Here is a 57,671-nt window from a genome sequence, read left to right as displayed (position 1 = left end):
CGACGCTGACATGCTTAAACTCACTATCGACGCTCAACGGTGGCGCAACCATCTGACGACTTTTGCGAAGTCCTGCCCCGGAATCGTGCCAGTTACGAAGGGGAACGGATACGGCTTCGGGCATGAGTTGCTGGTTCAGGAGTCCCAACGACTAGGAATCGACATTCTTGCCGTCGGGGTAGCCCAAGAGGTGGCGTCGGTCCGTCAGTACGGCTGGGACAAAGATGTCATCGTCCTTAATCCGTGGCGCCCTGGCGACGAAGTAGCCACCGGCCTGTTGAATGATCCCAAGGTCATTACGACGATTTCGCGGCGTGAGGACGTCGCTGCGGTGCGTGACCTCGCGCCGAGCGCGTCGATTTTGGTCGAAGTCGAGACGTCGATGCATCGGCATGGTGTTCCGGCCGACGAGGTGGCGGCTTTAGATCTTGACGGTTTTGACCTGAGAGGCTGGACTATCCACTTGCCGTCGGGGGCATCTCTGGACGAGGGCCGTGAGATGGCTCGGATTGTTAAGCAACATCCGTTGGCTTCACGAGGTATCTGGTTTTCTCATCTCAGTTGTGACGATTACATCGCGTTATCGAAAGAACTGGATGTCCCGGTGCGGATGAGGGTCGGTACTCGCCTGTGGTTGGGTGATGCCAATGCTTACCGTGTCACAGGGACTGTCCTTGACGTCCGCTGGCTACCGAAGCGGACTCCAGTGGGTTATCACCGTGTCAAGACTCATACGGACGGATACATCGTTGTGGTGTCTGGAGGAACTGCGCACGGGGTCGCGTTATCTGCACCGATCTCAGCTCGGTCCCTACGCCAGTGGTTGATTCCTGGGGCCGAAGCCCTGCAGCAAATGGTGGGACGGGTTATTAGCCCGTTTACTATCGCGGGGAAGAAGGCAGTATTCGCTGAGCCACCGCATATGCATTCGTCTTTGGTGTTCGTGGGCGGACCTGGGGAACCAACTCACGTTGGCGACGAAGTGCCGGTGAATGTGCGCATGGCAACGGCGACCTTTGACGAGATTTCGCTGGTGTGAAGTCGAAAAATAAGGTGGCTGTCGGGCCTTGTGACGGTTTCGAGGGCCCGATGTGTTTCTTCCCCGTGATTGTGTGTCTTATCCCTGTGTTTGTCTGTCAGTAGGGCTGGGAGCGGGAGTGCAAGCCTGTGACTGTGTGTCTCCTACCCCTATGTTTGCTTGTCCCCTCTCCCGCTGTTGGGTGAGTTGCCTCGAGGATGAGATGTGGTGTTGGGCAAGTGTGGTTTCGGAGCTGTGTCACGGTTGAACAGTAGGATATAGATATTGGAATATATGTCGACAAAACGAGAAATCGATGAAGATGTGTTTCACGTGGAACGTGAAGTTGGGGCTGACCGGGTCATGTGAGAGTTCGGTCTGACCAGGCCTGAAGCATGTGGCTAAATGGTGTCGAAGGGTCGGTAATGAGGCTGTTTCGTAGACCAGGGATGTCCGTCGCTGTGAATTTCTGTGCTGGCGGAGGCGGGTAGGGTTGGCGAAATCCTGTGTGTACGCAAGTACTGTTAACGTTTGAAATTGTTGAGCTCGTACGTTGTATGAGCGCGGCGACGTGATATCGGACGTGATAACGGCGACGTGATAATGATTGCTCGTGGCGCGGGAGCTGTTGTGGACATTCCTGTGGTGTCAAGGGACGTGTGTGATGTCAAGGGACATGACGGTGCCGTTGAGAATCATCAGTAAATCCCATGTGGAGACTGCCCTTAGACCCGTTGATTCGTGTGAGCTAACTCGTTGAACCTCCGCGAGCTTTACCCATCGACCCTACTGAGCCGCCACAGTGAAAGTACTCCAGCGACCGGTGGTGGACAGCTCATGGTTACCAAGAACGCTTCTCATGAGTAGTCATCCTGTGAACTAGTGCGCCGTGGCTGAGGATCGGGTGGAGTATGGGTGCTTTTGTGTGGAACCTGGTCAGCGATCAGTCAATCGGATTAGATCAGTGAAGAGGGATTAGGTCAGTGAAGGTGGTCCCCCGACGCGATGCGAAGAATGTCGTCGTGGTTGAGTTGAGCTAGCGAGGAAGTTGAGTCTCCTTCACTCATATTAGACGGACAGTATTGCTGAGAGCGCGAGAAAGCGAACCCAGTTCTCAGCTGTGTCGCGAGATCAGTGGAGTCTCGCCGCAGAATTACGTTGCTGAAATTCCCGTCTGTACAACTAGTTGAATACCGGTGGTATTTCGATAGTGGACGGTACTCCCTGGATGAGGCGATAGTCCCTAAATCTATGGACTGCGTTTGACCTCTCTTGTTGAAGGTCATGTCTTCTCCCGTGGATCCGCATTCTGTGTCTTGAGTTCGTATGTTCTTGGGGTCCGCATGGTTCAAACTGGAGATGGGCAACAGCCGTGGCAAGTCAAGGCTGGCGGGGCTATCGGGAAATTGCCAACCAGGTGCCGCCGTGGTGCGACTCCTGACCAGACTTCTACGGATCACGCTAACGGTCTTGTGTCGTTCGTCGTCGACGGTGACGTCTTGTTGCACGCTTACGTCAGGATGACGGACATGTTGGACGGGCGCCGATGTTTTGCGCTGGACTCATGCGGTTGATGTTCAGCTGATTTGAACTTCCAGCTGACTTGATACTTCCAGATGGACGTTGTTGTGATCACGGGGACGATGAGGCTCACGAGGCGTGATCATGGTGCTGAGTTCGGAAAAAGTCTCTCGGCGTTCCGGTTGTTGTAAATCGACTGGTGTGTTGGTTAGGCAATGTCTGCATTGGTTGCTCGTGGGAAAGTGAGCATGGTCAGGCTGTGATGGTTGGTGCGTCGAGAAGGCGCGAGCGTGCCGCCCAGGTGCTCTTGGTGAGGGACTGTTGAGATGAATGTCGGGCTGTTTCGAATTGAGCTCAAGCCAGTGGTTCGAGCCTGTCCTCTGTGTAAGTCGGGAGACGCCTCTCAATTTCACGCGCTTACGCCCCGATATGGCCTGTCCGCTGTGTGGTTCGGGAGACCTGTGCGGGGTTGGCTAGCTGTCTGTGGTTCTGGTGAATGCCCGTAGGAAAGGCGGAGTGAGGCGCCAAGCATGGCAGGATGTTCGGTATGACCCTGGTGAGTGACGATGCCATTGCCGTGAGGCTGTATCGGGATAACTATAAAACGATTCGGCAATATGTCGATATATTGGCATCACGCGGGGTTGATTGGGGTCTAATTGGCCCTCGGGAGATTGGCCGACTGTGGGAGCGCCACATCCTGAACAGTATTGCTCTTGAGAGTTTGATACCTGAGGGTTGCCGCGTAGCCGACGTTGGAAGCGGAGCCGGATTGCCGGGTATTCCTTTAGCGATCCTGCGACCTGACCTCGAGATGATCCTTATTGAGCCGATGCTGCGCCGTTCGAATTTTCTGACTGAAGCAATTGACGAGTTGGGCTTGGACGATAGGGTATCCGTCGTCCGTGGCCGAGCCGAGGATGCTGATCTGCACGTTGATGTCGTTGTATCACGTGCCGTGGCAAAGTTAGCTACGTTGATTAACTGGACGGCAGATCTGATCGTGGATTCGGGCAGTCTTCTGGCTCTGAAGGGGCAATCGGCTGATGACGAGGTCGTCAAGGCGAAGAAAGAGCTTTCGAAGCGACGTCTGTCTGCCGAAGTACTGCTGATCCGAGCTGATCCGGCCTCGGACGTGACGCGCGCAGTTCGAGTACGTCGTACGGGTAAGTAAACATGTGAGATGTTGCTGTAGGCGCTAGGTCAAATCGCTTGCATCATGGTCTCGGTGATGGTCCCGGACGGAGCTTGTAGCATGCCGTCGAAGTAAGTGTCCGAGGCGGCATCAACGTATGTTGAACATGAATATCGGCCGGGCGCGGTGTCCAAGGCTAGGTGCATCAACGTCTGTAAGGCCGAAACTTGGTGAACCCGCTGGCGATACCGATCGATAAGCCGGATATTGGCCCCGATGTTTGTGATAGATGATTTTAAGGCTGTAGCCGTCGCTTGCGAGTTGAGGTCCCCCGGCGAGTGGTGAGGCTACCATCAACACGCTGGCAGGGCACCAGCAAGGATGGCGGTAGGTGATCGTAGCGAGACCAGCGGTGTGCGTGGGCTTGGGTGAGCCATGACGGTCGTCCGTACCGATCATATGGCTACGGACGCTCGTCGAAGGCATAGCGCTTGGATGACAGACCGCGCGTAGGAGAATGCGGTGTTTCACGTGAAACAGCGTGGCACGTCTTACCAGCTCGGCACTGTGGGATAAGAGTTTTACGGTGTCCAAGAATTGCGCGGGATGACAGGCAACAGACGCGTCATCAGTGGAAGCTTGAGCGAAAGAACAGCGAGACATCAGTTCCCAGCTTGGGACGACACACCGCCGTATGTACCTTCGAGCAGACATACGGAGTGATCTGGCCATTACATCCAGGCGAAGGTGTGCTGATAGGTTGCCGGTTACGTATACAGCAGCCCGCCGGTTGGCGTGCTCGGGCTAGCGATTGACCTGAACTGGTGGCCCGACTTGGCGGCGTCGCGGTTTTAAGTGAAGCATCCAAGTTCGAACGTCTGTGCTCGTCTGGTCGCAGCACAGGGGGTAACGATCTGCAACCGGGTAAGGACGTGCAATTGGCATGACGCGCGGAGTGAGTTGATCACGGGACGCTTAGCATGTCTGAGCTGAGGAGGAGCCCCGGTCAAGAGTAAGACACCACCCCGCCTCCAAAGGTGTTCAACCCGACCCCGAGGCAATGGGGCTCCACCCGGTCATGCGTTCAGCTATATGGTCGTAGGAAGTCGACGGCTTGGTGAAGCAGCCTTGGTTGAATCAGGGTCCGAATGCCACATCACCATGATTAAATCGGCGGTATGAACCGTCGAGTTGAGGTGAATTCACCGAAATATCGTTCAAGAATTATGTCCAACACGTCCGGTCAACGTGTTAGCAGCTTGGAGACAGAGCTCGCGGAGGAGCTAGGCGCGTAGGTGGCCGGAAGCCGCGACATTCTTCTACGGAACTGGTTGGACAGACCAGGCCAAGAATGTGACCCGTTTCCCCTTTGTGGGTGCGTGCAGTTGACGACGCCGTTAACGTGCTTGGTGACTGACGTGAGCTCCAGACCAAAGAGTCATGTGGGGTCGGTGCGGGACCAGTCGCATGAAGCGGTCACGGGCGCTTGATGCTGCGACCTGACCACGAGCTATTTCAGCGTGCCAGCCCGGCCGGTACGTTGGCTGCAGATTACCGTAGGGCTGGGGTTTAACGGGGCGGCTGTGTTTCGTTTTGACTCAGGCACGTGAGTAATGGCGTGGCGGTTCTATGAACGTGACGTTGATGGCTGCAACGTTGTGTCGATGAACGGAGGATCAGCGTACGGGTATGGAGATCTGGGTTGTCCACCGGTGGGAAGTGGTTATCCACAGGCTACTGCTATCAACATAGGTAGTTATCCACAGCTGCAGGATGACTCTGGCACTGAACGATGTGGCCGGTAAAGTGACCGAGTATCGGTGTTTCACGTGAAACGTCACTCCGCTCGCGACTGAAAGGATGCGCATGACCAACGAGGTCCCCATCTATGACGGAGCGCCCAAGCGCGCGGCATTCGATAGTCCCGATGTACCCGAGGTCGCGGAATCTTCTGCCGATAGTATCGATAGCTCGACGACACCAACCGTGCCCTTGACTCTCCCGCGTCCGACGTCGCCGAGAACTGTTGTGGTGGCCAACCAGAAGGGCGGCGTTGGCAAGACGACTACTGCAATTAACTTCGCGGTTGCGCTGGCTATGAGTGGACTTAAGGTGCTCGTAATTGATACCGATCCACAGGGTAATGCTTCGACGGCGCTTGGAATCGACCACGAAGCGGGAACGCCAGGAACATACGAAGTTCTCATAGATGAGGAGGACATTGGTCTTGTCGCGAAGCCAAGCCCGGAAGCTCCCGGTCTTGAAGTGGTCCCAGCCACGATTGACCTTTCCGGCGCTGAGCTTCAACTTGTAGACGTGAAGGGGCGTGAACGCCGCCTGCGGAAGGCGTTGCGGAAGTATTTGAAGAATCATGACGTGGACTACGTGATTCTCGACTGTCCCCCATCACTTGGGCTTTTGACCCTCAACGCGCTGGTGGCTGCCGACGAAGTGTTGGTGCCAATTCAATGTGAGTACTATGCCCTAGAAGGCGTCACGCAGCTGATGCGAACGATCGAAGCGGTTCGGCATGCGATGAATAAAGAGCTCCGTTTAGGGTCGATCCTCATGACAATGTTCGATGGTCGAACACGCCTCTCTACCCAAGTGGATGAAGAGGTTCGTACCCACTTCGCACGTGAAACGATGTCAACGCGCATACCACGGTCTGTCCGAGTTTCGGAAGCACCGAGCTATAGCCGTAGCGTTTTGACTTACGAGCCGACATCAGCGGGGGCAGTTGCGTATCGGGAAGCTACTGCTGAGTTTGCAAAGCGGCATGCGGGCGATGAGCACAGTACAAATACCAGCGGTGTGAAGCACCCCGATGTTTCTGACACTAAGAAGGGATGACAGTGGCAGCCAAGCACAGCGGTTTAGGGCGGGGTTTCGGAGAATTTTTTCAACGGACGGATCTCGATGATGATGACGAAGAGCGCGTTGATGACGCTAGTACTGACGGCGACGCGATAAACGAACCTGTTGGAGGCTCTCGACTCGAGCTCATCTCCGTGGACGAGGTCTCTCCGAACGCGCGCCAACCGCGTAAAACGTTTAACGAGGAAGAACTGACCGAACTCTCAGAGTCTATCCGGGCGGTCGGAGTTCTGCAGCCTGTAGTTGTGACCCCAGCCGACAACGGCTACGAACTCGTTATGGGTGAGCGTCGGTGGCGCGCTGCTCGCAAGGCCGGCCTCGCAACGGTTCCTGCGATCGTGCGCACCACGGCGAGCGAGGACATGCTGCGGGATGCGTTGCTTGAGAACCTCCATCGCGTACAGTTAAATCCTCTCGAAGAAGCAGCCGCTTATGAGCAGATGCTCAACGATTTTGGATGCACTCAGGATGAGCTCTCGGAGAAGATCCAGCGTTCCCGGTCACAGATTGCGAACACCATTCGGTTGCTCAAACTTAGCGCGGGCGTGCAGAAACGACTTCTTGATGGTGAGATCACCGCTGGTCACGCTAGATGCCTTTTGGCGATTGATAATCCTGAGGTACAAGTCGGCACAGCAAACCGCGTCGTAGACGAAGGTTTATCTGTACGCGCGACTGAAGAGCTGGTTCGTCAGACTTTGGACGACACGACAGAAGTTAAGCCGCATCAGCGAAAAAAACCCGGTCGGGATACTGAGGCCGTGAAGCTGGGAGAACAGCTATCTCAGCGGTTCCGTACCGCAGTCAAAGTGCGGCGCCGTAATGGGAGAGGCACCATAACCTTCCCATTCAATGATAATGAGGAGCTAGAGCGACTTATCAACATATTTTCTGACTGATGAGGTAAGACACTGAATGCGTTTGGCCACGGAAGAGAGCGTGGTCGAAGGCGTCACACTGAACCCTGTTCGCGGTCGGACCGATGTTGCTCGTGATGGTGTACGTGCGTTAAAGACGGGAGTAGCTCACAGCGGCCGCTAATCTGCGAAAAACACTGTGTCGTGTGAGCACACTGCTACACGCCAAAGGTTAGTTGCAATGAGGTGATGCGTGGAGCACAGTACTGGAGTAGGCACCGGGAGAGTACATGCAACTCGTCACTCAGTTGGTGCGCCATGATGAGCCCAGTAGTTTTTCGCGTCATCAATACGACGGTTGACATCCTTATGAGCGAAATACTCCGCGACGAAGGACAGGAACGGAACCGTTCCGGCCAAAGCGATGATGAGCAGGCGGGTTAATGGCCAGCCTGCCTTGCGTCCCAACAAATAGGCGGTGATGAGCAGTATGGGGTAGAGCCATCCGTGGGAGATCCCGACGACGTTGACCATCGTTCGCGTGCCCGCCGCGTACTTGAGTGGCATCGCTACACACACGAGAACAACCAAGAGTGTTCCGACAATGTATGCCATAACGCGGTAGCAGAGCAGGGCTTTGCGAACCCCTGAGATGTCATCAGGCTCGATCCATGGCTCTGTTTCAGCCTCGGCGGCAGTCTCGGAGTGACGGGAGTCCGTCGAGTGGTCGTGGGCCGCATTGCTAGCGCGAGTGTCGTCAGAGATGTTGTCAGGTGTCATGTAAAAGTCGTCACTGGTCACGTCGTCGCTGTGTTTCACGTGAAACAGAGTACCGAAGCACGTCAACTGACGCCGCGTCAAGCAGGCCGTCATTCCTTATGCTTGCCTGCTGCTCGGGCGAACGCGAGAGATATGGCAACAGTAAAGATCGCAAAAACCCACCATTGCAATGCGTAGCCGCGATTACGTTCGCCACCATCACCCTTCGGGAGTACTGGTTGCGCTGGGGCGAGCCCCTGAGCGTGCGCATTTTTCTCATCGAGGGTCAGGGTTGCTGGTACCAAGGGTTGGGGCCATGTTTGGGTCAACACTTCCAGCCGCAAGGAGGGGAGCACGGCAGCCGGCATCTGGGAATTTCGGCGACCGTCATCGGCTTCAGATGCCGCGAGCACACCCGTCACTGTTATAGCCCCCGTGGGCGCAGCAGGGACTCTCTCGCCTTTCGAGAGCTTGCCGCGAACTACGGCCATCGTTTCCCCGGAGGTCAGTTTGATTCCCGTTACGACGCGTACTGGCCACGATGTGCCTATCAAGGTTGTGGTCGACGGTTGGAACGTGCCCGTCACCGTCACCCGGCGTCCGTACTGAGCCATGACACTGGCCTTCTTAGGCGCCTCATTCCAGGTGATCACTGGCTCGTTGATACGCGCCTGCGTCGAGTCGTCACGTTGGGACTCAAAAACGTTCATCTGCCACAGTCCGAGGAAGACCATCACACTGGCAAGGACGACGCCGAGCAAGACGACAGATGCTTGCTTGACGCGCACGGCGTGGCGCGAGCCCCTCGTGTGCACACTGTCAGCCATGGTTGCGAGCGACGTCATCGACTAGTCGAGAGCACACCTCGCCAAGGTCTAGACCGGCAGCTTTCATAGCCACGGGTACGAGCGAAGTAGCTGTCATCCCGGGAGCAGCACCGGCCTCCAAGAAGACTGGGCGACCGGATTCGTCCACGATCGCATCGACACGAGATATCCCGGAGAAATCGAGCTCCTTTTGCACGACTCGGGCCATCGCCGTCGCGGTTTGGGCCGCCGTACCGCTAATGTCTGCAGGAGCTGTTAGTCGTGTCTCACCACCGGTGTACATCGCTGAATAATCATAGACACCACCGACAGGGCGAATCTCGACGGCTGGCAGCACACGCGTGCCTTCAGACGTCGTGATCATGCCTATTGCGAGTTCCGTTGCCCACAATGAATTCCTCGACTACAACCATGTCGTCATAGGCATAGGCGTTCGCGACGGCCTGAGGAAGATCGTCGACGCCATCGACTTTTGTGACACCGAGGCTTGAGCCCCCATGTGCCGGCTTAACGATGACCGGAAGGCCAAACTTTTCGGCGATCGAACGCATGACCATCTGAGCGCCGAGCTCACGGAAGACATTATGGGGCAACGCGACCTGCTGTGGTGTGACGACCCCGGCTGCGGCCACGGCGCGAGATGCGATGGACTTATCGAAAGAGATACGGCAGGTTGCTGGGCTGGAGCCCACATAGGGGATGTCCATGAGCTGAAGCACTTCAAGAAGGGCACCATTTTCGCCAAGACCACCGTGCAACATGGGAAACACGACGGCACCGTCGTTGGCACGCAAGGTTTCAATGAGCGCGGAGTCAATATCGGCTTCCACGACTTCGTGTCCGACCCGCCGCAGCGCTTGTGCAACGGTGCGACCCGACTTCAGAGAAATGTCGCGCTGGTGGCTGAGCCCTCCGGCAAGGACGACGACTGGTTGCAACATGCCCCCATTCAACCAGTGCCGGGACAATGATGGCATAACCGACCCTCCCGGTATCTATAAGACAACGGCAGCAACGTAGGAGCAGCTTGGGTGAGCGTCCGCCTGGGACGTGGTTGAAGCACGCCGGGCCGATGCTCACATAGTTATCAAACTGCGCCCGCCATAGAAGTGAGCAATAAACGATAATTGTTTGAAGCAAACCCGCTACGGGCCGAGCTCATAGTTGCTCCCGGTAGCTCCGTCTTCCATATATAGCTAAGTCGACATAACGTTATATCTATAGAACGCGAGTTGGAGTCGCATCGCTGCAGGGCTTGACCCCTATCAGAATCACGCCAAGTTCGGACCAGGACCCAAATCGCGGGAATGACGCCGCTCGTCAGCCAGTCCAAACGTCTCGACAATTTCCAGCTCTTCACGCATCACACCAGCCAGTCTCTCGACACCGACTTTGATGCGCTCGGGAGTTGGGTAGCAGAACGACAGGCGAATATTGCGCTGACCACGACCATCCGCGTAGAATGCCGTCCCCGGAGTGTAAGCGACAAGCTTCGTCACAGCCCGAGGAAGCATGGCGGCAGAATCGATCGCTCCCGGTATCGTCAACCAGACAAAGAACCCGCCAGATGGGTGAGACCACGTCGTCCCCTCAGGCATAGTCTCAGCCAACGAGGACAGCATAGTGTCACGACGGATGCGGTACATATTGATGAAGCTGTCCACCTGGGCACGCCAATCCCAATGGGCCAGGTAGCTCGAGACAGCAAACTGGGAAAAGACTGGCGGGCACAAGGTCGCCGACTCCTGGGCAAGAACCAGTTTGTCGCGTACGAACGACGGCGACAGAACCCAACCGATGCGGAAGCCTGGCGCGAATGTCTTGGAGAAGGACCCCAAGTACACGACGTTGTCGGGATCCATCGACTTCAACGTCGGCAGCGGATCACCATCGAGATTGAGTAACCCGTACGGGTTGTCCTCAACCACCAACAGATCCAGCTCGTCAGCTACCGCCAGGATCTCCCGGCGACGCTCGGTCGATTGCGAGATTCCCGACGGGTTTGAGTGGTTAGGAACCGTGTAAAGGAACTTCACCGACTTACCGTCTTGACGCGCTGCGGTTGCTTTCTCACGCAGGGATTCCGGAACCAACCCGCTGTCGTCCATGTCGACGTGAATGACCTCAGTTTGATACGAGGCGAAGGTATTGAGCGCCCCGACATACGCTGGTGACTCGGCCATAATGACGTCGCCTGGGTTGCAAAAAATGCGCGTGACGAGATCCAGGCCCTGTTGAGAACCACACGTGACAGTGACGTCGTCAGGATCTGCGACGAGCCCCTCAACGGCCATCACCTCGCAGATGTGCTTGCGCATCTCAGGTTCACCCTGCCCCGACCCGTACTGCATAGCGACAGTGCCGCGAGTGTCAACGAGCTCCTTCAACGACTCACTGACGACGTCAAGAGGAAGGTCGGCAATGTTGGGCATACCACCGGCTAAGGAAACGACCTCGGGGCGATTCACTACCGCGAACAGGGCACGGACGGGAGAGGTTTTCAACCCCAAGGAGCGGGTGGAATACCGATCGTGGAACTTGTCAAAGGTGGTGTCGACTCGGCGGTCGGTAGCGGCGTCAGCAGCCTTGGGAGCAGCAACGGCGGCGTTGACGCGCACACTATCGGTCGGAGGAACAGGTTGCCTGGTGATGTGGTTTGTGCTGCTCACCCTCCCACTGTGCCCCACCGCAGACCTGGAAATCTAGAATGACACTCACCCAGGTGTGGTCTATTTCACCCATCGGACGTCACAGCGGGGCGCGGTGAGGAGCCGTCGTCGACCCGCTGCAGGGCGCGTCGGGAGGAGACATTGTGCGAGTCAGGCATTTGACAACGCTGAAGCAGGAGGACACCCGAATTCTGGGACCCGCCCCCCGGCTGCGGCAATGGAAAATTGACCCTGACAAGGCTTTGCCAGAGTGGGCTGATGAAGCTTGCCAGCGGTGGGGATTCTTTGGGGTCGCAAGTCGTCACAGGGACGAGATCGAGGGCATCCTGCTCGTCGCTGCTGAAACCTGTCTTCCGCCAGACCATCCGATGTCGAAAATTCCCCGCACACCTGGGGCAGCGGTTCTAGTGGGCTTTCTTCCCCATCGGAGTGACGCTTCTTGGGGGAGAGTGCGCACGTCCTTCCTGGCAGCTCGCCTACACGGATCCGTGCCGGTCATTGAGGCTGGTGGCGTTATTGGACCGTGTACCGATCCTCGTATCGCACCCGTCACCTGGTTGGAATCGTGGGGATTCCAGGAGGTTGACCCTATGAGCGCCGGATCGATTCGTCGCATGAGGTTAGACCTGCGGCGGACAGTTAAAACGGAAGAAAGTTGGACGGAGCGCTGGTTTGGGTGGTTGCGCGGCAACGGGTTAGTTCCAGCTGATGTTGGACGATTGCGATGGCCGATGAGTTCGGCCCGCCATGATTACGATGCCCCGGCGACCGTGGTTCAGACCAGCACGCAATCCCCGCAGCAAGCTATACGAGAACCACTGACCTGGTAATAGAGGCAACAACTGCGGCGGTGAAAGCCCGGTCCGGCAGTGATACCGGGGCGTGGGTCGACCATGGCCAATATCTCTGTGGCGACGTCGATGGCTGCCTGGCGTAAATCTGGGCGACAGCGAGTCACCATGATGACCGAAGTGCTCACTGCTGAGGCCAGGTTGTCCCAGGCGACAATTTTGCTCAACCCGGCGGCGATGAAGGCACGAGTGATCTCTTCAACCGCTGAACCGGTGATTTTCGCTGGTCCCGGTTGCCAAGCCACCGACACGGGAACCGGAGCAGGAAGCACATCACGGAACCACAGGTCCGCGAGCCGGGGGAAATCGACATCGTTGCCGAGAGCCCGGGCTGCGACGGCCGGAACTACCAACCTGGCGACAATTCCCAGTTGGGTTGCCGACAGTGCGACACGATGGGCAACCGGGCCATCTGCGGCAGGGACCTCGTGACCATGGCCCGCCTTTCCCTCATGGCGCTGGGCCAGGAGAACCTCGTGGGTGTGGTCGACACGGCGGATGAGGGTTTCGGGAGCGATGAGCTGAATCGCCGGAAGCCAGGAACCAGCGGGGGGATCGCTCGGCCGGTGATTTTCGACACAGACCCACTCGTCGAAACCGGCTGTAGCGAGATCAATGACGTCCACACCCCCCATAGTGCTGCCTCTCATGCTGCTTCGCGAGTCCAATGACAGGGGATGAGGTGCGAAAAATCCCGCCACGGTGAAGGGCAAAGCACTCGAGTGCTGTGACCCTACCCGAGGCGGGATTTTTCGTCACAAGGATCCGGCGCCCAGATTATGTTCAGGGTTTAGAGATTCCGGATACGTCACGAAGGGCCTGGGATACCGGGAACCTAGAGACCTAGGTAACAGACGATCGGCCCCAGGTGATGACACGCGGGGCCGACCAACCTCAGCGGAAGTTGACCTGCCGACCAAGAGTGCCCACCAACTGTTGGCGGTACTCAGCCGTCACGGCGCGATCGTGGAACTTGCGGACTTGATCCAGACGGGCCTGGACGTCAATCTCCTCGCAGGCGGACGCGTTACGCGGATCAGCCATGAACTGCTCAAGGTGGGCGATTCCTCGCTCGGCGCGCCGTACGGCTTCGGCCTGCTTGGCGTCGATACGCTCGGCGTACCAATCGGAGGCAAGTACTGACTCGCGAGTGAACATCTCCCGCAACTCGGGATCGTCGAGAGTCCAACCCTCCGAGCAAACTCCGTTGACCATGATTTCCAGCAGAGCCCGGATGGGCGGTACCGCCAGCGAGACCGTCCCGTCGTCGAAATAGGCCTTGGCCACTCGAGCGTGAGTGGTCGAGATCGTTCGCACCGAGTCAGCGAAGATGTCGGCGTCCTGCAGCTCCGGACGCAGCATCTCAGGGGTGAAGACGGTGTCGGGGTGCAAGAAGATACGCCCGAAGTAGGTGCGCATGAACTTTTCCGTCATGCGGTAGCCCAGACGGGAGGCGAGAATGAGTTCGCCGTCTTTATCGTAATCTTCCAGCTTCTCCAGATAGCCACCCTCGATGAGGGTCTTGGCATCCCTCTCAGCCGGGGACATCCGGCAGAAGATTTCCGGGACGAGCAGGGAAATGTCGTGGGCGACCTCAACCTTCGGGCCGATGAATCCAGCCGAGGATAACCAACCGTCGTACCCCGATAGCACGAAGGACAGGAAGGACGAGTTGAGGTCGAAGACCGCTGGCAAGGCGTTGAACGGTGCCTTCGTCAGGGCTCCCTCCGAACCGGCTCCCGTCGTCGAAGGACTCTTACCAGTCATCGAGGAGATGAACTCCATGAATAATTCCGGCAGCTCCATGTAGTGCAGCGGGTTGTACGCGCACAAGGCCGGGATTTTGCCCTCGGGTGGATTGTTGCGACGCCCAGCGGCGACCACGTCGACCGGCAGAGGCAGCGGTTCGTCGATCGGCAGCCCGTGATACAGGTGGCTGGCAAGATTGGCGATTGCGGTTTCGCGCGGCTTGGCGATGTCTGGACGCACCTGCAAGTAGCGCGGGTTGCGCGAACGCACCCCGTCGATAAGACGAGGATTGGCGCTGGAGACGACGAATTTTGGCTGTTCAGAAGGATCGGAATCGGCGAAGTTCGACAGGAAGGTGCGCATCGGTGGGGTGAACTTCGAGAAGGCCACCACGTCGTCACGCATTGCCCTGACGTCCTCGCGGGTTAGCGGCTGGTAGTTCGAGATGAACAAGTCCCTCCCGCTCATATCACGTTCGGTCTGGGTGTCGTACCCACGGCAAATGGCGTCGTCAGGGCGCTGGAAGAGCAACGCTTCGCAGTTGGCGACGACTTTGCGCGACAGGCCTTCAGGGCCGGTGACTACGCCCGGAGATGTGACGATTGACGCCGTCATGTCGTCCTCGGTTTGCACCTTGACGGCCGGAGCGTAGTCGTGGCGCAGGGTGAACAGCCGCCACGAACCGTCGGGCTGGAATCCCACGCGCGCCATACTCACCAGCACCTTCTGGCCGTCGAGACGGACCATGTTGCCGTGGCGACCATTCGTGGGGGCGACGCTGAAGTGGGAGCGCCAGTCATCACCCCATTCCGGCTTGTAGTAGCGCTTGATGGTGAAGACCAGCTCCTTGCGGAAGGCCGGAATCGAGTTGATCCAATCGTTGTACCAGTCGGTGAAGTCCGAGGATGGGGTGAGGAGCTTGATGACCGAACCCACCGAACGCTCCGTCGAGAGGACCGGACGATGGTCGATGCCGTTAAGCTTGGGATCGGCGAACCGCGTCGAGTAGTCCCGATGCAAGATGTCATCGACGGCATCCATGTCGGCTTCGAAATCCGGAGAGTAGGCATTGCCCCACAGGAAGGTGTCCGATATGGCCTTGGAGATCTCCGACTTTCCACCACCGGATACCGTGCAGCACTTATGCAGGGTCGTCGAATCGCCGTAGGTGCCCTCGAGGTACCACTGGTCGTCGGCATCGTTGTGGACCATGTGAATCCGGTAACCGGCGGGGGAGATGTACTCGGTGTCAGCGCGCATTCGGATCGAGTGGTCACCGTTATCCCAGCTGACAGTGCCGTCACGCAGACTGAACTTGGCCCCACCTGGCACCATGACGACGTCGTCGATATCGAGTACCCGGGCCTGGCCGTCGCTAAGCATCTCGAAGTGGTCCGGATTGGCCATGACGACGTCGGAAACCGTCTGGTCGCAGACTGGGGTGGCGTATTCCTGGCCCTCGTTGTGGGAGATGTAGGCGCGGGCGCCGCCGGAATGCTCCTCCTCGGCCAGCCCGAACAAGTTAGCTGAGTAGGAGATCTGGGTCTTAACCTCCTTCTTGCAATAGCCGAAGTAGTTGTCGGCGACGATAGTGAGGATGACCCCGGACTCGTCACGGGCACACAGCTTGAACGGCTTGCCCTCGTTGTAGAGCTCAGACTCGTCAGACCAGCACATCCCGTCGCGACGCTGACGGTCGGTTGCCTGGTCGACATGGGGCAGACCGAGGTCTACCTTGCGGATGAGGTTGAGATGCGGGGCGAGGATGATGCAGCCGCTGTGGCCAGTCCAACCTGACGGGGCGAGGGCCGAGTCGTTCACGGGCAGGAGGGGATCGCCACTGTTGCCAAAGATCCCCTCCACGAAGTCCAGGTTGGAGACCAGCCCGCCGGGGGCGAAGAACCGAATCTCCATGCGGCGCTCGGAGACGAAACCGGGCACTTCGGGCACCACCAGGGGCCTCAGCAACAAGGAAACCCAGGTGTGGGCCTGGCGGTCGACCGGTTGGGTAGAAGTGTAAGGCAGCAGGGTGTGCTCGGGCGGGGCCTGGAAGGCGAGGTCGAGCAGACGAGCGAAGACGTCGATCGGCACGGCCTTCTTGTCGTCGGGGATTGCCAGTCCGCCCTCGGCGACGTGGAATACACCAGCAGTGGTGCGACGGTCATTGCGGGGATTGTGTAGGACGCCGTTGGCCACTCGGTAGCTCGAGACAAGGTCGGAACTGAAATCGTCGCCGTCGACGGGTAGCGAGAGGGCCCGTGCGAGGCCGGGCTCGTCGAGGGTCAAGGTGGTGTCAGGCAGTCGGGGGTGGACGGAAGAGTCCTCGCCCAGGTAGCGGTCGATGAATGCCTGAATACGGCGGTCGGCCGGGCAGAGGAGCTCGGGGAGTTCCCTCCTCAGCTCGCGCTGCCGGGCCAAGACTGGGGCGACAACGTCAATGTAGGAAGCGCGCGCAGCCGTCGGCAGTGGCAGACCGTTGAGCGCCAGTCTTAGATTCACGGAATCCATGTGAGCTTGAGTGACCATAGAACCAATTGTGCCTGCCATCGAGTGGTTCCCATGGAGGAGTGGCCAGACGGGCAAGCGGTCCGGGTTGGGGTGGGCGTAAGGGCGCTCGCTCTCATGCCCACCGGGTCTACTTGTGTGGACGTTACTGCGCGACGCCACGCCACCTCTTGCGCAGGTGGAAGGCGGCCGACTTGGGCTGGCGATCCCGGGTGAAGATGCCCTTTCGGTTGCCTCCGACGCGCATCGTGCCACTGGTGGTCGCGAAGTCCGCGAAGTTCCAGATGTGCTCACCGACGACGGCGTCGAAAGAGTCGAAGACCCGCTCGTTCATCTTGAGCACTTCGACCTGGTACTCCTCGCTCCATGGCTGGGCGGGGATTTGGTGCAGACCGGGCATGGTGTCGGCGCCGTATTCGGCGATGATGATCGGCTTGTTCTCGCTGGCCCAACCTGCCATCTCTTCTCGCCAGTGACGCTCAGCGGCAGCCAGGTCGCCAGTGTCGACGTACCAGCCGTAATAGCGGTTGAGCAGCAAAACGTCGGAGTACTGCGATACGCGACACTTTCCGAACGGAGCGAGCATGACGTTGACGAAACTCACCGGACGGGTGGGGTCGGCTGCGCGTGCCACATCGAAGAGGGGGAGGAAGTAGTTTTCGGCGGCTTCAGTCTCAGACTCTGGCTCATTGGCGATGGACCAGATGATGACGCTGGGGTGGTTTTTATCTCGAGCGATAAGGTCTCGGATGACCTGGGCATGAACCTTTTGGGTCTTGTCATTGATGGTCTCCGCGGAGAAAGTCGGGTAGCCCTGGGCGCCAAAAATGCCGCCACCCAGACCCATGTTTATGCCGACAGCAGGGGTTTCGTCGATAACGAGCAGACCATGACGGTCGGTGTAGTCGAGGATACGCTCGGAGTAGGGGTAATGGGACGTGCGCAGCGAATTCGCCCCGATCCACTCTAGACAGGCGGCGTCGCGCAGCATGAGGGCATCGTTGTGGGCCTTGCCGATGGTCTGGTGATCCTCGTGCATGCCGAATCCGGTCAAGTGCACGGGCTCGCCGTTGACGAGGAGGCGGGCGCCGTCGACACGGATAGTTCGGACGCCGAAGACCTGCTGGTAAGTATCGATTACCTGATCACCGTCGACTAGGGAGATTTCGGCCTCGTAAAGATACCCGTGGCCTGGCTGCCAGAGATGGACCGACGGGATGCGGGCATGGGCGTTCGCACTGGTTCCCTCAGCGACCACGTTGCCCTCGGTGTCGAAAATTGTCACCCGAGTCGTTAAAGGTTCAGCATCGTGCGAAAGAACCGACCAGGTGACGATTCCGTCATTTCCGTCAATGTCAGTGGTGATGGTGACGTCCTCAATGTGGGCCTGGGGGCGGCGACACAGCCACACGTCGCGGTGGATGCCGGCGTAATTGAAGAAGTCGTGCCAGTACTTCTGCTTCGGGCCCTCGGGAGAGTCGACGATAACCCCCGGCGGAATGGTCTGGAAGGACAACCGATTGTCGACACGAACTGTGAGCCGACATTTTTTGCCCGCGCAGACATGATCGGTGATATCGGCTTCGAAAGGGAGGTACCCGCCAACATGTCTGACGACCTCGACGTCGTTGACCCAGACGGTGGCGGCATGAGTCGCAGACTCGAAATGGACGACGACGCGATCATCGGTCCAGCCGCGCGGAATGCGAACCTCACGTTGGTACCAGACTGGGCCAACGTGATCGCGGGCGGCGGGATCAGTGGAGAGATCCTGGTACGACGCCGGAACAGCCATCTCGGTGCGCGTGGGCAACGGTCGAGTGAACCATTTCTCTGTCTGGCCGCGGTCCTCGGCGTCGAAGGCAAAGTCCCACATCCCCGACAGACACTTCGTGTCCCGGGTGGCGGTATCCTGTGGTCGCAGCATCGTGATCTCCTTCCGGTTGTGGCGTTTGGTTTCTAGTCCTGGGCGGCGTCGGCTACGACCTTGATGGCGCGGTCATCTCCTGGGCGAAGAGCGAAGGCCATAGTTCCCCATGACGGTTGGTAGTCACCTTCGACATGAGTGTGGACTATCACCGTGGTGTCGGTGTGATCGGCGGACCAGGTGAGCCAGTACCCATGGCCCTGGCGGTAACCATTGGTATGGCCATCGTCGTCGAAGAAAAATCCCTGCGAATGGCCGTTACCGTCAGGAAGGTAGAGAACGATCCTGTGCGGGGAGTTTTCGACCGTCCGCGTGGTGATGATTTCCCCCGAAGGCGCGGGCAACTCACACTGTGGGATCCCTGCCCCGGCGCGCACCAGCAGTGGCAGGCGGTCTAGTGGGGCCTCGAGGGTGACGGTGCCTGGGTCATGATGGACGCCGGTATCGAACTCAAACCAGCCGTCGGAGACGTGAGGGAGGGTGACGGTTCGAGTGGTTTGGTCCTTTTCGACGACGGATGCCACCAACAGGTCGTGACCGAGTAGGAAATCATCGGACTCCTCATGAAGCGTGTCGTCGAGGCTGAACACCGGGTTGACGATGGGTTCGCGTCGCTCCGCCGCCAGATATGACAGGGTGTACAGGAATGGGATGAGGCGGTAGCGCAGTCGGATCATCTCCCAGACGATGTCGGTGATCTCGGGGTACATCCAGGGTTCATTGACCGAACCATCGTTGTGCCAGGAATGGATCGTGAAGCGCGGATGCATTACGCCGTTGGCCACCCAGCGGGCAAAAAGCTCCGGGCTGGGTCGGGTGGTACCGGCGAATCCGCCGACGTCGTGGCCGAAATTCACTAGCCCAGACATGCTCATCCCTACACCCATCCGGGTGTTGTACTTCAGGGTGCGCCAAGAGGTGGAATTGTCACCACTCCAGGTCTGGACGTAGCGCTGTAGACCTAGCGGCCCAGACCGAGAAATAAGGAAGGGGCGTTCGACAGGGGCAGCCTCGCGTTGGGCTTCAAAGGAGGCACAGCTCATGAGAAGGGCCTGCACTGGGCGAATGCGGTCCAGCTCGACAGGCTGACCAAAACCGTCACAAATGGCGTCCTCTGACCACAATTCGTACTCGTTGTTGTCGTTCCAGGTGGATTCGATGCCCATGTCGATGAGCTGGTGGCGGACGTTGTCTTTCCACCACTGCACTCCGCGCGGGTTGGTGAAGTCGACGTTGCTGCCGTGACCGCCCCAGAACATCGACGTCGCCGGTTCCCCAGTACGGGAGTTGGTGACAAAAATCCCCGCCTCTGCCACATCGCGGTAATAGGGGTGCGTCGTTAGTAGGGCTGGTTTGATATTTGCCGCCAGGTGGAGGCCGGCGTCACGAAAGTGCCTCGTAGTGTCGGTGGGCTGGGGAAATTTGTCACGGTCCCAGGTAAAGACGTAACGGCGCGAGCCGATGGTGGTGTAGCCCGACGAGAGTTGAAAGGAGTCGCACGGGATCGCATGCTCGCGCAGCAGGTCTATGAACTTCAGCAACTGGTGGGAGGCGTCGGGGGCGTCGGTGTAGTGCATTGTCGAGCCCGAGTAGCCCAGCGCCCAGCGCGGTAGAAAGGCCGGGTCGCCGGTGAGACGCAAGATCTGCGGGGTGAGATCGCAGAGGTGGTCGGCTGTCATGACCCAATAGTCGATGTCGCCGTGGTCGGCCTGCCACGAGGTGAAAGGACGGTGGTAGTTGTCGACTTCGGCTCCCAGATTGAATCGCGATGCCGACAGGTTGTCATAGAAGATCCCGAAGGCACCGTTGGCGGTGCGGGTCATGAGAAAAGGCACGTGTTTGTACAGGGGGTCGGTGCTGCCGGCGTCATATCCCAGGGCGTCCAGGCACCTCATGTCGAAGATACGTCCGGTGCGCTCCAGGTCGCCCGATTTCTCACCGAGGCCGTAGTAACGGTCGTCGATGTTGCGGACTCTGTGGTGGGCGACCCGCCCGGTGTGAGTCCCGATTTCATAGGCCCCGGTGGGGCGATCTTCGCTGACGGTGACCCAGTCGTCAGCCCGGCGCTGCCAGGTCATCCGTAATGGGCAGTCGCGGATGATGACCCGCAACGAATCGGTGCCAACGATGAAGGACTTCTCATCTGGGTCAGGGGAATCGACCGGTTCGTCAGCGTAAATCCCGGAAAACTCCGGGTGGCTAGCAGTGTCTTCGGCGCTGGCGGTGACAGTTGTCGTCACCTCCATGTCCTCGACGGGCGCGACATCGCGAGAATTGCCCGCCCATGCCGGGGCAGGGGAATGGTCGAGGAGGTTACGGGGCCCCAGTCCGGTCCGCGGGGTGACGTCGGAACCGAGGCTGATGCTCCAGGTCCGGTCGAGCTGCGGACCGGCGGCGTCGAAAATTCGCACGTGGGCGATGGAACGCGTCACAAATGTGACGGAGGCACACCATCGCTTGTCAATTTTCAACTGGATACCCGGCGAGGTTGTCAAGTGGTTGGTGATCCTCATGAGCGTGTCCATGATGTGCCTCCGTTATGGGTCAGGAGTTCTGCTCGGCCTGTACTGCGTGGCGACGAGCCAACTCGTCGGCGTTGGCGACCACCGTGTCGCGGGTGAGCGGGTAGCCCAGCATGAGCAGGGCAGCGCCGAGACAGCAGATCGTCGGGATGGCGGTGGCGAGCGTATACAAGTGATTGGCGACGGACTCCGACTGAACGGCACCACCTTGGGAGGAGGACTGGTAGCCGATCATCGTCAGCATGGCTCCGCCGATTCCACCGGCAATGGCCTGGGCAAGTTTGCGGGCGAAGGAGTTCACGCCATAGATGACACCGTCTTCACGCTCCCCGGACATGACCTCCTGGGCATCGATGACGTCGGTAATGAAGGCCCACACCATGAGGTTGAACACGCCGGCGCCGAGCGAGCCGAAGAAGAGGCCAACAAGGAAAATCCAGGGGCTGTGGGTGTGGATGATGAGCATCAGACCGTACATGGCGGCGCCGAAGAATAATGCCACTGTTGCCGATTCTTTTCGACCGAAGTTTCGAACCAGGGTCTGCGCGAAAGGAGCCACTAGAATGACAGTTGTGAAATTAAATACCAGGGCAATAGACATCGCAGTCTTGTTCTGGAAGTAGTCATTAAAAAGATAGGTCAGAGTGACGCCAGAAAGGTTCTGATTGATGACAACAACGATGTCGATAATGACCAACATGACGAGGGCTCTATTGTGCGCCATTTCAGAGAACATCTTGCCCAACGGGACGCGCTCTGTCTTATCAATGCGAATACGCTCGACGGCCAGCATCGTCAGACCGATGTAGCAGAACAAGCCGAGGACGGCGAAAATAGCCGCTCCCATAAAGAATCGATGCGGGTTGATCTGATGAGAGTTGCTGCCGTACATAATGAGCGGCACGACATAGCTAACGATGGCGGCGCCTGAAGCCGAGCCAATGCTCCGTGCGGTGGATAGCGAGGTCTTGTCGCGCGGCTTCCCGGAGATGGCTGACGCCATGGATCCATAGGGGATATTGACAAAGGAGTAGAAGATGCCCCAGGCCAGATAGGTGACGAAGGCGTAGACCACACGTGTCGTCATGGGAAGGTGGCCGGCAGTTGGCAGAAAGGGGAGAATGGCGGAGGCAGCAAGCGGAAACTTCATGCGCATGACCCACGGGGTGAAGCGTCCGCGTTTGGTCATCTTCGAGTTGTCGATAAGGCGGCCGACCATGATGTCGACGAAGGCGTCAACGAGACGGGCAGCCATAAACAATGCTCCCACCAGCGCCGCGGCAAGACCGAAAACATTGGTGTAGAAAATCATGAGGAACGAATTCACCAAGTTGAAGGTGAAATTGTTGCCCACATCGCCAAGCGCGTAGCCAATCATGTCGCGAATATCGAAATCGCGAGCATTCACCGCCTTAGCCTTCTGGCCTTTCGTTGTGATGGTCGACATTGACAACCCTCTATGCTATTTAAGGCTGCGACGATTATCGTCACAGCATTGTGGACAGGCAGCATCGCCTTGTCTAGAGATTCGCACCGGAGTGTCAAGAATTGCGATGTTTTGCCATGGTTTGCACCCTGTGTATTACGGGCCTGGACCAGGTAGGTTGGCGATAGAATCAGACCATGGGTGTAGACGAGGAGTCCACCGCACCGGTTACCATTAGCGACGTCGCGCGGGCTGCCGATGTTGCTCCGTCAACTGTCTCTCGAGCCTTTTCTCGTCCGGGGCGGGTGAGTGTCAAGACGTCAGAACGGATCTTTCAGGCCGCTCGGAAGCTTGGCTACCGTCAGGATGAGGTGCCGAGAGTTTCGACGAGTAGGATGTATCACCTCGTCGCAGTGTGTGTTGCCGACGTCATGAATCCGGTGTTCGGGGCTACCGTCAAAGGGATTTTCGCAGGTGCCCGCAAACGCGGTTACATGGTCGTCCTCATTGACTCCAACGAGTCGTCCGAGATTGAGTCTGAAACCACGAAACGGTCCTTGGCTACTGTCGACGGTTTCATTTTTGTTGGTTCGCGCATGTCGGACGCCGGTTTGCGGCACCTTGCCGGGATCAAGCCGGTCATGACGGTCAACCGTAAGGTTCCAGGAGTGTCATCGGTGACACCAGCATCTGATGAAGGACTCGGGGATGCTCTCACCCATTTAGTAAGCGAAGGACGGTCCACAGTGACGTATCTCGCCGGGCCGACAGCGTCTTGGCAATCGGGGGTGAGGTGGCGCAGTTTGCTTGAGCGTGCTCGCCGCTACGGCAAAGTCACAGTGCATCAGCTTGCCTGCCCGACACCCACTATCAGGGGCGGCATAGAAGCGTTCGATATGTGGCGGGCCCATCCGACCTCCGCTGTCATCGCCTACAACGACCTCATCGCGATCGGATTCATGCGTCGAGCAATGGCCTGTGGCCTCAGGATTCCTAACGACGTCGCCGTCATTGGGTTCGACGACATCCCGTTCTCAGCCCTGGTTTCGCCGGCGTTATCAACGGTTCGCGTCAATCAGTTCCAAATGGGGGTTGTGGCCGTCAATCGGCTTCTCGACATGGTTGAGAAGCCGAGTCATCATGAGCGCCAGGCACCCAGCGAGGACGTTGTCCCGGTGTCCTTTATGGTGCGGGAATCTGGATAGCTAAGCGGGGCAAGTGACGGCAACTCGTTCCGGGTAAACCCTGCAAAGGGGCACAGTGAACGTCATGTCAACGCCGACTCTCACCCTCTCCGAGGATCGTCTGCTGCCCCGCGAGTCCTCCGCTTTGGCTGCTGCGCGCGAAATTTACCGATCCACGAAGGGTCTGCCCATTATTTCTCCTCATGGACACGTTCCGGTGTCATGGATCGCCGACGATATGGCTTTCTCTGACCCGACGAGCCTGCTCATTACCCCCGACCACTACGTGAATCGGCTGCTGCATGCTAATGGCGTCGATCTTGAGGACCTGGGTGTTGGGCGCAAGACGATGAGCGAAGAGGACAACCGAAGGGCCTTCCGGATCCTGTGCGAGCACTGGCGTGATTTTGCTGGCACAGCGATGCGTTATTGGCTCGTTGACCAGCTTGTCGGCATTTTTGGCATCACCGAACGACCCAGCCCTGAGAACGCTGACCGCATCTACGACACCATCGCTGAAAGAATCGCCCAGCCGGATTTCCGGCCCCGCGCTCTCATGGACTCCTTCGACATTGCCTTCATCGCAACCACCGATGATCCTTGCGACGATCTCGACGGGCACGCTCGACTGGCTGCCGACGAGACATTCACCCGTCGCGTTGCCCCCACCTTCCGCCCAGATAAGTACCTGGAACCGGCTGCCGGAGGCTGGACGGGCTTGCTTGCGAGGTTGTCTGAGGTAAGTGGTTGCGATGCGACGACGCTGGACGGGTTTACCGAGGCAATGGAGGACCGGCGCGCCTACTTTAGACAGCACGGCGCGGTGTCCAGTGACCACAGCCACCGCGACTTAGGCACCATCATCCTTGACCACGATCGTGCGGCGTCGATTTTTGACGCCTCGGTGGCAGGTCGGGCCACTGTCGAGGAGATGACCCTCCTCCGTCGGCATCTCTTCACCGATCAGGCGAGGATGGCCAGCGAGGACGGCTTGACGATGACCGTCCATCCAGCAGTGCACCGCAATCACGACACCGCCGCGTTCCATCGATTTGGCGCCGATATTGGTTCCGACGTTCCGGTGACGCTGGAAGTTGTCGACTCCCTTCACCCCTTACTCGACAAATTTGGCAACACGGACCTCAAGCTGGTCGTTTTCACGATCGATGAGACCCTTTATTCACGCGAAATCGCTCCCTTGTCCGGGTGGTATCGCGGCCTCTATATCGGTGTGCCCTGGTGGTTCATCGACGCACCCGAGTCGGTGATGAGGTTCAAACACGCCGTTACTGAGATGGCTGGGTTCAGTCGGGTGAGCGGCATGATTGACGACACTCGTGCTTTTTGCTCAATTCCGGCGCGTCACGATATGAGTCGGCGCCTTGATGCCGCTCACCTCGCCGAGCTGGTGGTTTTGGGCAGGCTTGACCTGGATGAGGCGGTTGAGATAGCTCATCGGCTTGTCGTGGAGCAGCCCACTCAGGTGTTTGGCCTGTGATCCGAAGAGGATGTCATGAAGCTTGATCTCGATGCACTTCATGGGCCCGCGTTGGCGGACGCTGGGCTCGCCTTACCCCTCTTTGACGTTGGGGAAATGCGTAGCCAGGCCCATGATCGGCCGCGATGGATGCATATTGGGCCAGGAAATCTGTTCCGTGTCCATATCGCTCGGTTAGCCCAGGACATTATGAACTCCGGGGCTGAGCAGTGCGGCATTGCTGCTATCGCGCCCCGCAATCCACAACGCCTCGATCGCGGCCTCACGGACCACGATTTGCTGACCCTTGGTGTGACCTCCCACGCCGATGGTCACACCGACTTCGGGGTTATAGCGTCGATCAGCGAGGGGCTGGCCTACCGACGAGATGACGATTTTCGTCGCATCACCGAGATTGCCTGCGCCGAGTCCCTGCAGTTAATCACCCTGACGATCACCGAGAAGGGGTATCAGCTCAACGGCTACGACGGTTCCTACCAGGACGCTGTTGTTAAGGATCTGGGGCGCGACCCCGAGTCTGATCGTATGTCGACGGCAATGGGTCTTGTCACCGCTTTGCTGGTGCAACGTTTCCACGCTGGGGCGACGCCGGTGGCCGTGGTGTCCTGTGACAATTTCTCCCACAACGGTGACATGTTGCGCACCTCGGTGCTGACGATCGTTGCGGAGTGGGAGAAACGAGGCGTCATCGACCACAGGGTTGTCGAGTGGATTGCAGAAAAGGTTGAGTTCCCGATCTCCGTGATCGACAAAATCACCCCGGCGCCGTCCCAGAAGGTTGCCGAGCAGTTGGCGTCGATGGGGTTTGAGGACATGGCGATCAACCTCGACGTCGAGGTGGCGGGGTTTGTCAACACCGAGCCGGCTGAGTACCTCGTTATTGAAGATCGTTTCCCGAATGGGCGTCCGGAATTAGAGAAAGCCGGGGTTTACTTCACGGACCGCGATACCTGCCACCGGTTCGAGCGGATGAAGGTGACGACCTGCCTTAACCCGCTCCACACTGCTCTAGCCATTACTGGGGTGCTGCTGCGCAAGCCCACTATTGACGAGGCGATGAAAGACCCGGGTTTAGTAGGGTTAGTACACCGTTTGGGGTGGCAGGAAGGGCTCCTCGTCGTCAGCGATCCGGGGATTATTGATCCCAAGGAATTCTTGCGCGAAGTCGAGGAAGAGCGTTTCCCGAACCCATTCCTTGGTGATACCCCGAGTCGTATTGCCACCGACACCTCGCAGAAGATTCCGATCCGTTTTGGTGAGACCGTAAAGTCGTATCTCGCTGATGACTCCCTTAAAGTTGCGTCATTGCGGGCGATCCCGTTCGTTTTCGCTGCCTGGTGTCGGTACCTTATGGGCATTGCTGACGATGGTGAACCGGTGGAGCTGTCCCCCGATCCGCTGCGTGAGCAGCTGGAGTCTGTTGTGTCAGGCGTTCGTTTTGGCGATGATGATTCCAAGGTCATCTCCCCCATCCTTAGTCGCGCCGATATCTTCGGCGTAGACCTGACGATGACACCTTTATCTGAAGTCGTTGAGCGATTTTTTATCCGTCTCACGGCCGGGCCAGGCGCCGTAAGGTCGGTTCTGGATGAGGAGTTTGCGTAATCATGAAGATGACGTTTCGATGGTATGGTCCAGAAACCGACCCCATCACGTTGGGGAATATCCGTCAGATTCCCGGAGCCAGCGGAATCATGGGCGCGATGGACTGGATCCCAGCCGGTGAGGTGTGGTCCGATGAGGAGATTTCTTCTTACGTCCAGAAAGTCAATGACGCTGGTTTGGAATGTGAAGTCATTGAATCGGTGAACGTCCACGAAGATATCAAGCTTGGTAAGCCGTCTCGTGACATTTACATTGCCAACTATTGCAAGACCCTGGAGAACCTTGCCGCCCATGGTATTAAGGTCGTTGTCTACAATTTCATGCCGGTATTTGACTGGCTGCGCACTGAACTCTTCCAGAGTAACGAGGACGGCTCAACCTGCTTGTACTACGACCACGAGGAGCTTGTGGGTCTAACTCCGCAAGACATCGTCAAGGCCACCCTGGATTCGTCGGCCTTCCCACTGCCCGGATGGGAGCCCGAGCGACTGGCCGATCTCGACGAGGTTATGGCACAGTACACCGACATGACCCGGGATCAGCTGCGCAATAACTACCGCTACTTCCTTGAGGGAATCGTGCCGACCTGTGAGAAGGCCGGTATTCGGATGGCCGTCCACCCTGATGATCCCGCCTGGGATGTTTTCGGAATTCCGCGTATCGTGCACAGTGATGTTGACCTGCAGAAGATCATCGATCTGGTGAATTCCCCGGCCAACTCACTGTGCGTGTGCGCTGGATCGCTGGGTTCGAATCCCGGCAATAACGTGCCGGCGATCTTAGCAAAATACGGAGACATGGGGCGGGTAGCTGCTGCTCATGTCAGAAATGTGAAGTTTCTGGGGTCGAAGAAATTCAAGGAGGCCTCGCATCTTTCCAGCGACGGGTCCCTCGACATGTACGCGATCATGAAGTCTATTCACGATCATTGCTCAAATGCTTATATTCGTCCCGACCACGGTCGGATGATCTGGGGTGAAAAGGGTCGTCCTGGTTACCCGCTATATGATCGTGCTCTGGGAATCACCTACCTCAATGGCCTGTGGGAGGCTATCGAGAAAGCTTCCACGTACTGAACCTGAGCACCACGGGAGATAACCAGATGTCCTCCGCGGCCGTGCCGTACTCGTGGGATGAAGGTCGTTGGCGAGGGCAGATTCGGTCGCCTGCTGGCGGTGAGGCTATGTCGTTGGGTGCTGTGGCGCTGGTCGAGGGTTGAGTCTCAGTCGTCGGTGGTTTTCCTCGTCTGGGCATCTAAAACCCTGCGGCCTACACGTTCGGATCCCTATTACTAGGATCGGTTTCGGGATGGCGGGCTATTACCGGCCGCCGTGACGACGGGAGAAGTGGGTGAGCAAGAAGGAAGGTGCCCTCCGAGGTGGGCCTCGGGCGCGTCAGTTCGCCATCGCGGAAGCTGTCGTCCGGGCCGGATCGGTGAGCGTCGAGGACCTCGTCAAGTCAACCGGCGTCTCCGCCATGACGATCTACCGCGACCTGGCGAGCCTCGAAAGCAGCGGCGTGCTGCAACGTCACCGGGGGCGAGTTGTGGCGGTGGCCAACGGTCTGCATGAGGCCGACGCTGCTTTCCGTCTGGAGCAGAGCTCTTCCGATAAGCAGGCCGTCGCCGAGCTGGCAAGCGGTCTCATCGCCCCGGGCAGCTCGATCATGCTCGATGACTCTACTTCCGGGGTGTGGGTCTTGCGTTCCCTACCCGAGCACACCCCTCTGACGGTGGTGACGAACTCCCTGCTAGTTGCCAAGGAGGTCATCACCACCAGCTCTGACAAACTCGTCGTCACCGGAGGTGAGTACCAGTCCTGGGCGCAGTCCCTCATGGGGCCCGCTGCCGTGCGCATGATCCGCAGTATGCACGCTGACCTGTGCTTCCTGTCGGCGTCGGGGATCTTCGAGGCAGGTTGCTATCACCCATACCAGGAGGTCGTCGAGGTGAAACGGGCCATGCTGGAATCAGCCGAGACGCGCGTCCTGCTGCTCGACCACACCAAGTTTGGACGCCGTGCTTTGTTCAAGTTCGCAGATCTCACTGAGTTCGACCATGTCGTCGTCGACGCACACACTCCGCGCGGAATCCTCGGCCAGCTTAGCGATCTGGGTGTCCACCTCATGGTGGTCGAAACGCCTGCACCGAAATCCTGACCCGAACGGACGCCAGATCGACTTAGGCCCTTGATCTGATGTCTGGATGGTGAGACGATAAATCGTATCGCCGGTTGGCGGGTGGCCCTGTCGCCTTGGGTTGTTGGTTTTGCGAAGGGCACGTAGTGAGGTACGTCTGCATGAGCGCCTCCCGAAAGCAACGGTCATCGATGTGGATGGTTCGCACCTGTCGACCAGTACCGGCGAACGTCATCAGGAAGAAGTGGTCATGGCTGAAATCGTTATAGGAGTTGATGGGGGAACCACTGCAGTTAAGGCGGTCGCGTTTAACCTTTCCGGAGATGTCGTCTCCACGCGGCGTGAATCAGTGTCTGTCACGTACGGGGATCACGGTGAGGCTGAACAAGACATGAATCAGATCTGGGAGGCGGTCGCGACTTGTATTCGCAGTGTTGCTGACGTTCTGGACCCTGCCGACGACGTTGTCGCCATTGGGTTAACTGGGCAGGGGGATGGGGCATGGCTCGTGGACGAGAAGGGAACTCCCGTTCGCCCTGCAGCCATCTGGCTGGATGGCCGTGCCAGTCAGCGTGCCGAGCAGTGGAATGATGACGGCCGGGCAGTTCGGGTATTCGAGGTTACGGGAACCAAAATCTTCGGGGGTTTGTTCCCCCTTCTCATCGAGGAGCTATTGGAAACGGATCCACAGAATACCCGTCGTGCCGCCACCCACCTCAATTGCAAGGACTGGATCCGGTTCAAGCTCACTGGGGAGCGCCTTACCGATTACACGGAGGCGTCTAGGTCATACCTGGACGCGGCCACGGCAGAAGGGTTTTCCTTCCCCCTGGCCAAGGATTTAGGGCAGACGGAACTGCTCGATCTCCTCCCCGAGATACGTCGCTCCGAGGAGATCGGTGGTTATCTCACCGAGGAGGCTTCCCGAAGGGTGGGACTCCCAGTCGGGACTCCTGTCGGTATCGGAATGCTCGACATCGCGGTGACGGGGGTGGGACTGGGGGGCGGCTCATGATGGAGACGGCTGGCTGATCTTGGGCACTACTGGGTTCGTCGGAACGTTGCTGCCTTCTATCCACGACCGCCGTTCTGAGGAGTCCATGCTGGTGGCGACCGGACGCGGCACCCAAGTTTTGGAGTTCATGGCTCCTATGACTGGGACCCCGAACCTTGACTGGATACGGCACACTCTTGGGTTGGCCGACGAGAGTTGGGAGACCATCGAGGCTCGCGCGCGACTTTCCCGTCCGGGGGCGAACGGTGTTGTGTATCTGCCCTACGCGTCACCGGGAGGTGAGCGTGCGCCGTTCGTTGACACCAATGCTAGCGCCTCGTGGATGGGGATGTCTCTCACCACGACTCCCGAGGACGTGTTGCGAAGCGTCTACGAGGGGGTGGCACTGTCGTTGGCCGACTGCGTTGCACACTTGGCGATGACCGGTGATCTCGTCGTATCAGGCGGCGGATTCAGGTCCGATCTCGTCTGTGAGATTCTGGCCGATGTCACCGGGCAGTGTGTAGTGCGTCAGAGTGCTCCGGAGGCTGGGGCCCGCGGCGCGGCGGTTCTCGCGTTGGTTTCGGGCGGTCGTTACGACACGGTTGAGGATGCTTCGACAGCCATGACGTGTTCGTTTGAGTGCTTCGACCCGCATCCGGTACGCGGCGAGATTTATCGGGCCGTTGCAAACGTCTATTCCGACTCTCGCTCTGCGGTTTGCCCGGTGTGGCCGCAGATGCGGGCACTTCGCCAAATGGAGGAGACCGCCAATGTATCAGTCTGACGCCCCCGTCAAGGTTCTCGTGGCAGGAGACCAGTTCGAAACTGTCCAGGTGCTTGAATATGCGTTGCGCGAATCGGTCCCCGATGTGCGAATCACGGAATTGTCGTCCTCATGGCCGATTACTCCGATGGGCGACATTGACGAGGTCCATGAGGCGGTCGGTGACGTCGAGGAACTCATTCGGGCGCTTCAAGGGGTACAGGTGTGTGTAAGTCATACCTACCCGTTCACCAACGAGGTATTTGAGGCCTGCCCAGACTTGGAGCAGGTGACCATCACCCGTGGCGGTCCTGTCAACGTTGATATCGAGTCAGCGACCCGTCATGGCGTACGCGTGACTTATACACCGGGACGCAATGCGACGGCAACGGCAGAGCACACTATCGCCATGATTATGGCGGCAGTGCGACAGATCCCCGCCCACCATGAGTTACTCGCTTCAGGGGTTTGGGAGGGGGACGCATATCGGTACGACCAGGTTGGTATGGAAATCAAAGGGAATGACGTCGGTATCGTCGGATGCGGAGCGGTCGGGTGCCGGGTTGCGGCTGTGATGGCGGCCATGGGTGCGACCGTGCGTGTCTTCGACCCGTGGGCCACTCCTGATTCTTTTCCAGCTGGCGTGATGGCATGTGATGATCTCGATGAGGTTCTGAGGCTCAGCCGCATCCTCACTCTCCACGCTCGTGCCAACGAGGACAACCGTCACATGATTGGCGTTGAACAATTAGCTGAGATGCCTGATGGCTCCGTCCTCGTCAACTGTGCCCGTGGCTCGCTGGTCGACTATGACGCAGTGTGCGACGCCCTCGAGAACGGTCACCTCTACGCTGCTGCGTTCGACTGCCTTCCCCAGGAGCCGTTGCCTGAGGATTCCCGACTGTTGGCGACCTCGCGGGTGGTTCTTACCCCGCATATAGCAGGGGCGTCCAGGCAAGCCGCTGAGCTCGCGGCTCGTATTGCGGCAGATGATGTCGCTGCGTTTATGCAGGGACGCATACCCAAATACCTCGCCAACCCCGACGTTATCGATTGACACAGGAGGAAATCATGCTTTTGGAACAACAGCGGCAGGCCGTTGTCGACACTTGTCGGATGATGCAGGAACAAGGACTTGTCGTGGGGACTGCCGGGAATGTGTCAATCCGGGTTGACGACATGGTGGTGATTTCTCCCTCGGCGGTTCCTTACGAGAATCTCACCGCGGCTGACGTCGGCGTTCACGACATGGACGGTAAGGCGATCGAAGCTCGGTACAAGCCGTCCTCGGAGCTCCCGCTCCACCTGAGCGTGTATCGTGCCAGTGACGCCGATGCTATCACGCACAATCATGCCCCGGCATCAACGGCATTGGGGCTCGTCGTCGATGAAATCCCGTGGTCGCACTACTATTCTGGAATGTTCGGTGGCGCGGTCAGGGTTGCCCCTTACGCCGAGTTCGGAACCGATGAACTCGCCCGCAATGTTACCGAGGCACTTGACGGCCGTTCTGCGGCCTTGATGGCCAACCATGGCGCTATCACTACCGGGCCGACGGTTGACAAGGCACTCTCCCTGCTCCCCTATCTCGAGTACATTTGTGAGGTGCACCTTCGGGCAATGTCTACTGGACACCCGATTAAGGTGCTCGATGACAAGCAAACCGTCGACGCAACCCGAGGCATTGCCGGTTATAAGCCGAAGGTCGTGGACGAGGCCTAAGGGCACCCTGGCCGCCGTCAGGCCGACATTGCTCAATACATGCCCGTGGCAGGAGGGAAACGCTGATGCCAGAAGTCGGGCGCGGTGTGGTCATACCGTCTGCTACGAGTCAGACCCTGGACATAGCTATCGCAGCCCCATCGCCGAGTGTACTGCTAGCCGATGTCACTCTCGACACGCTCCCCGGGCTCGCGAAGCGGGTTTCGCGAGCCGGGAAGAAGGTCATCGTCCACGCCGACATGCTGTCTGGGCTGCATCCCAACTCAGCTGGGCTCGGATTCCTTAAGGGCCATTGTGGAGTAGATACGATCGTCAGCACCAATGCCAGGGTTGTCGAGACAGCCAGACGAAGTCATCTGCGGACGATATTCCGGGTGTTCCTGCTTGACTCGATAGCTCTACGGACCGCGAACCGCACTTTGAGCAATATCCAGGTTGACGCTATCGAGGTCCTTCCGGGGCCGATGGCGAAAGCCGCCATTAGTCAGATTCGTGCATCAGGTCCTAACCGGACGCTGCTGGCGGGAGGTTTCATTCGGACTAGTGGCTTAGTCGACGACTTGTTCGATGCCGGATTCGACGGTGTGACGACCTCATACCTACCGTTGTGGCAGGGGCACGTCGCGAGTTGACCAAACCCTAATTCGTGACGTCCTCGGACGTTACCTACGGCAGTGGAGGAGGACTACACATGCTCGAAGAACTCAAAGCCGAGGTCTGTCAGGGCAATCTTGAACTACCGCGTCACGGACTCGTGACGTGGACCTCGGGCAATCTGTCGGCTCGGGACCCTAGCACTGGCTTGGTCGTGATCAAACCCTCCGGAATGCGTTACGACGGTATGACTCCCGATGACATGGTCGTCGTCAACATTGAGGGCAAGATCATCGAAGGGGTCCGGGGACCGTCCTCGGACACGGCCTCTCACCTTTATGTGTATCGCCGGCATGATGACATTCGCAGCATCGTCCACACTCACTCCACCTTTGCTACCGCGTGGGCCGCCACCGGTCAGGACATCCCGTGTTCCCTGACGGCCGTTGCTGACGAGTTCGGTGGGCCCGTACCTTGTGCTGGTTATGCCCACATTGGCACCGAGCAGATCGGGGAGCAGGTCATGAGGTTCATCGACCAGTGTCCGGCAGTGCTTTTGAGGAAGCACGGTGTCTTTACCGTCGGGGCCTCCATCGAGAAAGCCCTCAAGGCGGCCGTCATGGTGGAGGACGTCGCACGAACTCTGGCCTACGCGACGATGATCGGTGACATTTCGTCGCTGCCGCAGTCTGAGATCGACGCCAACCATGATCGCTACATCAACCGTTACGGCACGGCTGCTGCGTCCACCGGGGTGACCTCCTGACTGCCTCAGTCACGATTCCTTATGGTCGAAGTGTCACAGCGCCAAGGGTTGTGAGGAGGGCCCTTCGCGGGTCACGGATAGGTCCAAGGTGGCACAATTCACATTCAAATCCATCACTTTTCACATAATTGCTGTTAATATGAACGTCATGAGTCGTTGTTGCTCGCGGTTGCGAGTGGGACTCCCCATACACGGCAGCGAGACATGGAGGAACCATGGGACTAAGGATCGTTGTCGCCGCTGATCCGGCGGCAGTCGAGTACAAGGATGTCGTCAAGGCTGACCTGGAAGCGGATTCGCGAGTCGATGACGTTATCGACGTCGGCGTTCAGGCTGGTGACGACACCCTCTACCCGCGCATCGGCATCAAGGGAGCTCACGTCATCAAGGACGGAAAAGCCGATCGAGGAATCTTTTTCTGCGGCACCGGGATGGGCATGGCCATCACGGCCAACAAGGTGCCAGGCATTCGCGCCTGCACCGCCCACGACTCCTTCTCCGTGGAGCGGCTCATCATGTCCAACGACGCCCACGTGCTATGCCTCGGCCAACGCGTCATCGGTCGCGAGCTCGCCCGTCGCTTAGCCCACGAGTTCATCGGGTACACCTTCGACCCGAGTTCCCACTCCAAGGCCAACATCGATCTCATCAACGCATATGAGTCAGGTGCCGGGGAAACCGTCCCTGGCACCTGCTGATACCGGATGGTTCAGACGTGCGCCGGCACACGTCTGAACCACCCCACCCCTGGGTCAACGCCTAGGGATGTCCAGAAAATGCCGCACCCGTCGCTGCGTGCGGATAACAGATCGCGGGACGCCCCGCCCTCACAAAGGAACACCGATGTTCACCACCTCTATCGGAGTCTTCGTCTTCGGACTCCTTGCCGCCATCGCCGGCGGTGCTGTCGGAGCTGCCATCGGCGGCAACTACGCCTTCGTCCTCACCGGCTTCTGCGTGCTGGCCTCTTGGGGAGTGTTTGCTGCAACCGGAAACACCTTCGGCTTGGACTACCTGGCCTTCGGCCCCTTCATGGGTCCGCACGTCGCCTTCGCTGGTGGCGTTGCGGCTGCCATCTATGCCCGGTACCGAGGGCGTCTGGGTGACGGCAAAGACGTCAACACCCCGCTTGCCGGCATCGGCCACCCCGACATCCTCTGCGTCGGTGCTGCCTTCGGCATTGTCGGTTACGTGTGCCAGATCGGCATCTCAAACATCCCGTGGTTCGGCAAGCACACCGACCCAGTCGCCCTGACGGTGCTGCTGTCCGGACTGTTGGCTCGCCTCATCTTTGGTGGAGTACCCGGCAAAGGACTGTTCCACGGTTCCCTGCACAACCCGGAACTCTTCCACGAAAACGCCACCAGTTTCCCGGCTAAAATTAAGCCGGGCCCCAACGGACGGTGGCTGGAGTGGCAGGAGAAACCCAGCCAGCTCCTCACCATTGGCTCACTGTTTGGCATCTTCGCCGGCGGTGCCTCTCTCTTCCTGGCCGCCAATGTCGGCGCCTACCTGACTACACGGGGACTCGCCAACACTCTGGCCGCTGCTAACGCCAACAGCTTTTGCTTCGGCATCTCGGCCGTCATCATCTTGTTCCTCATCACCAATCGGAACATGCCGGTCCAACACCACGTGACGAACATCGCCGGTTTGGCCGCGGTGCAGTTCTTCCCGCTGCTTATGGGTAAGACCTTTACCACTTACCACTGGACGTACACGTCCTCGTGGGATTCCCACACCTGGGGAATGGCCACTGTCGCCCTGGTCATCGCCGCATTCTTCGGTGTCTTCACTGCTGGCCTTGGCGAGTTCTGCGCCCGCCTCTGGTACGACCGCGGCACCAGCCATATCGATCCGCCCGCCGCTGCTATCTGGCTCGGTAACACCGTGGTCGTCTCGCTCGCCACCCTGTTCTCGTGACCTCGCTTCAGGAGTAGCAACCATGCATGATGTCATCGACGTACCTACTGATTTCGCCCGGGCCTACGTGTTCGACATGGACGGCACTATCTACCTCGGTGAGCACCTACTGCCGGGTGCTCGCCGCATGATCGAGGAATTGCGCCGTCGTGAGATCCCAGTGAGGTTTTTGTCGAACAACCCGACTAAGGACCCGGACCAGTACGTCGACAAGCTCACGAGATTGGGTCTGCCCACGGCCATCGAGGACATCTCCAATACGGTCGTGACGACAACGCGCTGGCTGGTCAACAACCACCCTGACGCTAAAGTTTTTGCGATCGCTGAGGAGCCCCTCAAGCGGAGCCTACGTGAGGCCGGGATCGAGTTGTGCGAGGACCCCGAGAAGATAGACATCGTCATCGCTTCGTATGACCGCACCTTCGACTACCGCAAACTCCAGATCGCCTTCGACGCCATCTGGTTCCACAAGCGGGCATTCCTCATCCAGACCAACCCAGATCGGTTCTGCCCCTTCCCGGGCGGTCGGGGCGAGCCCGACTGCGCTGCCATCACCGCAGCTATCGAGGCATGCACGGGACAACGGTGCAAGGTCAGCTTGGGCAAGCCGTCGCCGGTGATGCTTACCGAAGCCCTATCCGGCCTCGACGTTGACCCGACAGACTGCGTCATGGTCGGTGACCGGTTGCAAACCGACATCCAGATGGCCCTCGACACCGGAATGAAATCGGCCTGTGTGTTGACTGGCGAGGCCACTGCTGACGACGTTACAGCTCTCGACGCTGAGCATCGTCCCACCTGGACTCTGGATCGCATCGACCGGCTTATCCCAGCCTCGGCATGGCGCGAACTCGGCTGGACTGAAGATAACGATGACTGACAAGACGACCGAGCTGCGTGCACCGCTGCCGCAGAGACACTTCACAGGAGACAACGATGTTGAACAACGGCCCCTACCTTTTGGGCATCGACTATGGCACCGAGTCGTGCCGAGTTGCGATCTTTGACCTTGCGGGACGTCCGCTTACTTTCGCGGCAACCCCCTATAAGACCACTCACCCTCGTCCCGGCTGGGCCGAGCAGGACCCCGAAGAGTGGTGGAAGGCGCTGCAAGCGTCCTGCCATCGCGCTATTGCGGCTGCTGGAATCTCCCCGGCAGCTATCGCCGGTATCTCGTATGACGCTACGACGCTAACGATGGTTGCCATGGACGAGCGCGGCAACGAGTTACGTCCCGCCATGATGTGGATGGATGTCCGTGCTACCGAGCAGGCTGCACGCGCTGAGAACTCGGATTCGGTCGCCCGCCTCTACAACGGTGCTGGCGTTTCTCCGGCTACCGCCGAGTGGTACCCCTTCAAGGCCGCGTGGTTACGAGAGCACGAGCCGGAAACTTATCGCAGGGCCGCCCACCTCGTCGATGCCCCTGACTGGGTGACGTTCAAGCTCACCGGAGAATGGACGACCAACATCAACTCGGCCGCCATCCGGATGTACTACAACCGAGACAAGGGCGGTTGGCCGGAGGATTTCTATGAGACCATCGGCTGCGACGACGTCTTCGACAAGATCCCGGGAAGAGTCCTCGACCTGGGCACACCGGTCGGTACCCTCGGTACTATCCCGGCCCAGTTATTGGGTCTACGTCCCGGCATCCCGGTTGCCCAAGGACTTGGTGATGCCTGGGCCGGTCAGATCGGTCTCGGCGTGCTTGCGCCCGGTTCGATGGCTCTCATCACCGGCTCCTCGCACGTGCTCACCGGCCAGTCCGACACCGAGATCCACGGTGAGGGATTCTTCGGTGCCTACTCCGACGCCGTGATGCCCGGCCAGTACACCGTCGAAGGCAGCCAGGTCTCGACCGGTTCAGTGCTCAAGTGGTTCAAGGACAATTTTGCAGCCGACTACACCGCTGCTGCCGAGAAAATCGGCCTCAATCCGTACGACGTCCTTAACGAGCAGTCGCGAAACATCAGACCGGGTTCCGACGGTCTTATTATTAATGAGTATTTCCAGGGCAACCGCACTCCGTACACTGACTCGAAAGCTCGCGGCATTATCTGGGGTCTATCCCTTATGCACACTCCGGCGCATTTCTACCACGCTATTCAGGAATCGGTCTGCTATGGCACGGCCCACAACCTGCGCGCCATGAAGGCCGCTGGATTTGAGGTAGACCGCATGGTCGCCTGTGGTGGCGCCACGAAGAGCCGTGATTGGATACAGATGCACGCCGATGTACCTGGTGTGCCGATCGTGCTCACTGAGGTCGGGGACGCTGTGGTGCTCGGTACCTGCATGGTAGCTGCTGTCGGCGCTGGCTTGTTCAAGGATCTCCCCGAGGCGGCCACACAGATGGTCCACGAGATTGACTTCATTGAGCCGGACCAGGAGCGTCACGAGGAATATCAATATTACGTAGACAAGTACTGCGACACCTACCCGCAACTGTGCCCCATGATTCATGACATGGTCGATCACGAGGCCGACAAAACTGACGATCACACTGATCAGAGGAGAAGCAATGTCCGAATTGATTGACAAAGCGTTGGCCGATTGCGGCGACACGGACGTCGTGGTCATGGGCCGCAACGTGCTCGAGGAAACCGGGCGCGTCTTCAAGGAACTCTTCGGTGATGCGAAGGTCATCATTATCGCCGACGAGAACACCTGGGCCGTCGCTGGTGAACAGACCAAGGCATCCCTCGAGGGCGCCGGAGTCGAGACTGTCGAACCGATGATCTTCCCAGGGCGTCCAGCCGTTTACGCCTGCTACGCGAACGTTGAGAAGATCCGTGATCACATGCGCGACCTTGACGGGGTGATCGCTTGCTCAATCGGCTCGGGCACCCTCAACGACATCACCAAACGAGCCAGCGACGAACTGGGTCGGCGCTACATGAACGTATGTACCGCCGCCTCAATGGACGGCTACGCCGCCTTCGGTGCCTCGATTACCGAAAACGGTTTCAAGCACACCATGAGCTGCCGCGCCCCGCAAGCCCTCATCGCCGACCTGCCGACGATGGCCGGGGCTCCGCAACGCTGCACCGCTACCGGCCTGGGCGATCTCATTGAAAAGGTCCCGGCCGGTGCCGATTGGATCGTCGCCGACGAACTGGGCATCGAGCCGATCGACGACGAGGTGTGGGATCTCGTCCAGGGCCCGCTCACCAGTGCCATCAGCGATCCAGAGGGGCTGGCCAACGGTAAACCGGAGGCATTTGATGGCCTCATCGAAGGCCTCGTGATGTCCGGTCTAGCGATGCAGAAGTACCGCATCTCGTCGCGCCCGGCCTCGGGTGCCGGTCACCAATTCTCCCACCTGTGGGAGATGGAGCATCTCGGTATGGACCAAGACCCGCCACTGACCCACGGGTTCAAGGTGGGACTCGGCACGATCTCGGTGCTCGCTCTGTGGGAGAGAACGCTCAACCATGATTTCACCACCCTCGACGTCGACGCGGCTGTCGCCAAGTGGCCGTCGGCCGAGGAAATGGAGGCCAAGGTTCGCGCCAACTTCACGGGCGACATGCTCGAGCCTGCTGTCAGACAGACCATGGACAAATACCTCGACGCCGATGCGCTGCGAGAGCGTCTGGAACTGGTCAAGTCAACGTGGCCGACCATTCGAGAACGCTGCCGCTCCCAGGTCATGCCGGCTGCCAAGGTCGAGGAGATCATCAAGACTGTTGGTGGCATTTACCACCCGGCGCAGATCGGCCTGACTCGAGAGCGCTTCCACGACACCTACTACCGGTGCCAGATGATTCGGTCGCGCTACACCCTTCTCGACCTGCTCGTCGAGACCGGAACCATCGGCGATCTCGTTGAGTCGCTGTTCGAGCCTGACGGATTTTGGGGCCGGCGCCCCTGGCCGCAGGACTGAGTACCAGGACGACGTCGGGTGGGGCTGGCCACTCGCCCCAGCACCACCTGACCTCCTCGCGAGGAGGACACCATGAACAACAACTATGTGGTGGGACTGGATTTCGGCACGCTGTCCGGACGCGCTGTCGTCGTACGGGCCAGTGATGGTGCCGAGATGGGGGCCACCGTCCATGAGTATCCCCATGGGGTCATGGACCGCACCCTGAGCGCTGCCGACGGCCGTAAACTTCCGCCGGACTTCGCCCTCCAGGATCCTGCCGACTATTTGGAGACCCTCGAGACGATCGTCCGCGGGGCCGTGAAGGACGCCGGGGTCGATCCCGACCACATCGTCGGTATCGGGTTAGACGTCACCTCTGCCACCGTCGTCGCTGCGACGAAGGACGGCACTCCACTGTGTCAGCTACCTGAGTTCCGAAACGAGCCTCATGCCTGGGTCAAGCTCTGGAAGCACCACGGTGCTCAGGAACAGGCTGACCGCATCGTCAAGCTAGCCCAGGTGCGCCGGGAACCGTGGCTGGCACGGTACGGAGGAATCCTGTCCTCCGAGATGCTCATGCCCAAGGTATTGGAGACCCTGGAACGGGCCCCGCAGGTGTACCGGGCTGCCGATGTGTTCTGCAACGTATTGGATTGGCTGACGTGGAGGCTGACCGGGGTGTTGACGTTTTCGGCGGGCGATTCGGGGTACAAACGTATGTACCAGGATAGGACGTATCCGTCCCGCGACTACTTGATGAACCTCAACCCAGAGTTCGCCGATGTTTTCGCCGAGAAGATGAACGCCCCGGTGCTTCCCCTGGGAGCCCGGGTCGGTGGCCTGACGCCGGAGTTCTCCGAGCGTCTGGGGTTACCAGCCGGCACCACGGTGGCCAGCGGCAACATTGACGCCCACGTCACCGCGGCCGCCGTGCAAGCAGTGAAGAACGGCCAGATGACTGCGATCATGGGCACTTCGGCGTGCTACGTCGTTCCCGGGCCCCAGCTCAAGGAAGTCCCCGGAATGTTTGGCGTCGTCGATGGTGGGATCGTCGATGGTTCGTGGGGATTCGAGGCCGGGCAGACGGCGGTGGGCGACATCTTCGCCTGGTTCATCGACAACTGCGTTCCGGGCTCGTATGTCGACGAGGCCGACCACAGGGGCATCAGTGTCCACGACCTGCTTACCGAGAAATGTGCGAGGCAGGAGGTTGGGGCCCATGGTCTCATTGCCCTGGACTGGCACAACGGCAACCGGTCGGTGCTCGCGGATGCCAACCTGTCGGGAATGATCTTGGGTCAGACTCTCACCACCACCCCCGAGGACCAGTACCGGGCCCTGCTGGAGTCGACAGCTTTCGGGGCGCGTACCATCATCGAGTCGTTCCGGGACTCCGGGGTTGAGATCAACGAGTTGGTGGTGGCCGGCGGACTGACGAAGAACACATTCCTTATGCAGTTGTTCTGCGATATCTGGCGAGTTCCTCTGAGCGTTGGGACTATCAAACAGCCAGGCGCGCACGGATCTGCGGTGTTCGCGGCTGTCGCTGCCGATCTGTACCCCGACGTTACGGCTGCCTCTGCTGCGATGGGGGCGAAGGAAGCGGGGGTCTACCAGATCGACGAGCAACGCGCTGAGCAGTATGACGCCCTGTATGCCGAGTACGCTCAGCTCCACGATTACTTCGGCCGCGGTGGCAACCAGGTGATGCACCGCCTCAAAGAGATTCGATGCCAGGCCCATCTGCGGGCGCAGGAATCGACGGAAACGTCGAATAGCGGCAACGGTGCACATTTGTGACAGCTATAACGCCACACGTACATGACCTCCGGGGTACGAATAAGGTTGTGATGATGACCTGACCCCCACCTACCGCCCTGACGAGCGAAAACACATCACACACATCAGGCCTATAAGCCGATACGAGAGGAATATCGTGGCAACCGAACTGACGTGGACCGACACCGATAGGCTCGCTGTCGACACCGCTCGAGTGCTGGCGGCCGATGCCGTCGAGAAGACTGGTAACGGCCACCCCGGCACCGCTATTTCCCTAGCGCCGCTGGGCTATCTGCTTTACCACAAGGTCATGTCCATCGATCCGTCCGACCCGAATTGGCTCGGACGCGATCGCTTCATCATGTCGGCAGGACATTCCTCGCTGACCCAGTACACCCAGTTATACCTAGCAGGGCTGGGACTCGAGCTGTCCGACCTGGAGTCCCTGCGTACCTGGGGATCCCTGACTCCCGGCCACCCCGAATATGGCTTGACGAAGTTTGTCGAGACCACGACCGGCCCGCTGGGCGCCGGTGTTGCCAACGCCGTCGGCATGGCCATGGCAGCTCGTCGTGAACGCGGCCTGCTCGACCCGGACGCCGCTCCCGGTACGAGCCCCTTCGACCACTACATTTACGCCATTGCCGGTGACGGCTGTATGCAGGAAGGCATTGCGTCTGAGGCTTCGTCTCTGGCGGGGACCCAGGAACTGGGCAACCTCATCATGTTCTACGACGACAACCGGATCACCATCGAAGGTGATACCGCCATCGCCTTCTCTGAGAACGTCGAGGCCCGCTATGAGGCTTACGGTTGGCATGTCCAGCACGTCGATTTCACCAACGGCGGAACGATCTACGAGGAGAATGTCGAAGCCCTCATGGAGGCCATCGACAACGCCAAGGCTGTTACCGACAAGCCGTCTTTCATCCGTCTCACCACCGTCATCGGTTGGCCGATTCCGAAGCTCGCCGGTCTGGCCCAGGTACACGGTGCGAAGATTGGCACTGAGGGGGTCAGTGCCCTCAAGGAGAAGCTTGGCTTTGAAGACAAGCCGTTTGCCATCGACCTTGAGATGGTGCAACAGGTCCGTGCTGCTTTCGCTGAGCGCGGCAAGGGTCTGCGCGAAGTCTGGGACGAGAAGTTCGCCGCCTGGCATGACGCCAACCCAGACGGCGCTGCCCTGCTCGAGCGGATGCTCGCCCACAAGCTGCCCGACGACCTCGACATTCCCACCTTTGAGCCGGGCAAGATGAGCACCCGTAAGGCTTCGGGAGCTGTCCTGAGCGCTCTGGGTCCGCAGCTTCCCGAGCTGTGGGGCGGATCGGCCGACCTCGCCGGGTCGAACAACACGACCATGAAGGGGGCCGACTCCTTCCTGCCTGAAGATCGCTGCTCCGAGAAAGATCCAGGGAGTCCGTACGGGCGTACCATCCACTTCGGTGTTCGCGAGCACGCCATGGGTGGCATCCTCAATGGCATCACCCTGTCGGGTTTGACCCGCTGCTACGGCGGAACCTTCTTTGTCTTCTCCGATTACATGCGTCCGTCGGCGCGTCTTGCGGCCCTCATGAAGGTCCCGTCGATCTTCGTGTGGACTCACGACTCTATCGGCGTCGGTGAAGATGGACCTACCCACCAGCCGGTCGAGCACCTAGCCTCCTACCGAGCTATCCCAGGACTCGACATTGTCCGTCCCGCTGACGCCAACGAGACCGCCGTGGCATGGCGCACCATCGTGGAGCACACTGACCGTCCCGCCGGCCTGGTGCTGTCGCGTCAGGACCTGCCGACGATCGACCGCAGCGAATACGCCTCTGCCGAAGGTGTCGCCAAGGGTGCCTACGTGGTTTGCGAGGCCAGCGCCGAGCCCAAGGTCATCCTCATCGGTACTGGGTCCGAGCTGTCAGTGGCCCTCGAAGCACGCGAGAAGCTTGAGGCCGACGGGATCCCGACCCGCGTCGTCTCGATGCCGTGCCAAGAGTGGTTCGACGAACAGGACGAGGAGTACCGCGAGTCGGTGCTACCCAGCTCGGTGACCGCCCGAGTGAGCGTCGAGGCCGGCATCGCCATGGGCTGGGCAAAGTATGTCGGCTGCAAGGGCGCCTCGGTGTCCCTTGAGCACTTCGGCGCTTCGGCCTCTGGGGCACTGCTGTTCGAGAAGTTCGGATTTACCGCTGACCACGTTGCGGAGGTCGCTCACACCGTGTTGTGACACGGAGTGAGGCATACCGATGTCGAACCGACGCCGGGCAAATCAAGACGAGGAGATGCTCCACGTCGCGGAGATGTACTACTTCGAGCAGATGACCCATGCCGCCATTGCCCAGCGACTTTCAATAAGCCGTTGGACCGTCGGCAGGATCCTCGAGGAGGCTCGCCGTACGGGGATGGTCAAGATCACCATTGATCATCCCCTCGCCCGGCATCACCGGCTCGAAACCGAGTTAGTTGACACCTTCGGGTTGCAGTCGGCCGTCGTCGTGCCCGTTCAGGCCAATGACGAACTGACGATGGAGTTCGTCACTCGGATGGCAGCGCAGCGGTTATCCGAGTGGCGGCCACGACCGCGGGTAGTCGCGGTGAGTTGGGGTCGAACGACGGCCCATGTGGCCCAACACTTGGGGTCGGGTTGGAATCCTGACGTTGTTATTGCCCAGACCAATGGCGGAGTCGCCGTCACCAGGAATGATTTGGTGGGACGCTCCGTCGTGAGAATGGCCGAGCTAGGCCCGGGCCGATCCCTCACCTTGCAAGCCCCGACCGTCGTGGAATCAGCAGATCTCGGGGAGATGCTGCGTCAGGACGTGTCCGTTTCGCGTCCCCTGGAGGCTGCCCAGAACGCGGATCTCGTGGTGTATTCGCCAGGGGCGGTGAGCGCCGACTCGATTTTGGTGACGGCTGGCCATGTGACAACCAACGGTATTGACCAGCTGCGAAGCAAAGGGGCTAGCGCAGACATCATGAGCCACTATGTCGACGTCCATGGCCGCGTTGTCGATGAAGAATTGGATGCTCGCACGATCTCGGTAGACCTGGACTGTGTGAAGGTCAGGAATGACGGGGGCCACGGTCGTCCCTGGGCTCGGAGCGTACTGGTCGTCGCATCCGGAGCCGAAAAAGCAGAGGCTCTGGGGGTAGCCCTGCGCGGTGGTTTGTGTACTGACCTGGTTGTCGATGCCAGCGTTGCGGAGCTCGCTCTTGGGTGAAGGAGGGAGCCGCGGCCGTCATGCACGCAAGTGCAGGTTCTCGACGGAGGTGGGGATCGCGCGCGGCCCAGGGCTAGCGTGAATTGCGTCGGGCCCACAGCCGGGCCACAACCCACCTTCGGAGGTACGAAGATGCTCAGGATTGCCGTGCTTGGTGCGGGTGTCATGGCCACCGCATTGACCTTCCCTGCTGTCGAAAACGGTAACGAAGTCCGCCTCATTGGCACCCACCTCGATGACGACATCATCAATTCCATTCAGGCCACCCGGCAGCACCCGGTCCTTGAACTCAAGGTTGACGAGCGCGTCAAGGCGTACCATTTCGCTGACGCCGCCGAGGCCGTCAAGGGGGCTGACGTCATCATGAGCGGCGTCAACTCATTCGGAGTCAACTGGGCGGGTAGACAGCTGGCCAAACTAGCCAAGCCCGGGCAGATCATCCTGTGCGTAACTAAGGGTATGCAAGCCGATGAGGACGGCACCCTCCACATCCTGCCCGAGGTATTGAAGAAGCACATGGGGAACCTTGCCGACGAGGTCCACTGGGCGGCCATTGTTGGACCGTCCATTGCCGGTGAGCTGGCGGTGCATCGTGACACCTGCGTCGTATTCTGCGGCGAGGAGCAGGAGGTCCTTGACCGCTTGGCGGCGGCATACCGCACCGACTACTACCACGTCTGGACGTCTACCGACTTCGTCGGTCATGAAGTCGGTGCGTGCATGAAAAACGTCTTTGCCTTTGGTGGAGGTTTCGCCGCCGGCATGCTGGACAAGGCCGGGCAGACCGACGCTAAGTACGTCATGTACGACTACACCGCGGCGCTGTTTGGCGAAGGTGCCCGCGAGCTCAAACAGATGGTTGCCTTCATGGGCGGTGACCCGGAGGTGGCGACCGGCTTGGGCGGTGTCGGCGATATGTTCGTTACCACGATGGGCGGACGCAATGTGCGTGCCGGGACCTATGTCGGTGCCGGAGTGCCGTTCTCGCAAATCCGTAACGTCAAGATGAAAGGCATCACCCTGGAGGGGGTCGCCGCCATCGGCGTGGTTGGTAAGGCGATCGACAAGTTGACTCGGCGCGGAGTGATCGCTGAGACCGATTACCCATTGGTGCGCGCCCTCTACGACATCGTTGCCCACGATGCTCCCCTCGATTTGCCCTGGGAGAAGTTCTTCGGCGGAGAAAAGTGACGTTGGGTGATCGGAGTCGGAACACCGTGTCGAGGTACTCAGATGTCCTCAGTAATGTGCGTGCGAAAAATACCGGCCTAGGTGGGGACCGGGCATTGTGGTGCACGACGCGTCCTTTGACCGGGATTTTTCGCACCCGGTGAAGGCTGCCTCATGCGGCAGTCCGAGAGTCCGCTTGCCTTCCGTGAACGAGAGGTGCCGTTCGAACCGCCACGACTTAAACTCGTCTGGTCGTCTTAGAAAGGCTGTCATGAACAACGTCATCGAGGTCACTGATGCGACCTTCGTTTCCGAGGTTCTCGGTGCCTCCAAGCCGGTCCTCATCGATTACTGGGCCGACTGGTGTGCCCCCTGCAAGCAGCTCTCCCCGATCATCGAGGAGCTAGCTGGAACCTACGGCGACCGGATGGTCTTCGCTAAGGTCGACACTAACGCCAACGCCCGGGTTGCCGCGGAGCAAGGGATCATGTCACTGCCCACCATCCAGGTCTGGCAAGGTGGCCAGCTCGTCAAGTCGCTGCAAGGCGGCAAGTCAAAGAAGGCGCTGGTCAAAATCATCGAAGAATTTGTCGCCTAAGGAGGATCATGCCGTCTGCCACTAAGAAGGTTTCCCTGGTCCGTCGTAGTGAAGGCCACTACACCGCCACCAATGCGCGTGGTGGGCAAATTCGGCTTGGGGCCGGGAAGGACGCCGAGTTCACTCCTGTGGAGCTGCTGCTAGCCGCTATCGGCGGGTGCTCGTCCATTGATGTCGACACCGTGACAAGCCGTCGCGGTGAGCCTACCCAGTTCACCGTTTCCGTCTCGGGCACCAAACACAGCGACGAGGAAGGACGGGCGTCCCTGGGCGACGTCGCCGTCGACTTCCAGTTGAGCTTCCCCGATACTGAGGAAGGACGTGAGGCCGCCGGGCTGGTGAACCGGGTCGTCACGATGTCACGCGACAAAAATTGCACCGTCTCGCGGACCGTCGAGGCCCAGACTCCGGTGGCTTTCAGCATCGCCGGCGAGCCGTTGGACTGAGGTTTCCTGGCGGGTCGCTCTCGCCGCGTTTTACGCGGAGTGTGTTCACGAAGGGTCTTCCACAGGACATGAGGCGGCTGGACCCGGTGACGAAAAATCCCGGGCTCGGCCGCTTTACGGCATCAGGAGATGAGATCTCGCAGCCAGGTGATGATTTTGTCTTCGGCGTCGCGGGCCTGGGGGAAGGCGAGGGTGAAACTTTGGGTGCCATGAGCCATGCCGCGGACTGTTGTCAGTTCTACCGGCACCCCGGCGTCCTGGAGCTTGTGCTGCCACGCGATCGAGTCGTCACGCAGCGGATCCACCTCACAGTTGAGCAAAAATGTCGGCGGAAGGCCGTGCGCGTTCTCCAGGCAGGCAGGGTTAGTCAGCGGGTTGTCGAGACTTGCTCCGTGAGACAGATAACGCACGTGGCTGTGGTGCAGCGCGGCCGCTAGGTCAGGGGCGTCACGACGAGCCTCGGCCATTGCTTCGGAGGTGTCAGAAAGGTCGAGAACCGGCACCTCCAGGATTTGCCCAAGAATTGCGGGGTTGCCCTCGTCGCGGCACATGATCCCCGTCGCAGCGGCGAGGTTTCCACCCGCGGAATCGCCCCCTACGAGAATGCGTGAAGTGTCAAACCCCTTGTCAGGTCCGGTTTTGACTACCCACCGCACGACGTCAACGACATCATGTAGGTTCTCGGGGTAGTTGTGCTCGGGCAGCAATCGGTAATCGACACTGACGACACATACCCCGGCTCGCTTGGCGATGCTGGCTGTGCGGGAGAGCACGGTGCGTGGGGAACCGTGAACAAACGCCCCGCCGTGGGCCCATACCAGTACTGGAGCGGGGTTGGGGAGCCCCTTCGGCCGCTGAATGAGTACCGGGATCGGGTGAGTCCGTCCGGGGACCGTGCGGTCCTCGAGAATCACCGAGTCAGGGACCGCAGGTGTTATTTTTCCCCGCAGGCGGGCGGCCGCGTCATTGTCACGCGCCCGCTGCTCGGCGAGCGTTTGTTCTTCCTTCGGTTGACGATCCAGGATTTCTGCCAGTCGTGGATCCAGTTTCATATCACTTCACCCTCGTCACTCGTGTGATACACAACGACCCCAGGATGGCCAGGATGATCGTTGCAGTGAACAGTCCGGGATAGCCCACCGTCTTTACGAGGGCCGCACCAATGCCCGGTGCGAAGACGATCGGTAGAGAATTGGCGGCGTTGAGGAAGCCCAGGTCACGGGCGGCATCGTCGCGGTCGGGCAGCACCTCGACCATGAGAGCCCCGTCGACAGCCATATAGGTGCCGAACGCGGCCCCGCCCATCGCGGCGAAAATGGTGAGTGTCCACGGCTCGTTGACAAGGAAGAGGGGAATGACTCCAGCCCCGGCCACGAGCGGGGCGATCATTGTGAAGGGCTTGCGGCGCTTGATCTTGTCGGACCACGGTCCCGTGATAACGTCAAGGACGACTGCCGTGACGGCGAGGACTGCGGAGTTCATCGCGATGAGCCTTCCGGCGGTTGCTCGTGTCATGCCCATCTCATCGGTGGCGATGTACAGCTGGAATTGCATCACCATGAACAACGAGATCACGAAGAGAAATCGGCCTACTAGGATCCACCAGAACTGGCCGTCAGAGGGTGGCCTCATCTGAGCACCGAACTGGCGCCAGATGACGGGTGGACGGGGCGACCGGTGACGCAACGGGTGGGGTGGAAGCAGGATTACCACGATGATGCTCGATACCAGCATTATCCATGCCGCCATAAGGAACCCTTGCGATGGGTGGGTTACGAAGGCCCCGGCGATAACTGCCCCGATGATTTGGGCGAGGAGGTAGCCCGCGCCACCGAACGCTGAAACCTTACCGAGAGTGGAGTCGGGGATGTAGTCCGGTGGGATGGCGTTGAAAGCGCCAAGCATGCAGTTAAGCCCGCCCTGGTACACCATGTGCGCGACGACGAGGAGGGCAGGGTTGCGGGTTAAGCCGATGCAGGCGAAAGCCAGAGTGCCGACGATGGCACCCCCGATAATCCAGGGATTGCGCGGGCCGAGCTTGGACTGAGTGCGATCTGACAGCGTCCCGGCCAGGATCATGCAGATAACAGCAGCAATGGCGCCGGTGGTCGTGAGTAGGGCGAGTAAGTCGACTTTGTCTTCGGGCTTGGCCTCAGCGGCAAGTGCTGCCAATAGCGTGCCGCAGGCAGCTCCGACCGTCGCCCACCCAAATTGTCCGATGAACATCACTGCGCTGAGGCGACCGGTACTGGCGCACTGCTTGTGCCGGGGCTGAGCACCCTCTCGTGGGGTTGTCGTCATGGGGTCTGCTCCTTTGCGGTGAGGTGCGGGTCGGACCGCCCTTAACAAAACCCTAGTAACACTAGGTATTGTAGGACGCGACCCTCTGGTGTGGTCGATAGGGCCGATCGGACGCTGCGGGGTCCAAAATCCCGTTCCGGAGAGGGCTAAGCACCCCCTTGACTTGACCCTCCGCGAGGCGGGATTTTTGTTTATGGGGTGAGGAGGCCGGGGAGGGGAAGCGTCGTTGGCCGTAAGCTAATCCGGTGCCCAGGTCTCCGCTACGCCAACGTCATGGTCTGGAGTCAGCGTGGGTTCACACCCCCGATCATGGGGCGTGCCGTCGGTTGGCAACTGAGCGTGGAGTCGATGGCTGGCCCTGGTCTACCATGCGGGAATACCTAGTCGAGAAGCTCCCGAAGGTGGGTGGGCAGCGTGTTGATGAGATGCTCGATGAGGGAAGGTTCGTCGACGAGTCAGGGCGTACTTTCCGGCGGGATTCCCCCTTCACCCCGCAGACCTTCGTTTTCTTCCACCGAGACCTGCCTACAGAGACTCCCGTTCCGGCCGGGATCGGCATTCTCTATTCCGATGAACGCATTCTTGTGGTAGACAAGCCGCATTTCCTGTCCTCGATCCCGCGGGGCCGCCATGTGCTCGAATCGGTTGTTGTTCGACTGCGCACCCAATTGGGGCTGCCAGAACTAACGGTCGCTCACCGCCTCGATCGTGTTACCGCTGGAGTGTTACTGCTGACCCGGGAGCGAAAATGGCGTCGCCCGTACCAAGAGATATTCGAGCGTCGTGAGGTCGTCAAAAAGTATCGGTTGGTGGCACCCGTGGTGCACGATCCAGCTGGGGAGGGGGTTACCGCGACAAAAAGTGGCTGGCAGGTGAGGTCCCGGATTATTAAGGAGCGGGGGATTTTGCAGGCACGTGAAGTTCCCGGCGTACCGAATACTGTCACCGATATTGCGCTGATCGGTGAGCACGGCGGGTGGGGGCTGTACGAGGCGAGCCCTCGGACTGGTCGCACCCACCAAATTCGTCTCCACATGCAACGTTTGGGCGCTCCAATTGTGAATGACCCCTTTTACCCGGTAGTTCTCGACATCCCAGTCGATGATTTCACCCATCCTTTGCAGTTGCAGGCGTGGCGGATGGGATTTACCGACCCCGTCTCCGGCGACCCGAGAGCCTTCACCTCGAGATTAGGGTTAGCCGCTTGGCAGTGAGGGCAAAGTCATGCCCCTGACGTGATGCCAACCGACATGGGGTTTGTCTGTGTTCTGGCCATTTTTCAAGCGCCGCCCCACGTACCGGGCCTGTCACTGCCTATGTGCCTGCCCTGATTTCCCGCCGGCCGTACCCATTCTCCCCGCAGTGGGTCTCGCTCAGCGTGGGTGAACTGCCAACCCGTGGTTATTTTTTCCGATACGTGGGGAGCGGTGCCACTGGGGTGCTTGAGACCTTCGGGGGCTGACAGAAATCGTCACGTGAAGATATGGGGTTGGTTCAGGGATGGCTCAGTATCGAGGGATTCAGTGTCGGAGGTGGGGCCAGTACCGGGGCATGGTGCTCTGCCGCACGACATGCACGTTACGACATCGTCTGGCCGGCAATTGTCCCGGGTCAGGTTGGTCAAGGGCTCAGCGATGCCCCGACCCGTCGTGACCTGACGAAAAACGTCAGGGGGGAAAGAGACAGCGAGAAGAAACCTGCGCCGCATGCCGCTTACCTATGCCACGTCGCGTCCATGGCATCCGGACAGCATGTCACCGCACTACCTTGCGCGCGGGTGGTGCGGCGAAAACTGTCGAGTGCCTCAGCGACCTAGTTCAGTGAGGAACCTTTCGGCGTCTAGGGCAGCGCGGCACCCGGACCCGGCCGCGGTGACGGCTTGTTGGTAGTGGGAGTCGACCAGGTCGCCGCAGGCGAAAACTCCCGGCACATTGGTGCGGGTGGACGGCTCAGCGCACACGACGTAGCCGGCATCGTCCAGATCGACCTGGCCGCGCACCAGTTCGGAGCGCGGGTCATGGCCGATGGCCTCAAAAACGCCGGCAACTTCGAGTTGACGCTCCTCGCCGGTTTTGGTGTCTCGCAGGGTGATCGACTCGAGCTTCGACTCGCCCTGCATGGCGACGATCTCGCTATTCCACGCGAAGGTGATCTTGGGGTCGGCTGCGGCACGGTCGGCCATGATCTGAGAGGCGCGCAATTGGTCGCGGCGATGCACAAGGGTCACCGAGTTGGCGAACCGGGTGAGGAAAGTGGCCTCCTCAACCGCGGAGTCACCGCCACCAACGACGGCGATGTCTTTGCCGGTGAAGAAGAACCCGTCACAAGTGGCGCACCACGACACGCCGCGCCCGGACAACCGAGGCTCATCCTCAAGTCCGAGTTTGCGGTAGGCCGATCCCATGGCGAGGATAACAACGCGCGCCCTGTAGGTGTTTCCGTCAGTGTCGACGAGCTTCTTGATCTCACCGGTGAGGTCGATATCGGTGACGTCGTCGGCGATGAGCTCGGCTCCGAACCGTTCGGCCTGGGCACGCATCTGCGCCATGAGGTCGGGGCCCATGATCCCCTCGGAGAAGCCCGGGTAGTTTTCGACCTCGGTGGTCTGCATGAGGGCGCCGCCGGCATCCATTGACCCTTCAAATACCAGCGGCTTCAGTCCGGCGCGGGCGGTGTAGACAGCGGCGGTGTATCCGGCTGGCCCAGACCCTACGATGATGACGTCGCGCGGCTCGTCATTACCGTGGGTGTCGGCGCCGACGGTCTCAGGGAAGGGCTGGGTGGTGTCGATTTCCGAGGGATCGGACAGCGAAATGTTGCCGAGGATAGTGTTGGGTGCAAGGGCCTGAGTGGTCATGGCGTCTCCTGGTTAGTGACTGGTTCGGGGATCAACCTATTTAGCGCATGAAGCTGTTACGGCATTCCCGGAGGTTTGTACGCCCGGCGTGGGGCTTCCGGTGCTCTCTTTCATGACGAGGTGCCACGGTATGGGGACGTCGATTCCTGGTTGGTCCGCTTCCGATTGCCGCAATTCGATGGCAGCCGATCTTGATGAGGTGCTGTACCCGAGCACGAGTGTCAGGGTGTACGTGGGGACTCTCATGTACAACGTTAGAAACAGTGTTGACGGGCATCCCGGCTGCTTTGGCAACATCCACAAGGCGCGCTGTCATGGCCAGGATCTTATGATCTTCAGCGGGGGTTCAGCAATGTCAGGGGAACGACGTGTGAAGCGGGCTTTGCACCTCTCTTTATATCGTTGTTATAACCTATGGCAACGTTGCACAGAAGCCACGGCTGGGAGGATCCCTGGCGTGTCAGCAATAGGGCCTCGGCAATGAGATGGACGGGCCGTGGCAGATGGGCCACAAGACACCTGAGGAATACGCCCGGACCGTGACCGAGGTGTCCAACGCTTCCCACCGCTTCGACGACAATCCCATTGTGGCTACCTGTGGTTCCTCGGACCGCTCCATGCCCATCTTCGGGCGCCGGGAGCGCATCGTCGCCGATGTCGCATTCGACAGCCTGGACCTGGTGTCGGCCACGCCTACTACGAACCGATCGACGACGGCTTGATCCGTCTCGGCGTGGTTGCTGTCGGCAGGACCCGCATCGTCGTGCACCGGGATTCGGACCCCCGGACTAATCTCTCCTGTTAGTTACCTGACCATGGTCGGATGGGGTTGGCCGGTCGCGTGCCACTACAGCGTCGTTCCCTCTCCGCCGACAGCATGTTTCCCTCGGCGATCGGGTGAACACTTGACGGGATCGTGGACACTGGAAGTCATGAGTGAGTCGACGAATGGTCCCCAAGAGCCTCGTGAACCTAATTCTTTCCCGCGTGCTAGCGCCGAGGGCGGATATTCCTCGCACTCTGAGGATGCCCGTCAGGGCTGGGCACAGGAGTCATATTGGTCGCACAGTGACGATACCCGGTCTAGTTCGGGAGATTCGCCGACTACCCAACGGCAGCCGTGGGAATCATCTGAACAGCCCACTGCTATTGATCCGAACCTTGGTAACAAAAATGCCGGCTCGCCGCAGCCCTCGTCTCGATCGGGCCGCAAGGGTTTCCGAGGCGAGACTATTGTCCTTGCTGCGCTGCTAGCCGCGGCCGTGGGTGGAGTCTCAGGTGGTCTTGTCGATCGTTCCTTGACAAAAAATGACACTCCTGCCGTGGCCACAAAGTCTGCCGCCCCGAATACCGTTACCAAGGTTGTTCAGGGATCGTCATCTGCTCCGGACTGGACGGCCACTGCCTCCGCCATCTCGAACTCGGTGGTCTCTATCACCGTGACGACCGGCAATGGGGGCGGCGAGGGGTCCGGTGTCGTCGTCGATTCCAACGGCGACATCGTCACCAACAATCACGTCGTCTCTGACGCCGCATCCGGCGGTCAACTGACGGTATCTATGGGCAACAAGACGTATGACGCCAAGGTGGTGGGTAGTGATCCATCAACTGACCTGGCTGTCATCCGGGTAACGAATCCGCCCGAATCCATGAAGCCGATGAGGTTCGCCAATTCCAGCAAGCTGACCGTCGGTGCCCCGGTCATGGCTGTTGGTAACCCGCTAGGACTGTCCGGATCGGTGACGACCGGCATCATTAGCGCTCTTAACCGCCCGGTCACGACCATGAGCCGCGATGACTCAGATGACGTGTTGGGGTCATATGATTCCTCGTCGGGGGTCGTCGTCACCAATGCCATCCAGACCAGCGCCGCGATTAACCCAGGCAATTCCGGGGGTGCGCTGGTCAATGCCAATGGTGAACTCGTCGGCATCAACTCCTCAATCGCCAGTTTGCCGTCGGCGGACCGCTCCCAGTCGGGCAATATCGGCATCGGGTTCGCCATCCCATCGAATTTGGCCAAGTCGGTTGCCGACCAGATCATCCGGACCGGCAAGGTCACTCACGCTTTCCTAGGCATCTCGGTTCGTGACGCGGCTGCAGTTAAGGCTGGTGTCAAGGTTCGGGGTGCCGGAATCGCGACGGTCATTCCGAGTTCGGCTGCCGGCAAGGCCGGTTTGCGCCGAGGCGACGTCATCACCAGGATTGACGACACTGATATCGCCTCGGGGGAGTCTCTAGTAGGTCTTATTCGTTCGTTCAAAGCTGGGCAGAAGGCGAAAATCAGTTATATCCGTGGTTCCCAGGAGGGGACGGTTGACGTGACAATGGGCACGGCGAAGGCTTGATTTTGGCAGTAACACAACCAACTCTCCGCAGCCGATGTGCTGCGGAGAGTTTGAATTTCTACCTGCGCTCTCACATGAGGTCGAGGACCGCTCGGGCAGTGGCGTCATCAACGACGAGGTCAGTTGCAACTCTGGCGCGCAGGGCAGCCAGCAGTCCGACGGCCTTGGCGCGCCCAGCGACGACGCAGAGCCGACGCGGTATGCGCTGTAATTGGAAGGGGGCTAATCCGGTTGCTCTCTTGTTGAACTCGACGTCGTAAGCACCGTCAGCCTTGAGGAAGACGGTGTTGACGTCACCGACGACTCCAGCATGTACCAAATTCGCCTTTTCCTCATCGGTCATGTAACCCGCTGAATAGACGTGGGAGGGGACCGGGCTGTCAAGGGCTCCGACGCTAAAAACAGCAAGATCGAGCTCTCGATGTGCTTTAAGGACGGCCTGAACGGAACGTTCTTGCCACATTGCGGCCTTTGTTGACGCACTGTCGAAGAAGGTTGGGACCGGGAAATGGATAACCTCGCCACCAAATGCAGCAGCCATTCTTGACAGGATCGATCCGACGTAGGGGATTCCCGAACTAGCGGGGTTTGCCGACCCATTCATCTGGACGACGCTGACCCCTTTGACGTCTTTAGGCACTACGTAGTGGGTGACGGCATCAAGGGTTGTGCCCCAGGCGATACCGACGGCGGAATTGTCCTCGACCATATCTGTCACCATCTGTCCCGCGATCCTGGCGACTTGATCGAGGCGGTGGATCTCGGTGGTTCCTGATTTCACGGGCACAACCGTGGTATTTACCCCGAACATCCTCGTCAGGGTGGAATCCAGTCCGCTTCGTAGCCCCGTTGGCTCGGACAAAGTGATGCGCACAACTCCGGACAGACGTGCCTGCTTGAGAAGTCGAGATACGGTCGAGCGAGATGTACCGAGATGGCTGGCGATGGCATCCATTGTCTCGCCCTGCATGTAATACATGGACGCAGCTGTCCATACATCATTGGACAATTCGTTCATGCCTCCCCCCTTGCCATGCACATGAGTGCAGAATCGCGAATCCGTGGGGCCCTTGATGTTTGACTGTGAGCTACGTCCGACCCCGATGGGGGGCGGGACGACGGTCCCCGTTCCTAAATTCTACGGGATCGACTGCCACCGGCGAGTAAACCGGTGTCAACGGATGACACCACGACGAAGGAGTCTTCATGCTTCTCGAAACCGCGGTGCCCGGTGCAACGATCTTCGGGTCGGAGTTCTTGGGCACCTTGATCCTCATTCTCCTGGGTTGTGGCGTCGTCGCCAATAACCTCCTTCCCAAGAGCAAGGGCCACGCTAACGCCCCCGGTTCCCTCCAGATTAACTGGGGATGGGGCTTCGGCGTGATGTTCGGTGTTTACGCCGCTTACAAGACCGGTGGGCATCTGAATCCGGCTGTGACCGTCGGTCTGGCCATCGCCGGCAAGGATCTGGCCCCTGGTATCCCTGCTACGGCTGGCAACATCACGATCTACATCCTCGCCCAGTTCGCCGGTGCCTTTGTCGGTGCGGTGCTGTGCTGGCTGGCGTACAAACAGCACTATGACGAGGATTGCGACCCCGCCCTCAAGCTCGGCACTTTCGCTACCGGTCCTGAGATTCGCAATCCGCTGTGGAATACCATTACTGAGGCCATCGGCACCTGGGTCCTTGTGCTGTGGGTCATCCTCTCCGGCTTCACCCAGGGAGTGAAAATTGGCCCCCTGGCTGTCGGTTTGCTCATTGTCTCCATCGGTGCGTCCCTTGGTGGCCCCACCGGATATGCCATCAACCCGGCCCGTGACCTCTCTCCCCGTATCGCCCACGCCGTTTTGCCGATCAAGGGCAAGGGTGACAGCGATTGGGGATATGCCTGGGTCCCGGTCGTTGGCCCGATGATCGGCGCTGTCCTGGCCGCTCTCACCTACTCCATTTTCTGGTGAGTGGGAATACCTCTCGTGACACACTGATTGCGCGTCAGCCGTAATGTGTCAGACACGTCAATGCAGATAAGAAAGGCAACCAACATGAGCGATGAGAAGTTTGTACTCGCCATTGACGAGGGCACTACTTCCGCCCGTGCCATCATCTTTAACCACGCCGGCCAGATCGTGGCCGTTGGCCAGCAGGAGTTCGAGCAGATCTTCCCGCGTGCTGGATGGGTTGAGCATGACCCGATCGAGATCTGGGAGGCCGTTCGCGACGTCGTTGGGCTCGCCCTGACCAAGGCCAACATCAACCGCCACCAGCTGGCTGCTGCTGGTATCACCAACCAGCGCGAGACCGCAGTGGTGTGGGACAAGAACACCGGTGAGCCGGTTTATAACGCCATCGTGTGGCAGGACACGCGCACTCAAAAGATCTGTAACGAACTAGCTGGTGACAAGGGCGCCGACCGCTACAAGGAGATCTGTGGTCTGGGCCTGTCGACCTATTTCTCTGGCCCGAAGGTCAAATGGATTCTCGACAACGTTGAGGGAGCCCGTGCGAGGGCCGAGGCCGGCGATCTGCTCTTCGGTAACATGGACACTTGGGTGCTGTGGAACCTGACTGGCGGTACTAACGGTGGCGTGCACATCACCGATCCGACCAACGCGTCCCGAACCATGCTCATGGACGTCCGAAAGCTGCAGTGGGACGACTCGATGTGCGAGGTCATGGGAATTCCAAAGTCCATGCTTCCTGAGATCAAGTCCTCCTCCGAGATCTACGGCTATGGTCGCAAGAACGGCCTGCTGATCGATACCCCGATCTCCGGCATTCTTGGCGATCAGCAGGCCGCCACCTTTGGCCAGGCTTGCTTCCAAAAGGGCATGGCGAAGAACACGTACGGCACCGGCTGCTTCATGCTCATGAACACAGGTGAGGAGGCCATCTTCTCCGAGAACGGTCTGCTGACCACCGTCTGCTACAAGATTGGTGACCAGCCCACCGTCTATGCCCTGGAAGGTTCGATCGCCGTCGCTGGATCGCTGGTACAGTGGCTGCGCGACAACCTCAAGATGTTCGAGACCGCCCCGCAAATCGAAGCCCTCGCCAACACCGTCGAGGACAATGGTGGCGCCTACTTTGTGCCGGCCTTCTCTGGCCTGTTCGCGCCGTACTGGCGTCCGGATGCCCGTGGCGCCCTCGTGGGCCTGACTCGCTACGTCAACCGTGGCCACATTGCCCGCGCCGTGCTCGAGTCGACCGCCTTCCAGACTCGCGAGGTTCTTGAGGCTATGAACGCCGATTCCGGTGTGCCG

49 protein-coding genes and 5 pseudogenes (2 of these 54 only partly in view) are annotated in these 57,671 nt (G+C 59.4%); 36 read left to right on the top strand and 18 right to left on the bottom strand.

What is annotated here, in order from left to right; genetic code table 11:
* Both LRP59_RS01930 and LRP59_RS01925 read left to right on the top strand, forming a co-directional pair.
* Window positions 1–9 carry the end of a peptidoglycan bridge formation glycyltransferase FemA/FemB family protein gene (locus LRP59_RS01930; RefSeq protein WP_312845839.1) on the top strand. Its footprint begins 1,119 nt before the window's first position, so the window shows 9 of its 1,128 coding nt (coding positions 1,120–1,128); its start codon lies beyond the left edge, outside the window; it ends in the stop codon at window positions 7–9.
* 1 nt (window position 10) lies between these two features.
* A complete protein-coding gene (locus LRP59_RS01925; RefSeq protein ID WP_002512698.1) occupies window positions 11–1,039 on the top strand; it encodes an alanine racemase in 1,029 nt (342 codons plus the stop codon).
* A gap of 237 nt (window positions 1,040–1,276) precedes the next feature.
* On the opposite strand, the pseudogene LRP59_RS01920 reads toward LRP59_RS01925, so the two are convergent.
* Both LRP59_RS01920 and LRP59_RS01915 read right to left on the bottom strand, forming a co-directional pair.
* Window positions 1,277–1,717 (bottom strand): annotated as a pseudogene (locus tag LRP59_RS01920) (hypothetical protein).
* Between the two features lie 281 nt (window positions 1,718–1,998).
* Entirely contained in the window at window positions 1,999–2,370 is a 372-nt protein-coding gene (locus LRP59_RS01915) for a hypothetical protein (RefSeq protein ID WP_074025664.1), read from the bottom strand.
* Between the two features lie 20 nt (window positions 2,371–2,390).
* Between LRP59_RS01915 and LRP59_RS01910 the strand changes: the two are divergent.
* Both LRP59_RS01910 and rsmG read left to right on the top strand, forming a co-directional pair.
* Window positions 2,391–2,592 (top strand): annotated as a pseudogene (locus tag LRP59_RS01910) (hypothetical protein).
* A gap of 485 nt (window positions 2,593–3,077) precedes the next feature.
* Complete coding sequence (gene rsmG, locus LRP59_RS01905; RefSeq protein WP_002520894.1) at window positions 3,078–3,713, top strand: 16S rRNA (guanine(527)-N(7))-methyltransferase RsmG; 636 nt, start codon at window positions 3,078–3,080, stop codon at window positions 3,711–3,713.
* Window positions 3,714–3,742: 29 nt separating this feature from the next.
* Here rsmG and LRP59_RS01900 read toward each other — a convergent pair whose 3' ends face one another.
* Together LRP59_RS01900 and LRP59_RS01895 are read right to left on the bottom strand one after the other, a co-directional pair.
* Window positions 3,743–3,961, bottom strand: coding sequence for a hypothetical protein (locus LRP59_RS01900; RefSeq protein ID WP_032499722.1), 219 nt, complete (start codon window positions 3,959–3,961; stop codon window positions 3,743–3,745).
* Window positions 3,962–3,969: 8 nt separating this feature from the next.
* Window positions 3,970–4,337: pseudogene (locus LRP59_RS01895) on the bottom strand (hypothetical protein).
* Window positions 4,338–5,287: 950 nt separating this feature from the next.
* On the opposite strand from LRP59_RS01895, the gene LRP59_RS01890 reads away from it, so the two are divergent.
* Genes LRP59_RS01890 through LRP59_RS01880 form a run of 3 tightly spaced genes read left to right on the top strand, consistent with a single transcriptional unit; the run spans window position 5,288 to window position 7,450 of the window.
* Window positions 5,288–5,479, top strand: coding sequence for a hypothetical protein (locus LRP59_RS01890; RefSeq protein ID WP_002520892.1), 192 nt, complete (start codon window positions 5,288–5,290; stop codon window positions 5,477–5,479).
* Window positions 5,480–5,534: 55 nt separating this feature from the next.
* A complete protein-coding gene (locus LRP59_RS01885; protein ID WP_002520891.1) occupies window positions 5,535–6,527 on the top strand; it encodes a ParA family protein in 993 nt (330 codons plus the stop codon).
* Window positions 6,524–7,450, top strand: a complete 927-nt coding sequence (locus tag LRP59_RS01880; protein WP_002520890.1) for a ParB/RepB/Spo0J family partition protein — start codon at window positions 6,524–6,526, stop codon at window positions 7,448–7,450. The genes LRP59_RS01885 and LRP59_RS01880 overlap by 4 nt, the downstream gene beginning before the upstream one ends.
* Window positions 7,451–7,708: 258 nt before the next feature.
* Here the strand turns inward: LRP59_RS01880 and LRP59_RS01875 are convergent, their stop codons facing one another.
* The 4 genes and pseudogenes from LRP59_RS01875 to LRP59_RS01860 all read right to left on the bottom strand — a co-directional run bounded on the left by LRP59_RS01875 (window position 7,709) and on the right by LRP59_RS01860 (window position 11,612).
* Entirely contained in the window at window positions 7,709–8,281 is a 573-nt protein-coding gene (locus LRP59_RS01875) for a DUF3817 domain-containing protein (RefSeq protein ID WP_002531551.1), read from the bottom strand.
* A complete protein-coding gene (locus LRP59_RS01870; protein WP_014604275.1) occupies window positions 8,278–8,994 on the bottom strand; it encodes an SURF1 family protein in 717 nt (238 codons plus the stop codon). The genes LRP59_RS01875 and LRP59_RS01870 overlap by 4 nt, the downstream gene beginning before the upstream one ends.
* A pseudogene (locus LRP59_RS01865) lies at window positions 8,987–9,935 on the bottom strand (D-alanine--D-alanine ligase). The gene LRP59_RS01870 and the pseudogene LRP59_RS01865 overlap by 8 nt, the downstream one beginning before the upstream one ends.
* Window positions 9,936–10,265: 330 nt before the next feature.
* Complete coding sequence (locus LRP59_RS01860; RefSeq protein WP_002512689.1) at window positions 10,266–11,612, bottom strand: PLP-dependent aminotransferase family protein; 1,347 nt, start codon at window positions 11,610–11,612, stop codon at window positions 10,266–10,268.
* Window positions 11,613–11,806: 194 nt separating this feature from the next.
* Between LRP59_RS01860 and LRP59_RS01855 the strand changes: the two genes are divergently transcribed.
* Window positions 11,807–12,493, top strand: coding sequence for a hypothetical protein (locus LRP59_RS01855; protein ID WP_002520885.1), 687 nt, complete (start codon window positions 11,807–11,809; stop codon window positions 12,491–12,493).
* Here LRP59_RS01855 and LRP59_RS01850 read toward each other — a convergent pair.
* The 5 genes from LRP59_RS01850 to LRP59_RS01830 all read right to left on the bottom strand — a co-directional run bounded on the left by LRP59_RS01850 (window position 12,439) and on the right by LRP59_RS01830 (window position 22,664).
* Complete coding sequence (locus LRP59_RS01850; protein WP_032499761.1) at window positions 12,439–13,140, bottom strand: (2Fe-2S)-binding protein; 702 nt, start codon at window positions 13,138–13,140, stop codon at window positions 12,439–12,441. The two genes, LRP59_RS01855 and LRP59_RS01850, sit on opposite strands and share 55 nt — an antisense overlap.
* A gap of 268 nt (window positions 13,141–13,408) precedes the next feature.
* A complete protein-coding gene (locus LRP59_RS01845; protein ID WP_032504767.1) occupies window positions 13,409–16,789 on the bottom strand; it encodes a hypothetical protein in 3,381 nt (1,126 codons plus the stop codon).
* 124 nt (window positions 16,790–16,913) lie between these two features.
* Window positions 16,914–18,695, bottom strand: a complete 1,782-nt coding sequence (gene uidA, locus LRP59_RS01840; RefSeq protein ID WP_002533188.1) for a beta-glucuronidase — start codon at window positions 18,693–18,695, stop codon at window positions 16,914–16,916.
* Between the two features lie 32 nt (window positions 18,696–18,727).
* On the bottom strand, window positions 18,728–21,220 hold the full coding sequence (locus tag LRP59_RS01835; protein ID WP_002512685.1) for a TIM-barrel domain-containing protein: 2,493 nt from the start codon (window positions 21,218–21,220) through the stop codon (window positions 18,728–18,730).
* A gap of 19 nt (window positions 21,221–21,239) precedes the next feature.
* Complete coding sequence (locus LRP59_RS01830) at window positions 21,240–22,664, bottom strand: MFS transporter (RefSeq protein WP_002512684.1); 1,425 nt, start codon at window positions 22,662–22,664, stop codon at window positions 21,240–21,242.
* A 176-nt stretch (window positions 22,665–22,840) separates the two neighbouring features.
* Between LRP59_RS01830 and LRP59_RS01825 the strand changes: the two genes are divergently transcribed.
* The 22 genes from LRP59_RS01825 (at window position 22,841) to LRP59_RS01720 (ending at window position 46,904) form a co-directional block, all read left to right on the top strand.
* Window positions 22,841–23,848 (top strand): LacI family DNA-binding transcriptional regulator, encoded by a 1,008-nt coding sequence (locus LRP59_RS01825; protein ID WP_002512683.1) that lies wholly within the window; start codon window positions 22,841–22,843, stop codon window positions 23,846–23,848.
* Between the two features lie 64 nt (window positions 23,849–23,912).
* Window positions 23,913–25,325: a glucuronate isomerase gene (uxaC, locus tag LRP59_RS01820; protein ID WP_002531543.1), complete on the top strand. Its 1,413-nt coding sequence runs from the start codon at window positions 23,913–23,915 to the stop codon at window positions 25,323–25,325.
* 15 nt (window positions 25,326–25,340) lie between these two features.
* Window positions 25,341–26,930: a mannitol dehydrogenase family protein gene (locus LRP59_RS01815; RefSeq protein WP_002512681.1), complete on the top strand. Its 1,590-nt coding sequence runs from the start codon at window positions 25,341–25,343 to the stop codon at window positions 26,928–26,930.
* A gap of 2 nt (window positions 26,931–26,932) precedes the next feature.
* The gene (locus LRP59_RS01810; RefSeq protein WP_002512680.1) at window positions 26,933–28,006 is read left to right on the top strand and encodes a mannonate dehydratase; all 1,074 of its coding nucleotides are present in this window, start codon (window positions 26,933–26,935) and stop codon (window positions 28,004–28,006) included.
* A gap of 274 nt (window positions 28,007–28,280) precedes the next feature.
* A complete protein-coding gene (locus LRP59_RS01805) occupies window positions 28,281–29,087 on the top strand; it encodes a DeoR/GlpR family DNA-binding transcription regulator (protein WP_002512678.1) in 807 nt (268 codons plus the stop codon).
* A gap of 229 nt (window positions 29,088–29,316) precedes the next feature.
* A complete protein-coding gene (locus LRP59_RS01800; protein WP_002531541.1) occupies window positions 29,317–30,081 on the top strand; it encodes an FGGY family carbohydrate kinase in 765 nt (254 codons plus the stop codon).
* A gap of 19 nt (window positions 30,082–30,100) precedes the next feature.
* Window positions 30,101–30,847, top strand: a complete 747-nt coding sequence (locus tag LRP59_RS01795; RefSeq protein WP_002512676.1) for an FGGY-family carbohydrate kinase — start codon at window positions 30,101–30,103, stop codon at window positions 30,845–30,847.
* Window positions 30,834–31,883, top strand: a complete 1,050-nt coding sequence (locus LRP59_RS01790; protein WP_002512675.1) for a 2-hydroxyacid dehydrogenase — start codon at window positions 30,834–30,836, stop codon at window positions 31,881–31,883. Before LRP59_RS01795 ends, LRP59_RS01790 begins: the two co-directional genes overlap by 14 nt.
* 14 nt (window positions 31,884–31,897) lie before the next feature.
* Complete coding sequence (locus LRP59_RS01785; protein ID WP_002512674.1) at window positions 31,898–32,548, top strand: class II aldolase/adducin family protein; 651 nt, start codon at window positions 31,898–31,900, stop codon at window positions 32,546–32,548.
* A gap of 65 nt (window positions 32,549–32,613) precedes the next feature.
* Complete coding sequence (locus tag LRP59_RS01780) at window positions 32,614–33,180, top strand: glycerol-3-phosphate responsive antiterminator (protein ID WP_002512673.1); 567 nt, start codon at window positions 32,614–32,616, stop codon at window positions 33,178–33,180.
* 59 nt (window positions 33,181–33,239) lie between these two features.
* Window positions 33,240–33,908, top strand: coding sequence for an L-ribulose-5-phosphate 4-epimerase (locus LRP59_RS01775; RefSeq protein ID WP_002512672.1), 669 nt, complete (start codon window positions 33,240–33,242; stop codon window positions 33,906–33,908).
* 215 nt (window positions 33,909–34,123) lie between these two features.
* Window positions 34,124–34,606 carry an RpiB/LacA/LacB family sugar-phosphate isomerase gene (locus LRP59_RS01770; RefSeq protein WP_002512671.1) on the top strand — a complete coding sequence of 161 codons (483 nt, stop codon included), beginning with the start codon at window positions 34,124–34,126 and terminating at the stop codon, window positions 34,604–34,606.
* A 145-nt stretch (window positions 34,607–34,751) separates the two neighbouring features.
* A complete protein-coding gene (locus tag LRP59_RS01765) occupies window positions 34,752–35,831 on the top strand; it encodes a hypothetical protein (protein ID WP_002512670.1) in 1,080 nt (359 codons plus the stop codon).
* A 22-nt stretch (window positions 35,832–35,853) separates the two neighbouring features.
* Complete coding sequence (locus tag LRP59_RS01760) at window positions 35,854–36,711, top strand: HAD-IIA family hydrolase (protein WP_002512669.1); 858 nt, start codon at window positions 35,854–35,856, stop codon at window positions 36,709–36,711.
* Window positions 36,712–36,767: 56 nt separating this feature from the next.
* The gene (locus LRP59_RS01755; RefSeq protein WP_002512668.1) at window positions 36,768–38,372 is read left to right on the top strand and encodes a ribulokinase; all 1,605 of its coding nucleotides are present in this window, start codon (window positions 36,768–36,770) and stop codon (window positions 38,370–38,372) included.
* Entirely contained in the window at window positions 38,356–39,720 is a 1,365-nt protein-coding gene (locus LRP59_RS01750) for a sn-glycerol-1-phosphate dehydrogenase (protein WP_002512667.1), read from the top strand. The genes LRP59_RS01755 and LRP59_RS01750 overlap by 17 nt, the downstream gene beginning before the upstream one ends.
* 72 nt (window positions 39,721–39,792) lie before the next feature.
* Window positions 39,793–41,502 (top strand): ribulokinase, encoded by a 1,710-nt coding sequence (locus LRP59_RS01745; RefSeq protein ID WP_002512666.1) that lies wholly within the window; start codon window positions 39,793–39,795, stop codon window positions 41,500–41,502.
* Between the two features lie 136 nt (window positions 41,503–41,638).
* Entirely contained in the window at window positions 41,639–43,696 is a 2,058-nt protein-coding gene (gene tkt / locus LRP59_RS01740) for a transketolase (RefSeq protein WP_002512665.1), read from the top strand.
* 19 nt (window positions 43,697–43,715) lie between these two features.
* Complete coding sequence (locus LRP59_RS01735; RefSeq protein ID WP_002512664.1) at window positions 43,716–44,690, top strand: sugar-binding transcriptional regulator; 975 nt, start codon at window positions 43,716–43,718, stop codon at window positions 44,688–44,690.
* 132 nt (window positions 44,691–44,822) lie between these two features.
* On the top strand, window positions 44,823–45,881 hold the full coding sequence (locus LRP59_RS01730; RefSeq protein WP_002512663.1) for a glycerol-3-phosphate dehydrogenase: 1,059 nt from the start codon (window positions 44,823–44,825) through the stop codon (window positions 45,879–45,881).
* A gap of 250 nt (window positions 45,882–46,131) precedes the next feature.
* The gene (gene trxA, locus LRP59_RS01725; protein ID WP_002512662.1) at window positions 46,132–46,458 is read left to right on the top strand and encodes a thioredoxin; all 327 of its coding nucleotides are present in this window, start codon (window positions 46,132–46,134) and stop codon (window positions 46,456–46,458) included.
* A gap of 8 nt (window positions 46,459–46,466) precedes the next feature.
* Window positions 46,467–46,904, top strand: a complete 438-nt coding sequence (locus tag LRP59_RS01720; protein ID WP_002512661.1) for an OsmC family protein — start codon at window positions 46,467–46,469, stop codon at window positions 46,902–46,904.
* 122 nt (window positions 46,905–47,026) lie between these two features.
* Here LRP59_RS01720 and LRP59_RS01715 read toward each other — a convergent pair whose 3' ends face one another.
* Window positions 47,027–47,956: an alpha/beta hydrolase gene (locus LRP59_RS01715; protein WP_002512660.1), complete on the bottom strand. Its 930-nt coding sequence runs from the start codon at window positions 47,954–47,956 to the stop codon at window positions 47,027–47,029.
* A 1-nt stretch (window position 47,957) separates the two neighbouring features.
* Entirely contained in the window at window positions 47,958–49,130 is a 1,173-nt protein-coding gene (locus LRP59_RS01710) for an MFS transporter (protein WP_002520869.1), read from the bottom strand.
* 443 nt (window positions 49,131–49,573) lie between these two features.
* Here LRP59_RS01710 and LRP59_RS01705 point away from each other — a divergent pair, with 443 nt between their 5' ends.
* Window positions 49,574–50,419: an RluA family pseudouridine synthase gene (locus LRP59_RS01705; protein WP_002512658.1), complete on the top strand. Its 846-nt coding sequence runs from the start codon at window positions 49,574–49,576 to the stop codon at window positions 50,417–50,419.
* Between the two features lie 47 nt (window positions 50,420–50,466).
* Window positions 50,467–50,667, top strand: a complete 201-nt coding sequence (locus LRP59_RS01700) for a hypothetical protein (RefSeq protein WP_074025663.1) — start codon at window positions 50,467–50,469, stop codon at window positions 50,665–50,667.
* Between the two features lie 342 nt (window positions 50,668–51,009).
* Here the strand turns inward: LRP59_RS01700 and trxB are convergent, their stop codons facing one another.
* Window positions 51,010–52,062: a thioredoxin-disulfide reductase gene (gene trxB / locus LRP59_RS01695; protein WP_002512657.1), complete on the bottom strand. Its 1,053-nt coding sequence runs from the start codon at window positions 52,060–52,062 to the stop codon at window positions 51,010–51,012.
* Window positions 52,063–52,102: 40 nt separating this feature from the next.
* Window positions 52,103–52,339 carry a LacI family DNA-binding transcriptional regulator gene (locus tag LRP59_RS01690; protein WP_230613965.1) on the bottom strand — a complete coding sequence of 79 codons (237 nt, stop codon included), beginning with the start codon at window positions 52,337–52,339 and terminating at the stop codon, window positions 52,103–52,105.
* Between LRP59_RS01690 and LRP59_RS01685 the strand changes: the two are divergent.
* A pseudogene (locus tag LRP59_RS01685) lies at window positions 52,241–52,867 on the top strand (alpha-L-arabinofuranosidase). The gene LRP59_RS01690 and the pseudogene LRP59_RS01685 sit on opposite strands and share 99 nt — an antisense overlap.
* Before the next feature lie 127 nt (window positions 52,868–52,994).
* Entirely contained in the window at window positions 52,995–54,410 is a 1,416-nt protein-coding gene (locus LRP59_RS01680) for a S1C family serine protease (protein WP_002512655.1), read from the top strand.
* 70 nt (window positions 54,411–54,480) lie between these two features.
* On the opposite strand, the gene LRP59_RS01675 is transcribed toward LRP59_RS01680, so the two are convergent.
* Complete coding sequence (locus LRP59_RS01675) at window positions 54,481–55,428, bottom strand: sugar-binding transcriptional regulator (protein WP_002517417.1); 948 nt, start codon at window positions 55,426–55,428, stop codon at window positions 54,481–54,483.
* A gap of 188 nt (window positions 55,429–55,616) precedes the next feature.
* Between LRP59_RS01675 and LRP59_RS01670 the strand changes: the two genes are divergently transcribed.
* Window positions 55,617–56,369, top strand: a complete 753-nt coding sequence (locus LRP59_RS01670; RefSeq protein ID WP_002512653.1) for an MIP/aquaporin family protein — start codon at window positions 55,617–55,619, stop codon at window positions 56,367–56,369.
* 60 nt (window positions 56,370–56,429) lie between these two features.
* Window positions 56,430–57,671 carry the 5' portion of a glycerol kinase GlpK gene (glpK, locus tag LRP59_RS01665; protein ID WP_002512652.1) on the top strand. It continues 306 nt past the right edge of the window, so the window shows 1,242 of its 1,548 coding nt (coding positions 1–1,242); it begins with the start codon at window positions 56,430–56,432; its stop codon lies beyond the right edge, outside the window.

The sequence above is a fragment of the Cutibacterium sp. 37298 genome (genome assembly GCF_023838685.1).
Lineage (GTDB): Bacteria > Actinomycetota > Actinomycetes > Propionibacteriales > Propionibacteriaceae > Cutibacterium > Cutibacterium acnes.
This window is presented reverse-complemented; position numbering and strand designations above follow the sequence as displayed.

Coding starts and splice junctions, on each gene's coding strand:
- LRP59_RS01925 (WP_002512698.1), top strand. CDS start 11: ATGCTTAAACTCACTATCGACGCTCAACGGTGGCGCAACCATCTGACG.
- rsmG (WP_002520894.1), top strand. CDS start 3,078: ATGTTCGGTATGACCCTGGTGAGTGACGATGCCATTGCCGTGAGGCTG.
- LRP59_RS01890 (WP_002520892.1), top strand. CDS start 5,288: ATGGCGTGGCGGTTCTATGAACGTGACGTTGATGGCTGCAACGTTGTG.
- LRP59_RS01885 (WP_002520891.1), top strand. CDS start 5,535: ATGCGCATGACCAACGAGGTCCCCATCTATGACGGAGCGCCCAAGCGC.
- LRP59_RS01880 (WP_002520890.1), top strand. CDS start 6,524: ATGACAGTGGCAGCCAAGCACAGCGGTTTAGGGCGGGGTTTCGGAGAA.
- LRP59_RS01875 (WP_002531551.1), bottom strand. CDS start 8,281: ATGACGGCCTGCTTGACGCGGCGTCAGTTGACGTGCTTCGGTACTCTG.
- LRP59_RS01870 (WP_014604275.1), bottom strand. CDS start 8,994: ATGGCTGACAGTGTGCACACGAGGGGCTCGCGCCACGCCGTGCGCGTC.
- LRP59_RS01845 (WP_032504767.1), bottom strand. CDS start 16,789: ATGGTCACTCAAGCTCACATGGATTCCGTGAATCTAAGACTGGCGCTC.
- uidA (WP_002533188.1), bottom strand. CDS start 18,695: ATGCTGCGACCACAGGATACCGCCACCCGGGACACGAAGTGTCTGTCG.
- LRP59_RS01835 (WP_002512685.1), bottom strand. CDS start 21,220: ATGGACACGCTCATGAGGATCACCAACCACTTGACAACCTCGCCGGGT.
- LRP59_RS01830 (WP_002512684.1), bottom strand. CDS start 22,664: ATGTCGACCATCACAACGAAAGGCCAGAAGGCTAAGGCGGTGAATGCT.
- LRP59_RS01825 (WP_002512683.1), top strand. CDS start 22,841: ATGGGTGTAGACGAGGAGTCCACCGCACCGGTTACCATTAGCGACGTC.
- uxaC (WP_002531543.1), top strand. CDS start 23,913: ATGTCAACGCCGACTCTCACCCTCTCCGAGGATCGTCTGCTGCCCCGC.
- LRP59_RS01815 (WP_002512681.1), top strand. CDS start 25,341: ATGAAGCTTGATCTCGATGCACTTCATGGGCCCGCGTTGGCGGACGCT.
- LRP59_RS01810 (WP_002512680.1), top strand. CDS start 26,933: ATGAAGATGACGTTTCGATGGTATGGTCCAGAAACCGACCCCATCACG.
- LRP59_RS01800 (WP_002531541.1), top strand. CDS start 29,317: ATGGCTGAAATCGTTATAGGAGTTGATGGGGGAACCACTGCAGTTAAG.
- LRP59_RS01790 (WP_002512675.1), top strand. CDS start 30,834: ATGTATCAGTCTGACGCCCCCGTCAAGGTTCTCGTGGCAGGAGACCAG.
- LRP59_RS01785 (WP_002512674.1), top strand. CDS start 31,898: ATGCTTTTGGAACAACAGCGGCAGGCCGTTGTCGACACTTGTCGGATG.
- LRP59_RS01780 (WP_002512673.1), top strand. CDS start 32,614: ATGCCAGAAGTCGGGCGCGGTGTGGTCATACCGTCTGCTACGAGTCAG.
- LRP59_RS01775 (WP_002512672.1), top strand. CDS start 33,240: ATGCTCGAAGAACTCAAAGCCGAGGTCTGTCAGGGCAATCTTGAACTA.
- LRP59_RS01770 (WP_002512671.1), top strand. CDS start 34,124: ATGGGACTAAGGATCGTTGTCGCCGCTGATCCGGCGGCAGTCGAGTAC.
- LRP59_RS01765 (WP_002512670.1), top strand. CDS start 34,752: ATGTTCACCACCTCTATCGGAGTCTTCGTCTTCGGACTCCTTGCCGCC.
- LRP59_RS01760 (WP_002512669.1), top strand. CDS start 35,854: ATGCATGATGTCATCGACGTACCTACTGATTTCGCCCGGGCCTACGTG.
- LRP59_RS01755 (WP_002512668.1), top strand. CDS start 36,768: ATGTTGAACAACGGCCCCTACCTTTTGGGCATCGACTATGGCACCGAG.
- LRP59_RS01750 (WP_002512667.1), top strand. CDS start 38,356: ATGTCCGAATTGATTGACAAAGCGTTGGCCGATTGCGGCGACACGGAC.
- LRP59_RS01745 (WP_002512666.1), top strand. CDS start 39,793: ATGAACAACAACTATGTGGTGGGACTGGATTTCGGCACGCTGTCCGGA.
- LRP59_RS01735 (WP_002512664.1), top strand. CDS start 43,716: ATGTCGAACCGACGCCGGGCAAATCAAGACGAGGAGATGCTCCACGTC.
- LRP59_RS01730 (WP_002512663.1), top strand. CDS start 44,823: ATGCTCAGGATTGCCGTGCTTGGTGCGGGTGTCATGGCCACCGCATTG.
- trxA (WP_002512662.1), top strand. CDS start 46,132: ATGAACAACGTCATCGAGGTCACTGATGCGACCTTCGTTTCCGAGGTT.
- LRP59_RS01720 (WP_002512661.1), top strand. CDS start 46,467: ATGCCGTCTGCCACTAAGAAGGTTTCCCTGGTCCGTCGTAGTGAAGGC.
- LRP59_RS01715 (WP_002512660.1), bottom strand. CDS start 47,956: ATGAAACTGGATCCACGACTGGCAGAAATCCTGGATCGTCAACCGAAG.
- LRP59_RS01710 (WP_002520869.1), bottom strand. CDS start 49,130: ATGTTCATCGGACAATTTGGGTGGGCGACGGTCGGAGCTGCCTGCGGC.
- LRP59_RS01705 (WP_002512658.1), top strand. CDS start 49,574: ATGCGGGAATACCTAGTCGAGAAGCTCCCGAAGGTGGGTGGGCAGCGT.
- trxB (WP_002512657.1), bottom strand. CDS start 52,062: ATGACCACTCAGGCCCTTGCACCCAACACTATCCTCGGCAACATTTCG.
- LRP59_RS01690 (WP_230613965.1), bottom strand. CDS start 52,339: ATGCCCGTCAACACTGTTTCTAACGTTGTACATGAGAGTCCCCACGTA.
- LRP59_RS01680 (WP_002512655.1), top strand. CDS start 52,995: ATGAGTGAGTCGACGAATGGTCCCCAAGAGCCTCGTGAACCTAATTCT.
- LRP59_RS01675 (WP_002517417.1), bottom strand. CDS start 55,428: ATGAACGAATTGTCCAATGATGTATGGACAGCTGCGTCCATGTATTAC.
- LRP59_RS01670 (WP_002512653.1), top strand. CDS start 55,617: ATGCTTCTCGAAACCGCGGTGCCCGGTGCAACGATCTTCGGGTCGGAG.